This is a genomic window from Agrobacterium sp. MS2 (assembly GCF_003261015.1).
In the GTDB taxonomy this organism is placed as follows: Bacteria; Pseudomonadota; Alphaproteobacteria; order Rhizobiales; family Rhizobiaceae; genus Agrobacterium; species Agrobacterium pusense.
Genome location: NZ_QLNF01000056.1, coordinates 139361 through 197031 on the forward strand (window position 1 = coordinate 139361; position 57671 = coordinate 197031).

49 protein-coding genes and 1 pseudogene (2 of these 50 running past the window's edge) are annotated in these 57671 nt (G+C 60.2%); 38 read left to right on the plus strand and 12 right to left on the minus strand.

What is annotated here, in order from left to right; all coding sequences use genetic code 11:
• The 4 genes from DOU54_RS16005 to DOU54_RS16020 all read left to right on the plus strand — a co-directional run.
• On the plus strand, positions 1-527 hold the end of the coding sequence (locus DOU54_RS16005; RefSeq protein ID WP_113731619.1) for an FAD-dependent oxidoreductase. Its footprint begins 1093 nt before the window's first position; only the last 527 of its 1620 coding nucleotides appear in the window; its start codon lies beyond the left edge, outside the window; the stop codon is at positions 525-527.
• Between the two features lie 112 nt (positions 528-639).
• Entirely contained in the window at positions 640-819 is a 180-nt protein-coding gene (locus DOU54_RS16010) for a hypothetical protein (RefSeq protein WP_004438143.1), read from the plus strand.
• A 78-nt stretch (positions 820-897) separates the two neighbouring features.
• Positions 898-1755 (plus strand): SDR family oxidoreductase, encoded by an 858-nt coding sequence (locus DOU54_RS16015; RefSeq protein WP_022563535.1) that lies wholly within the window; start codon positions 898-900, stop codon positions 1753-1755.
• 181 nt (positions 1756-1936) lie between these two features.
• Positions 1937-3718, plus strand: a complete 1782-nt coding sequence (locus DOU54_RS16020) for a thiamine pyrophosphate-binding protein (RefSeq protein WP_113731620.1) — start codon at positions 1937-1939, stop codon at positions 3716-3718.
• Between the two features lie 162 nt (positions 3719-3880).
• Here DOU54_RS16020 and DOU54_RS16025 read toward each other — a convergent pair whose 3' ends face one another.
• The 3 genes from DOU54_RS16025 to DOU54_RS16035 all read right to left on the minus strand — a co-directional run bounded on the left by DOU54_RS16025 (position 3881) and on the right by DOU54_RS16035 (position 7442).
• Positions 3881-4195, minus strand: coding sequence for a hypothetical protein (locus DOU54_RS16025; protein WP_022563537.1), 315 nt, complete (start codon positions 4193-4195; stop codon positions 3881-3883).
• A 349-nt stretch (positions 4196-4544) separates the two neighbouring features.
• Complete coding sequence (locus tag DOU54_RS16030; protein WP_113731621.1) at positions 4545-6140, minus strand: EAL domain-containing protein; 1596 nt, start codon at positions 6138-6140, stop codon at positions 4545-4547.
• A gap of 453 nt (positions 6141-6593) precedes the next feature.
• Positions 6594-7442 (minus strand): LysR family transcriptional regulator, encoded by an 849-nt coding sequence (locus DOU54_RS16035; protein ID WP_004438158.1) that lies wholly within the window; start codon positions 7440-7442, stop codon positions 6594-6596.
• Between the two features lie 103 nt (positions 7443-7545).
• Between DOU54_RS16035 and DOU54_RS16040 the strand changes: the two genes are divergently transcribed.
• The gene (locus tag DOU54_RS16040; protein WP_113731622.1) at positions 7546-8880 is read left to right on the plus strand and encodes an aspartate aminotransferase family protein; all 1335 of its coding nucleotides are present in this window, start codon (positions 7546-7548) and stop codon (positions 8878-8880) included.
• Between the two features lie 30 nt (positions 8881-8910).
• Here the strand turns inward: DOU54_RS16040 and DOU54_RS16045 are convergent, their stop codons facing one another.
• Entirely contained in the window at positions 8911-9537 is a 627-nt protein-coding gene (locus DOU54_RS16045; protein WP_037090987.1) for a GDSL-type esterase/lipase family protein, read from the minus strand.
• A 55-nt stretch (positions 9538-9592) separates the two neighbouring features.
• Complete coding sequence (locus tag DOU54_RS16050; RefSeq protein ID WP_113731623.1) at positions 9593-10504, minus strand: 2-dehydro-3-deoxygalactonokinase; 912 nt, start codon at positions 10502-10504, stop codon at positions 9593-9595.
• A gap of 116 nt (positions 10505-10620) precedes the next feature.
• On the opposite strand from DOU54_RS16050, the gene DOU54_RS16055 reads away from it, so the two are divergent.
• The 9 genes from DOU54_RS16055 (at position 10621) to DOU54_RS16095 (ending at position 20328) form a co-directional block, all read left to right on the plus strand.
• The gene (locus DOU54_RS16055) at positions 10621-11529 is read left to right on the plus strand and encodes a dihydrodipicolinate synthase family protein (RefSeq protein ID WP_113731624.1); all 909 of its coding nucleotides are present in this window, start codon (positions 10621-10623) and stop codon (positions 11527-11529) included.
• Entirely contained in the window at positions 11526-12692 is a 1167-nt protein-coding gene (locus DOU54_RS16060) for a mandelate racemase/muconate lactonizing enzyme family protein (protein WP_113731625.1), read from the plus strand. The genes DOU54_RS16055 and DOU54_RS16060 overlap by 4 nt, the downstream gene beginning before the upstream one ends.
• A gap of 24 nt (positions 12693-12716) precedes the next feature.
• Positions 12717-13988, plus strand: a complete 1272-nt coding sequence (locus DOU54_RS16065) for an ABC transporter substrate-binding protein (RefSeq protein ID WP_113731626.1) — start codon at positions 12717-12719, stop codon at positions 13986-13988.
• Between the two features lie 66 nt (positions 13989-14054).
• Positions 14055-14981 carry a carbohydrate ABC transporter permease gene (locus DOU54_RS16070; RefSeq protein ID WP_060942173.1) on the plus strand — a complete coding sequence of 309 codons (927 nt, stop codon included), beginning with the start codon at positions 14055-14057 and terminating at the stop codon, positions 14979-14981.
• A 10-nt stretch (positions 14982-14991) separates the two neighbouring features.
• Complete coding sequence (locus DOU54_RS16075) at positions 14992-15822, plus strand: carbohydrate ABC transporter permease (RefSeq protein ID WP_004438176.1); 831 nt, start codon at positions 14992-14994, stop codon at positions 15820-15822.
• A 2-nt stretch (positions 15823-15824) separates the two neighbouring features.
• Complete coding sequence (locus tag DOU54_RS16080; RefSeq protein ID WP_113731627.1) at positions 15825-16907, plus strand: ABC transporter ATP-binding protein; 1083 nt, start codon at positions 15825-15827, stop codon at positions 16905-16907.
• Positions 16904-17884 (plus strand): NAD-dependent epimerase/dehydratase family protein, encoded by a 981-nt coding sequence (locus DOU54_RS16085; protein ID WP_113731628.1) that lies wholly within the window; start codon positions 16904-16906, stop codon positions 17882-17884. Before DOU54_RS16080 ends, DOU54_RS16085 begins: the two co-directional genes overlap by 4 nt.
• Positions 17812-19563, plus strand: coding sequence for an SMP-30/gluconolactonase/LRE family protein (locus DOU54_RS16090; protein WP_193603377.1), 1752 nt, complete (start codon positions 17812-17814; stop codon positions 19561-19563). Before DOU54_RS16085 ends, DOU54_RS16090 begins: the two co-directional genes overlap by 73 nt.
• Positions 19564-19566: 3 nt before the next feature.
• The gene (locus DOU54_RS16095; protein ID WP_004438185.1) at positions 19567-20328 is read left to right on the plus strand and encodes an SDR family NAD(P)-dependent oxidoreductase; all 762 of its coding nucleotides are present in this window, start codon (positions 19567-19569) and stop codon (positions 20326-20328) included.
• 93 nt (positions 20329-20421) lie between these two features.
• On the opposite strand, the gene DOU54_RS16100 is transcribed toward DOU54_RS16095, so the two are convergent.
• Positions 20422-21648, minus strand: a complete 1227-nt coding sequence (locus tag DOU54_RS16100) for an MFS transporter (protein ID WP_006698679.1) — start codon at positions 21646-21648, stop codon at positions 20422-20424.
• A gap of 120 nt (positions 21649-21768) precedes the next feature.
• Here DOU54_RS16100 and DOU54_RS16105 point away from each other — a divergent pair, with 120 nt between their 5' ends.
• A complete protein-coding gene (locus DOU54_RS16105; protein WP_004438189.1) occupies positions 21769-22362 on the plus strand; it encodes a TetR/AcrR family transcriptional regulator in 594 nt (197 codons plus the stop codon).
• Between the two features lie 38 nt (positions 22363-22400).
• On the opposite strand, the gene DOU54_RS16110 is transcribed toward DOU54_RS16105, so the two are convergent.
• On the minus strand, positions 22401-24509 hold the full coding sequence (locus tag DOU54_RS16110) for a sensor histidine kinase (RefSeq protein ID WP_072493635.1): 2109 nt from the start codon (positions 24507-24509) through the stop codon (positions 22401-22403).
• Entirely contained in the window at positions 24506-25246 is a 741-nt protein-coding gene (locus DOU54_RS16115) for a response regulator transcription factor (protein ID WP_004438193.1), read from the minus strand. The genes DOU54_RS16110 and DOU54_RS16115 overlap by 4 nt, the downstream gene beginning before the upstream one ends.
• A 209-nt stretch (positions 25247-25455) precedes the next feature.
• Here DOU54_RS16115 and DOU54_RS16120 point away from each other — a divergent pair, with 209 nt between their 5' ends.
• The 12 genes from DOU54_RS16120 (at position 25456) to DOU54_RS16175 (ending at position 40407) form a co-directional block, all read left to right on the plus strand.
• Positions 25456-26484, plus strand: coding sequence for an ABC transporter substrate-binding protein (locus DOU54_RS16120; protein WP_486816614.1), 1029 nt, complete (start codon positions 25456-25458; stop codon positions 26482-26484).
• A 114-nt stretch (positions 26485-26598) separates the two neighbouring features.
• Positions 26599-27624 carry an ABC transporter substrate-binding protein gene (locus DOU54_RS16125; RefSeq protein ID WP_003503939.1) on the plus strand — a complete coding sequence of 342 codons (1026 nt, stop codon included), beginning with the start codon at positions 26599-26601 and terminating at the stop codon, positions 27622-27624.
• A gap of 85 nt (positions 27625-27709) precedes the next feature.
• Complete coding sequence (locus DOU54_RS16130; RefSeq protein WP_112636654.1) at positions 27710-29941, plus strand: ABC transporter permease; 2232 nt, start codon at positions 27710-27712, stop codon at positions 29939-29941.
• Positions 29938-30999: an ABC transporter ATP-binding protein gene (locus DOU54_RS16135; RefSeq protein WP_006698674.1), complete on the plus strand. Its 1062-nt coding sequence runs from the start codon at positions 29938-29940 to the stop codon at positions 30997-30999. Before DOU54_RS16130 ends, DOU54_RS16135 begins: the two co-directional genes overlap by 4 nt.
• Before the next feature lie 306 nt (positions 31000-31305).
• Positions 31306-32343 (plus strand): NAD(P)-dependent alcohol dehydrogenase, encoded by a 1038-nt coding sequence (locus tag DOU54_RS16140; protein WP_113731629.1) that lies wholly within the window; start codon positions 31306-31308, stop codon positions 32341-32343.
• Positions 32344-32717: 374 nt separating this feature from the next.
• Positions 32718-33602 carry an AraC family transcriptional regulator gene (locus tag DOU54_RS16145; RefSeq protein WP_004438205.1) on the plus strand — a complete coding sequence of 295 codons (885 nt, stop codon included), beginning with the start codon at positions 32718-32720 and terminating at the stop codon, positions 33600-33602.
• A 97-nt stretch (positions 33603-33699) separates the two neighbouring features.
• The gene (locus tag DOU54_RS16150) at positions 33700-34611 is read left to right on the plus strand and encodes an ABC transporter substrate-binding protein (protein WP_080823249.1); all 912 of its coding nucleotides are present in this window, start codon (positions 33700-33702) and stop codon (positions 34609-34611) included.
• Between the two features lie 71 nt (positions 34612-34682).
• Entirely contained in the window at positions 34683-36185 is a 1503-nt protein-coding gene (locus tag DOU54_RS16155) for a sugar ABC transporter ATP-binding protein (RefSeq protein ID WP_006698672.1), read from the plus strand.
• Complete coding sequence (locus DOU54_RS16160; protein WP_004438211.1) at positions 36175-37152, plus strand: ABC transporter permease; 978 nt, start codon at positions 36175-36177, stop codon at positions 37150-37152. The genes DOU54_RS16155 and DOU54_RS16160 overlap by 11 nt, the downstream gene beginning before the upstream one ends.
• 39 nt (positions 37153-37191) lie before the next feature.
• Entirely contained in the window at positions 37192-37923 is a 732-nt protein-coding gene (locus tag DOU54_RS16165) for an SDR family oxidoreductase (RefSeq protein ID WP_004438213.1), read from the plus strand.
• 88 nt (positions 37924-38011) lie between these two features.
• Positions 38012-39622, plus strand: a complete 1611-nt coding sequence (locus tag DOU54_RS16170; protein WP_112636656.1) for an FGGY-family carbohydrate kinase — start codon at positions 38012-38014, stop codon at positions 39620-39622.
• A gap of 59 nt (positions 39623-39681) precedes the next feature.
• Entirely contained in the window at positions 39682-40407 is a 726-nt protein-coding gene (locus tag DOU54_RS16175) for an SDR family oxidoreductase (RefSeq protein ID WP_037091203.1), read from the plus strand.
• 104 nt (positions 40408-40511) lie between these two features.
• On the opposite strand, the pseudogene proP reads toward DOU54_RS16175, so the two are convergent.
• A pseudogene (proP, locus tag DOU54_RS16180) lies at positions 40512-42031 on the minus strand (glycine betaine/L-proline transporter ProP).
• A 166-nt stretch (positions 42032-42197) separates the two neighbouring features.
• A complete protein-coding gene (locus DOU54_RS16185; protein WP_004438228.1) occupies positions 42198-42494 on the minus strand; it encodes a PRC-barrel domain-containing protein in 297 nt (98 codons plus the stop codon).
• Between the two features lie 232 nt (positions 42495-42726).
• On the opposite strand from DOU54_RS16185, the gene DOU54_RS16190 reads away from it, so the two are divergent.
• From DOU54_RS16190 to DOU54_RS16205, 4 genes are all read left to right on the plus strand, one after another.
• Entirely contained in the window at positions 42727-43566 is an 840-nt protein-coding gene (locus tag DOU54_RS16190) for an inositol monophosphatase family protein (RefSeq protein ID WP_072493685.1), read from the plus strand.
• Positions 43567-43614: 48 nt separating this feature from the next.
• Positions 43615-44223 (plus strand): dual specificity protein phosphatase family protein, encoded by a 609-nt coding sequence (locus tag DOU54_RS16195; RefSeq protein WP_113731630.1) that lies wholly within the window; start codon positions 43615-43617, stop codon positions 44221-44223.
• Positions 44217-45902 carry a metallophosphoesterase family protein gene (locus tag DOU54_RS16200; RefSeq protein ID WP_113731631.1) on the plus strand — a complete coding sequence of 562 codons (1686 nt, stop codon included), beginning with the start codon at positions 44217-44219 and terminating at the stop codon, positions 45900-45902. The genes DOU54_RS16195 and DOU54_RS16200 overlap by 7 nt, the downstream gene beginning before the upstream one ends.
• 82 nt (positions 45903-45984) lie before the next feature.
• Positions 45985-47631 (plus strand): Na/Pi cotransporter family protein, encoded by a 1647-nt coding sequence (locus DOU54_RS16205; protein WP_112636660.1) that lies wholly within the window; start codon positions 45985-45987, stop codon positions 47629-47631.
• Here the strand turns inward: DOU54_RS16205 and DOU54_RS16210 are convergent.
• Positions 47628-48614, minus strand: a complete 987-nt coding sequence (locus tag DOU54_RS16210; RefSeq protein ID WP_044459769.1) for a LacI family DNA-binding transcriptional regulator — start codon at positions 48612-48614, stop codon at positions 47628-47630. The genes DOU54_RS16205 and DOU54_RS16210 overlap by 4 nt on opposite strands.
• A gap of 504 nt (positions 48615-49118) precedes the next feature.
• Between DOU54_RS16210 and DOU54_RS16215 the strand changes: the two genes are divergently transcribed.
• The 7 genes from DOU54_RS16215 (at position 49119) to DOU54_RS16245 (ending at position 57249) form a co-directional block, all read left to right on the plus strand.
• A complete protein-coding gene (locus tag DOU54_RS16215) occupies positions 49119-50972 on the plus strand; it encodes an ABC transporter permease (RefSeq protein WP_113731632.1) in 1854 nt (617 codons plus the stop codon).
• Positions 50972-52105 carry an ABC transporter ATP-binding protein gene (locus DOU54_RS16220; RefSeq protein WP_035208474.1) on the plus strand — a complete coding sequence of 378 codons (1134 nt, stop codon included), beginning with the start codon at positions 50972-50974 and terminating at the stop codon, positions 52103-52105. The genes DOU54_RS16215 and DOU54_RS16220 overlap by 1 nt, the downstream gene beginning before the upstream one ends.
• Positions 52106-52138: 33 nt before the next feature.
• Positions 52139-53263, plus strand: coding sequence for an ABC transporter substrate-binding protein (locus DOU54_RS16225; protein ID WP_086132794.1), 1125 nt, complete (start codon positions 52139-52141; stop codon positions 53261-53263).
• A 23-nt stretch (positions 53264-53286) separates the two neighbouring features.
• A complete protein-coding gene (locus tag DOU54_RS16230) occupies positions 53287-54426 on the plus strand; it encodes an ABC transporter substrate-binding protein (RefSeq protein ID WP_100911609.1) in 1140 nt (379 codons plus the stop codon).
• Positions 54427-54509: 83 nt separating this feature from the next.
• A complete protein-coding gene (locus DOU54_RS16235) occupies positions 54510-55598 on the plus strand; it encodes an ABC transporter substrate-binding protein (protein WP_193603384.1) in 1089 nt (362 codons plus the stop codon).
• A 61-nt stretch (positions 55599-55659) separates the two neighbouring features.
• On the plus strand, positions 55660-56574 hold the full coding sequence (locus DOU54_RS16240) for an inositol monophosphatase family protein (protein ID WP_169692154.1): 915 nt from the start codon (positions 55660-55662) through the stop codon (positions 56572-56574).
• A 48-nt stretch (positions 56575-56622) separates the two neighbouring features.
• A complete protein-coding gene (locus tag DOU54_RS16245; protein WP_006698657.1) occupies positions 56623-57249 on the plus strand; it encodes a dual specificity protein phosphatase family protein in 627 nt (208 codons plus the stop codon).
• Positions 57250-57363: 114 nt separating this feature from the next.
• On the opposite strand, the gene DOU54_RS16250 is transcribed toward DOU54_RS16245, so the two are convergent.
• Positions 57364-57671, minus strand: the end of a protein-coding gene (locus tag DOU54_RS16250; protein ID WP_113731634.1) for an NAD-dependent succinate-semialdehyde dehydrogenase. Its footprint extends 1150 nt past the window's final position; 308 of the gene's 1458 nt are visible here — the last part of the coding sequence; its start codon lies off the right edge, out of view; its stop codon occupies positions 57364-57366.

Consider the following 57671-nt stretch of genomic DNA (forward strand, 5'->3'; position numbering starts at 1 on the left):
GCCGCCGCGATCGCAATAAACCGCTCGTGAATCCGGCACGGCGCTATCTCCTGCGTTATCACGCAGAGCAGATACCTGATCACGCCAGCACGGTTCTGCCGCCTCCCGCCGGCGTGGAGGATCGGCCCGCCGCTGTTGCCATAGACTATCGGGTCAGCGAGGAAGATCTGGAGTCGATCGAAAAATCCCATGCTTTTCTGGATCAGTGGCTGCGGGAAAATGGGGTAGGGAAGCTCGACTTTCTACACCCCTCTTCGGAGCGGCGGCAGGCTCTTCGTGTTCAGGCCTATGACGGGTTCCATCAGATCGGCTTGACCCGGATGGCCGCAACAGCCGATGCGGGCGTGGTGGATAGTGACTGCAAGGTCCACGGTATCGCCAATCTCTATGTCGCCGGGAGCTGCGTGTTCCCGACGGGCGGGCACGCCAATCCCACCTTGCCGGCCGTGGCGCTTGCCATGCGGCTTGCCGACCATCTGGGCCAAAAGCTCAAGGGCCACGAGCCAGCGTTCCACGCCGGTCCGTGAAATACGTCCTCACGAAATGTTAAATCTCGGAACTCCTTTCGGGCCGCGCAGTTCGACTGGTGCGGGCCATGAGGCGCGCGAGTGATAAATCACCAACATGAGGAGACATACCATGGCAAATCAGGGTGGTACGCACGAACAGCACGTGAAAGCAGGCCAGCAGAGCCATAAAGGCAGCGATAAGCGTTCGCAGTCTGCATCGGCCTCCGGCGGCGGTGACAACGGCAAAACCCGCGGCGGCACGCATGAGCAGCATGTAAAGGCCGGCCAGCAGAGCCATAAAAACTCCTAGTGACTACCGATAGCCGAAAGATCCCCGCGCGCGCCGCGGGGATTTCTTTGTTTATTTTGTGAAAGACAGGAAAGCTCCATGACCGGTTACCCGCAGCCCCCTTTTCCAGAACAGCAACAGAAAATCCCAGGCCGTACCAATGAGATGTCACCTGTTCCTGATCACGGTGAAAAGACCTATGTAGGGTCTGGCCGACTGGAGGGAAAAAAGGCGATCATTACCGGTGGCGATAGCGGTATCGGGCGGGCAGTCGCCATCGCTTATGCGCGCGAGGGCGCCGATATATTGATAGCGTATCTCGACGAACACGATGACGCTGAAGAAACGAGGCGTCTGGTAGAGGAAGCCGGACGCAGGGCGGTTCTGGTGGCGGGCGACATCCAGTCATCCTCCCATTGCCGCCAGATTGTCGAAAAGGCCCGTACGGAACTGGGCGGCATCGACATCCTCGTCAACAACGCGGCCCATCAGAACACCTTCACCGAAATAGAAGACATCAGTGACGACGAGTGGGAGATGACTTTTGCCGTCAATATCCACGCAATGTTCTATCTGACGAAGGCAGCCGTTCCACACATGAAGGCCGGGGCGGCAATCATCAACACCGCCTCCGTCAATTCCGACAGTCCCAATCCGACTCTCCTTGCTTATGCGACCACGAAGGGCGCGATCCAGAATTTTACGGCTGGCCTGGCGCAGCTGCTGGCGGAAAAAGGCATCCGGGCGAATGCGGTCGCGCCCGGTCCGATCTGGACACCCCTCATACCGTCCACCATGCCCGCGGAAAAAGTAGCCGAGTTTGGCAAGCAGGTGCCGATGAAGCGCCCGGGCCAGCCGGCCGAGTTGGCGACAACCTATGTCATGCTGGCTGAGCCTCTGTCGAGCTATGTGTCCGGCGCAACCATAGCCGTGACCGGCGGCAAGCCGATCATCTGAACCCGGTGGGCAAGCCGTGTGGAGGGGCGCGTGCCTGGGTGACGGGTCTGCTGCCTTGGGGCTCGCTTCGGCCGCGGCGATGACCCCGACAGCGTCGTATCGTGGAGCCGAATACGACTCTCTTGGAAAATGAGCATCCCGACGGCAATCGGCGGGGTGCGACAGGAGCGAGGAACGGACAATGACCACAGCAGCCGATATTCTGGTGGAGACATTGATCGAATGGAACGTCGATACCGTCTTCGGTCTTCCGGGCGATGGTATCAATGGCGTGATGGAAGCGCTGCGCAAGCGTCAGGACGCCGTAAGGTTTATCCAGACCCGGCATGAGCAGTCTGCGGCCTTCATAGCGACGGCCTACGCCAAATGGACGGGAAAGCTGGGGGTCTGTCTCGCGACCTCGGGACCCGGCGGCACCAATCTGCTGACAGGCCTCTATGATGCCAAACTCGATCAGGTTCCTGTCCTTGCGATCACCGGGATGCAATATCATGACCTAGTCGAAACCTTCACGCAGCAGGATGTTGACCTGACACGGGTCTTTGAAGATGTCAGCGTCTACAATACTGTTGTCAGCGACGCGGCACATATGGAAAATGTCGCCAGCCTTGCCTGCCGGACCGCTCTCGCCCGCCGCGGTGTGGCGCATCTTTCGGTCGCCAACGACACGCAGGAAAAGCCGGCAGAAGAGGAAGGCCGATCCCGGCGAAACCTGCCGAGGCACGTTCCGAATGAATGGTTCTCTTACCGCCACGAACCCGCTGACAATCTTGTCCGAGAGGCCGCCGGCTTGCTCAACGACGGAAAAAGGGTGGCTATCCTGGCCGGGCGCGGTGCTATCGAAGCGCGCGACCAGCTGAAGCAAAGCGCGGAACTGCTGGGCGCACCGGTGGCGAAGGCGCTTCTCGGCAAGGCGGCCTTGGATGATGACGACCCATACACCACCGGCGGTATCGGTATCCTGGGCACTGCACCATCCCAGGAAATCATGAAAAACTGCGACACGTTGCTGATTGTCGGATCGACTTTTCCCTATATCGAATTTTACCCTGATCCCCGGGCAGTCAAGGCAGTCCAGATCGATCTCGACCCGCAACGCATTGGGCTTCGTCATCCGGTGCAGTGTGGCCTTGTGGGCGATGCGGGCGACATATTGCGCCGCCTGAACGCCATGCTGGACAAAAAGGGCGACCGGTCTTTTCTTGAAGCCGCACAGGACCAGATGCGCGGGTGGCGTGAGCAGATGGCGCTTCTCACCTCGGACCGCTCGCACCCATTGAAGCCGCAGCCGGTGGCTCATGCCTTCGGGCGACGCATGGGTTCGGACGCAATGCTCGTGACCGACTCAGGCCAGAATACCGAGTTGGCGGCGCGCCACATCGATCTTAGGACCACAAATGCCTTTTCCGTTTCAGGTGCACTCGCCTCGATGGCCTCCGGTTTGCCCTATGCAATTGCCGCAGGACTGGCGTGTCCCGGCCGGCATGTGCATGCGGTTGTGGGCGATGGCGGCCTTGCAATGCAACTGGGCGAATTTTCCACCGCCGTGCGGCATCGCCTGCCGCTCAGGATCCTGGTCATATGCAATGGAATGTTGAACCAGATCGCCTGGGAGCAGATGATGTTCCTCGGCCACCCGCAATTCGCCTGCGAACTCGCGCCGATCGACTTTGCCGCGGCGGCAGATGCAATGGGGGGAAGAGGTTTCACGATCTCCACATTTGATGAGATCGAGCGGGTTCTTGACGAGGCGTTCGCAGTGGAGGGACCGGTCATTATCCAGGCCAATGTCGATAGATACGAACCGATGATGCCACCGAAAATGCCGAAGGATTACGCAGCAAACTTCAAGAAGGCTCTACCGGAAACCTCTGGCCATCAGCGGATCGAAGAAAACATCGCGCGCGAACCGCTGCTGACGATGATGCGGGGCGGAGAGAACGCTGAAACCGAGGGGGACTGATCGGTGCCGGTTGGGAAGGGAGGTGACCGCCCGTGGCTGATTGTTCAGCCACGCAGGCCTCCTGAACGGTTTCCCCGGCATTCATGTTGCACGCATCGGATGTCATGACGTCATGGACGTCATCAGCGCCTCTGGTTGGCGAACACACGATCGGTTTACGGTTCAATGCTGTGCATGCTGTTCATTGCGCTTGCGGGTGGCCGCAGCTTTCTTGGCGGAGGCGGACCGTTCGGTCTTGGGTCTCGCAGCCGCGGCCTCGCCGCCCTTGCGGCCACCCTTTTTCGATGGCGCGTGGTTTTCCGCGTGTCCGCGGCCGGCGCCGGATTTCTTGCCACCGCCGCTCTCCTTGTTCACCGTGGCCCAGGCCCTGCGTTCGGCCTCTTTTTCGGGTACGCCACGATCCTCATATCCTTCTTCGATATGTTCGGCCTTGCGCTTCTGCTTGTCCGTATAGGACGATTTGTCGCCGCGGGGCATCGCGTTTCTCCTGTTGTTGAACCGCCCCTAACTCGCCTCGCCAGATGATGTTCCCGCCGGCTGAGGTTCGCGCTTTTCTCTCAGGGGTATCAATTGCTGCCCCTGGGATGCGCATGAAGTCAAAAAACGCCTTTCAGGGAACAATTGCCGCAGTGCCCGGTTCGAGGGCGGCCCGTCCGATGGGCTGTGTGGCCAAGCGCTCCGAAACTGCCCCTGGCTTGGTCACCGTGGACGACCTCCCCAACTGGCCTCCTCCAAGATGCTTTTGGGGAGGTCTCTTTTTGAGATATCGCAGTTTCAACCTGTGTTGCCTGCCAGCCCGGGATTCGACCTCGCACACGACCATGTCCTATTTGCCCGCCGCCTTGATGATTTCGGGAGAGACGCCGTATTTCTGCTTCGTGTGACGGTGGTAGGCAAGGAATTCGCTGGCGGGAAGCGCTTTCGCAAACAGCCATCCTTGACCGAAATCCACACCCTGACCTTCCAGATAGTCCCGCTGGTCTTCCGCCTCGATACCTTCTGCCACGGTGAACAGGCCAAGCGCTTTCGCCATGCCGATGATGTGTGATGTGACCGAACTCGTTGCGGTATCTTTGCCCACCGTGTCGACAAAGGATTTGTCTATCTTCAACGCGTCCAGGGGAAGGCCCTGCAAATATTGAAGGCTGGAGTAGCCGGTTCCGAAATCGTCGATCGCCACCGAATGGCCGCGCTGGCGCGCCTCGGCAAGGGTGACCTTTGCCGCGTTGATGTCGATGAAGCCACGCTCGGTGGCCTCAAGCCAGATCTGCTCGGGCCGGATGTCTGTATGCTGAAGCTTGCTGGCGATGACCGCGAGAACACGCCCAGACTTGATGTCGTCCGCGCAGAGATTAATGGCGATGTGCAGGGTTCGGTCCTCGACAAGCACCTTGCGAAGATCGGCGATGACGGCGTCGATGACCTGATCGGTGATCGGCATGATCAGGCCGCTTTCTTCCGCCAGGGGGATAAACAGGTCGGGGCGGACAAGCGTACCGTCCGGCCGCCTCCATCGCACCAGCGCTTCCGCCCCAACGCAGATGCCCGTCTTCAATTCCACGATGGGCTGGTAATGAACGATGAATTCCCGTTTGCGAACGGCTATCTCGAGCTCCGCGAGTGGCGACAGGCGCTTCTTCGACAACCATGCCACGATGCCGACCACAAAGGCCGCGACAATTGCCCCGGCGGGAAGAAACAAGAGCCGTTCACGCCGCACCTGCTCTGCGACGTTGGAACGTGGCTCCATCGCAATCGCCACCAGATCGTCATGGCGGCTGACAGCATAGATGGTGTCTTCCGTCATGCCCTTTTCGGGCTTGCCGAGCGGTGCCGGCACCAGGGCGCGGTCAGGTGCATTCAGTTCATTTATCAAAATGCCCCGGTCGTTCGTAAGAGCGAGGGACATGCTGTCGTCCATGAGGATGTCGACAAAACGCGAGGGTTTGACAAGTGCGCCGTGCGCGCCGTGGTGAAGGGCGATCATCCGTGTGCCGCGACTGGCGCTTGGCTCCACGCGAATAGCCACCTCTAATCCCTGACCGGTCGTAAAATCGATCGGCGATTGGCGTATCGTTTCCTGGGTGGCTCCCCAGGAGGTGCATTTTAGAATGCCGTTTTCGAAATATCCGATTTCTTCCACTGACGGTTCATTTATCGTCAGTCTGCGCATCAGTTCTATGTGGTCGTTGGAACAGGGATGCAAGCGGGCAGCTTCCACCTCATCGAGCGCATTCTCTGCGTCCCTGAACGTGTCCGACGCCCGTTGAATAGCCTGATCGGCAAGCGTCTTCAAAATGTCCTGATCCTTCCTGACCGCGATGATCCATGATGCGTAGGCCATGGTGGCGATCGGTATCATCGCGCCGAGAAGCCCCAGAATTATTCCAGTCGTGATGACGCGGTTTCGTCTTGTTTCCATCACCGGTCCCTCGGCATGTGCAATGCTGGCCCCATAGCCATCAACCCCATGAGATATTTCTGCCGCAGATGGTCGCCTGCCGATGTGCACCCGGAAGGGGCGTCCGAAGGTTTGACCAAATGGCTGCCCTGATCGCTGGATACACGTTTTCGTTGAGCAGGTCTTGATCCGATCTGATCCCTCGACGCAATTCCAAGCTCTGTCGGAATTATCTCAACGATCCGGTCTGCCGTTACGCCGGATTCTTACGGGTGGTTTCTCGGGCTTTGTTAAGGGTCGCTGTTCATCTGAGGTTCATGTGCAGGAGGCGAATTTGTCTCCGGTCGCTCCGCCCAGCGGCACGATAGAGGCTCGTTGTTTTAAAAGAACAACGGGCCTCTTTTGGTTCTGGGGCAAAACTGTATTGCGTTCATCCAAAAGCCGCGCGAATGCGGTGGCCTTGGGTGGAATGTTTCAAGGGGTCAACCCTGGAAGAACGGCACGGATGTGATCACCCAAAGCCCTGGCCGCCGGGGAGCTCTGCGGGCCGGAGCATTCGATTGCTATGCCGATTGTCGGCAGCGGAGGCAGCCAGCTTTTAACGACATGCAGATCCGGTGGAACAGCGGTTCTCGTGAGCACGCTGATGGCATGGCCGGATCGCGCAATTGCGATGAGACCCGCAAGGCTGTTGCTGGCAAAGGCGATCCTGTAGCGGCGATTGGCTGTTTCCATGGCGTTGCACGCCGCGCGATGATCCAGGGTCGCCGGTGCCGAAAGAGCGAGCGGCAGCACATCCTTGGCAAGAAGTTCCGTGTCCGGCCTGTCCGCCACCCAGACGAAGCTTTCCCTTCGAAGAACCTCGGAGTGATCCGGTTCCGAGCGCGAAACCAGCGCCATGTCGATCTGACGGCGCTGAAGGAGAGGGCGCAGCTCTATCGTTGGCGCGCAGACCATACGCAAATCCACTTCCGGATAGGTGGCGCAGAAGCCCCTGAGCAATTCGGGAAGAAAGGCGATGGAATAATCTTCGGGACATCCGAGGCTAACCGTGCCTTGGACCGTGGCGCCGTTCATGTCGGCGAGGATTTCGTCATGACGGGCAAGCAGGGTGCTGGCATGGGCCAGCAGTTTTTCGCCCGCCGCCGTCACCCGTACGCCCGCACCGGTTCGTTGCAGCAACGGTTGCCCCACCTGTTCTTCCAGCCGCTGCATCTGTGTGCTGAGCGCCGATTGCGTGCGCCCCACCTGCGTCGCTGCGGTGCTGATGGAGCCTGCGCGGGCAACGGTGACAAAGTTCTTCAGAAGTGTGAGATCAAGCATGGCGATATCAAAATTATCTATATCCGCTTGAAATACTATCAATTGGACTGCCGCTGCAAGAGCCTGTTATCGTCCGGCAAAATCAGACACAGGGAACCTCGGCATGGACGATCTTTCGAAGAACTTCACATCGTTGAATGCGGAGCCGGCCTTCTGGGCGGCGGCCAACAGACATCTCACCCGTTATGGGCCTGCCTTCGAGGAGATCATTGTTGAGCGGGCCGAGGGGAGTTTCGTTTATGATGCGGATGACCGTGCCATCCTCGATTTCACCTCCGGCCAGATGAGCGCCCTGCTCGGGCACACCCATCCCGACATCGTCGCCACCGTCAACCGGCAGATGGCGTCGGTTGCGCATCTGTTTTCCGGGATGTTGTCCCGTCCCGTGGTCGAGCTCGCGGCGAGGCTGGCAGCTCTCGCGCCGGGTCTCGACCGGGTACAATTGCTGACTACGGGCGCCGAATCCAACGAGGCGGCCATCCGTATGGCGAAGCTCGTCACCGGTGGTCACGAGATCGTCGCTTTCGCCCAGAGCTGGCACGGAATGACCGGCGCGGCGGCTTCCGCGACCTATAGCGCCGGCCGCAGGGGCTATGGCCCTGCAACGGCTGGCTCGCTCGTCATCCCCGCACCGAACGCCTATCGTCCGCGATTCACGAATTCTGATGGATCGAATGACTGGAAGGCGGAGCTTGATGACGCCTTCGAACTGATAGACCGCCAGTCCACCGGCAATCTTGCCGCCTTCATTGCCGAACCAATTCTGTCGAGCGGTGGCATCCTCGAATTGCCCGTCGGCTATCTTGCTGCGCTCAAGAAGAAGTGCGTCGAGCGCGGCATGCTGCTCATCCTCGATGAAGCCCAGACAGGGGTCGGAAGGACCGGGCACATGTTCGCCTTTCAGCGGGATGGCGTTACACCCGACATCATGACGCTTTCAAAAACGCTGGGGGCCGGCCTCCCGCTCGCCGCGGTAATGACCAGCGAGGAGGTGGAGCAGAAAGCCTTTGAGAGAGGTTTTCTCTTCTATACGACCCACGTGTCGGATCCGTTGCCTGCGGCTGTCGGCGTTACGGTTCTCGACGTGGTGGCCCGCGATGGCCTTGTCGAGCAGGCAATCGCCCGTGGCAACCGCCTGAAGGAAGGCCTTCTGTCACTTCAACAGCGGTTCGAGTGTGTCGGCGACGTGCGCGGCCGCGGGCTTCTGCTGGGGCTAGAGGTCGTGGCCGACAGGCATACGAAAGCGCTCGGTTTCGAGCTCGGCGCCCGCATCATGCAGGAGGCGATGCTGCGAGGGCTCAGCATGAACATCGTCAAACTGCCCGGCATGGGCGGTGTTTTCCGCATTGCGCCGGCGCTCACCGTATCCGATGCCGAGATCGACCTCGGGCTGGAAATACTGGCGGACTCAATCGAATCCGCCCAGGCGACGCGGTAGCTTGTCGATGCCGGGCTTCTTTCCTGAAAATCAGGCGAGAAGCGCCGGCGTCTTCCGAAGTGCTTCCGCCCAGACCGCGTAACCTGCGGTGTTAAGGTGAACCAGGTCGGGAAGATAATAGCGGAACATCGGCAGGCCGTTTTCCCCCATAAGGCCGGCATTCGGGTCCAGCCAGACGGCGTCGTTGGAGTTTTCGCACCAGTCCTGCGCCATGCGGTTGAAAAGGTCGAATTCGCCACGATAAATCCAGCGCGCGGGGCTGTGCTTGATGGCCAGAACAAAAACCTGCGTCTGCGGCAGCGCCTGCAGGATGCGATGCCTGAGCGCCTGCAGATGTTGCAGCGCCGTGGCCGCCTTTAAGCCATCGCTGGCTATGTCGTTCTCGCCGAAATAGAGCGCCACTCTCCGGGGTCTCAGCGGCAGCAGGAGTTTTTCCATGTAGTGAACGGCCGAGAGGCAGGTGCCGCCGCCAAAGCCGAGATTGACGATGTCGAGCGTGCCCAGATCCTCGGCGATGGAGTTCCATATCCGGAAAGATGAGGAGCCATAAAAGGCAATCGGGTCCTCCGGCAGCCCGAGTCGCTGAAGGCGCGTCAGGATGGTGAGGATATCGTTTTCGTGACGGCTGGTGCCGATGCTGGCCGGGTAATCGTACATGTTGGTCCCTGGTATTGTGAAGGCCGGACACCAGGTGTCCAGCCGGCTTTTCCATTCAGGAAAGCGTCTTCTGCAGAACCGCCAGGGCTCCCTTCGTCAACGCGTCGTCATCGCCCATTGATATTCTGAGGCCGAATTCGCCAGCGGCAATCAGATAGAGATCGTTGAGCCCATCATTGCCCACAATCGCCGCATCGTCTCCCTCTGCGTACCATCCCGCATCGCGGGCCTGCCGAAATTCCTGTCCGATGACCAGCCCACGGACATAAGACCGCAGCTGCTGTGCCGACAGTTTGCCGGCGAGCCCGCCTGTGCGTGCGGAAAACAGCAGCGACAGCATGGCTGCGGATTTTTTGGCCTCTTTCAAACCCCACAGGTATGCCTCCGGATCGTCGACCGGCGGCTGTGCGGAACCGCGCGCGATGAAGGAGTGATTGATAAGGAGGTTGAAGATTTCACCGGTCACGAATGTCTGGAAACCGTCGATTCGCCCTGCCTTCACCCGTGCCCATTTGCTGTGTGTTCCGGGGACGATGAGGGTGACGTCTTCCGTAAGGCCGTGGCCGACTATCTGGGTTTCCTCGCCGCGCATGACATCCGGAAACGGCTGGCGGCCGGGGTCGTTCAGGCCTGGCAGGAATACAAGGTCGGACCCATTGGGCAACGTCCTGCGCACCGTGCCGGCGGCAAGTTCCGCCGGTCCCGCCGGGCAGGACACATAGGCCACCTCGACCCAGCCGTTGCGGCTGGTGATCATGCCGAGCGCGGCCACGGGCAGAGCGCCGTGTTTTGAAAACCAGGGGGCGAGTGCGCTCATGAGGGCAGGCTCATATTGCCCTTCGGCAAGGCTCGAAATGCCGTCGGCGGTTTCCAGATGTTCAAGTTCCGCCCCGCCGTTACCGACAAGCGCCGCTCGCAATGATGTCGTTCCCCAATCGACGATGATCGATGTCGCCCGTGCTGCCATTTCCCTGAACCTCCTCGTTCATTTCATCTGGGGGCTTGTCATAGGGCTCAAGTCTATGTAGTGTCAATTAGTGAATTCAAGGTATCAAGATATGATACTTATTTGGGAGGAGTAAGATGGTGGCTGGCCTGAAGGGAATTTTGCCCGTTTTGCCAACGCCTTTTCTGGCGGATGGCGGTATTGACCAAGCGGGTATGGAGCGACTGGTGATCTTCGCGCTCGAAAAAGGCGTGGATGGTGTGGTGTTCCCGGGTTTTGCCAGTGAGGTTGAAACTTTGGATGCTGCAGAGCGTGCGTCGCTGCTGAAGATCGTTGTTGATGCTGTTGCTGGCCGGGTGCCGGTCGTGGCGGGCGCGAGCGCGGCAGACTGGAGAGACGTGGTTGAACATGGCCGCGCCGCATCTGATCTCGGTATTCGCCACCTGATGGTTCAGCCGCCAAAATCGGTCGGGACGGATGCGCCGGCGCTGATCGAGTTTCTGGGTAAGGTTGTCGAGGCGCTGCCCGGTGTCGAAATCATCCTGCAGAACGCGCCTGCGCCGCGCGGGTCTGATCTGTCGCCGGAGGCGATTGTCGAGATCGTCCGGTCTCTGCTGCAGGTCACCTACGTCAAGGAAGAAACGCTGCCGGCCGGTCCCGCCATCAGCCATATCATCGCCCATGCGCCCTCAACATTGAAGGGTATCATCGGCGGCGGCGGCGCCCGTTACATTCTGGATGAATATGCGCGTGGCGCGACCGCTGCCATGCCGGCGCTGGAGATCGTCGAGGAACACGTGGCAATAGATCGCGCTCTCCGCGCAGGCCGTCAGGATGAGGCCCGGAAAATCTATGTCCGCACTCTTCCGCTTCTGGTTCTGCAGGCGGTTTATCGCATGCGGCTGACCAAGTACGTGCTGGCCCGCCGTGGGGTGATCGAGGGTCTCGGTGTCCGCGCGCCCACCCCGGAACTCGACAAGGCGGCGATTGCCGATATCGACGCCAACCTCGTCGAGCTCGGCCTTGTCGCCCCGGAGGCCGCATGAACAGCCCCGTTGCAACAATCGAAGTCTTCACGCTGACCCAGCCACGCAAGGTTCCCTATCTCGGAGCGCTGCGGGAAGGTGAAGTGGTCAATCCCAATGGATACATCGTCAGAAAGGGCAACCGCACGGTCTATCCAACCTTCGACCGCAGCGTGCTTCTGCGAATGACGACGGAAGCCGGCACCGTCGGCTGGGGTGAGACCTATGGCATCGTTGCGCCCGGTGCGGTGGCGGCTCTCATCAACGACCTGCTGGCCGGTTTCGTGATCGGCCGCGATGCATCCGATCCATCGGCGATCTACGACGATCTTTACGATATGATGCGCGTGCGCGGTTATACCGGTGGCTTTTACGTGGATGCGCTTGCTGCAATCGATATCGCTCTCTGGGATATTGCCGGACAGGAAGCCGGAAAATCCATTCGAGACCTGCTGGGTGGCGGCGTGGACAATTTTTCGGCCTATGTTTCCGGCCTGCCGGAGAAGACGCTGAAGGCGCGCGGAGAGCTGGCGAAATACTGGCAGGATCGTGGCTTCGACGCCTTTAAATTCGCCACGCCCGTTGCCGATGATGGGCCGGCGGCGGAACTTGCCAATCTCCGGCAGGTGCTCGGCCCGCGGGCGAAGATCGCCGCCGATATGCACTGGAACCAGACACCGGAGCGGGCGCTGGAACTCATCGCAGAAATGCAGCCATTCGATCCATGGTTCGCCGAGGCGCCCGTCTGGACGGAGGACATTGCCGGGCTGGAAAAGGTTTCGAAGAATACCGACGTCCCGATCGCGGTGGGCGAGGAATGGCGCACCCATTGGGATATGCGCGCCCGCATCGAACGCTGCCGTATCGCGATCGTGCAGCCGGAAATGGGCCATAAGGGTATCACCAATTTCATCCGTATCGGCGCTCTCGCAGCCGAACACGGCATCGACGTCATACCGCACGCTACCATTGGCGCCGGCATATTCCTTGCCGCCAGCCTGCAGGCATCATCGACGTTGCCGACGCTGAAGGGGCACGAATTCCAGCATTCGATCTTCGAGCCGAACCGCCGCCTGCTGGAGGGCGACATGGATTGCCGCGAAGGCAGGTATCACCTGCCGTCGGGGCCGGGACTGGGCGTAAGACCGTCGGAGGCGGCGCTCGCCCTTATTGAACGTATCTGATTTGGTTCTTTGGAGGAGGAAACCATGACCAAAAGAATGAAGAAGCTGGCGCTGGGTACGGCGACCGCCGTTTTGATGACGATGAGCGCCGTTGCCCCTGCCATGGCCGATACCGTCCTGAAATTCATTTCCTGGCAAACGGATGACGCGGGAACGGGTGAATGGTGGCTTTCCGCAATCGCCGCCTTCGAGAAGCAGCATCCCGGGGTGAAGATCGAGTTCACCAAGGCGGAACGCAGCTCCTACGCGGATACGATGACCACGCTTTTCGCTGCCAACCAGCCGCCGCAGATCGTGCATCTCGCATCCTTCGAGTTCCAGATGTTCGCCGACAGCGGCTGGCTGGAGCCGCTCGACCCGTGGCTTAAGAAGGACGGCATCGACATGACCGGCTGGGCCGGTCAGCAGAAATGCGAATGGAACGGTGAGACCGTGTGTATCATGACGAACTACTTCGGCTTCGTCATGGCTTATAACAAGAAGATCCTGGATGAGGCGGGCGTCGCGGTTCCGAAGACCTATGACGACTTTCTGGCGGCCGCAAAAGCCACCACCAAGGATTTGAACGGTGACGGTATCATCGACCAGTTCGGGACCGGCCACGAGACCAAGGGCGGTCCCGGGCAATATCTGACGGAGATGCTGAACTACATCCTCGACGCCGGCGCCTACTGGACCGACAAGGACGGCAATATCACCATCGATACGCCGCAGATGGTGGAGGGTCTTTCACGCTGGAAAACCGTCATGAAGAGCGGGATCAGCCCGGTCGACATGAGCGCCAGCGACGTGCGCAAGCTTTTTGCCGATGGCAAGATGGCGATGCGTCTCGACGGGCCTTGGCTTTACGGCACCACCGAGAAGGGTTCAGCCAAGGCTGACATCGTTTACGCGGCACCGCCGCTTCATCCGCCGCTGGGTGGATCGTCCAACGTGCTCGCCATGCCGGCCGATATTCCCGACGACCAGAAGGCGCTCGTCTGGGATTTCATCAAGCTGACGATGTCGCCGGAGTTCCAGCGCAGCTATGCCACCCTTGGCGGCAACACCCCGCCAAGCCCCAAGGCCGACGTGTCGGGTGTCGAAAAGACCATCCCGCATTTTCCGGTACTGATCGAGACGATGAAGGCCGCATCCGAGGCGGGTATCGACCGCATTCCGACCGGGCTTGAGCTCTTCTACAATGAATTCAGCAAGATGGTGATGGAAGAAAGCCAGCGGATGATCATTCAGGACCTCGATCCCGCGGAGGTGGCAAAGACCATGCAGGCGAAGGCCGAGGCCATCAAGGGCTGATCCCGTTTTGCCATGGCCCGCCTGGCGGGCCGTGGTTACCATCCGCATCCGGCAGGAGGACCATCCATGACCGCACCCGTTCGGGCCGGGCGCCGCAAGTTCTTTGATCTTGCGCGTCCCAGCCGGCAACATCTCCTCGGCTATATTCTGATCGCACCCGCGGTCCTGATGGTTGCCGCCATCATCGTCTGGCCGCTTGTGCTGGCCATCGACCTGTCTTTCCAGCAGGTCAAGATACCGCGGCTCGGTGGCGCAAGCCGGCCGTTTTCACTCAGCAATTACACCTGGCTTTTCTCATCGCCGGAATTCTGGCTCGCCTGCTGGGTGACGCTGAAGCTGGTTGTCGTCGTCACCGCGGGCAGCGTGGCCGTTGGCCTCAGCACGGCGCTTCTGGCCAATAACCGCTTCAAGGGCCGAACCGTTGCGCGGCTGGGAATGGCGCTGCCCTGGGCAGTGCCGGAAATCATCGCGGTCGTCATCTTCGCATGGATGTTCGATACGTCCTTCGGGCTGTTCGGATGGCTGGCGATAAAGCTCGGTTTCACCGACCAGATGATCCCGTGGGTGAGCAGTTCGACAGCCGCCTTCTGGGCTGTCGCTATCACCATGGTCTGGAAGGGTTTTCCTTTCGTGTCGATCATGTGCCTCGCTGGTCTGCAATCCATTCCCGCCGATTATTACGCGGCCGCCAAGGTGGATGGCGCGAGCGTCTGGCAGCGTTTCCGCTGGATCACCATGCCGCTTTTGATGCCGGTGCTGGGCGTGACGCTGGTGCTGACGCTTCTGTGGGTGTTCCGCGACTTTTCCATCATCAAGGTTCTGACCGGTGGCGGACCGCTGAGGTCGACCCAGACCCTGTCGATCATGACCTATGACCAGGCCTTCCAGTATCACAATTTCGGCCGCGCCGCCGCCGTCGGCGTGCTGACACTGGTGATCTGTATCGTCGCGAGCCTTCTGATGCTCGGCCGGCGTTCGAAATCGATCTATTGAGGAGGCTTTGATGAAACGGACATTTTTACAGAGCCTTGCCCTTTACGCGACTGTCATCTTCACGCTGGTGATGATCCTGTTCCCGGTCTACTGGCTTCTGGTCACGGCGCTCTCCACCACCGATGAACTGTACCGCCTGCCGCCGACCTTCTGGCCGGATGATGCGCAATGGGACATTTTCGCCAGGGTCTGGGCGGCGAAGCCGATCCTGCTATGGCTGTGGAACTCGATGCTTGCGGCCGTCGGCTCGGTGGCGCTGTCGATGCTCGTCTCCGTCAGCGCCGGTTATGCGCTGTCGCGTTATTCCATGCGGGGCGGCGCGACCATGGGTCTCTTCGTCCTGACAGCGAAGATGCTTCCTGCAACGCTGCTCGTCATTCCGCTGTTTTCGATCTTTTCCAGCTTCGGTCTGATCGGTAGCCTCTGGACACTGGTGCTGGCGCATTCGACCATGATCATTCCTTTCGCCACATGGATGCTGAAAGGCTATTTCGACACCATTCCGAAGGAACTGGAGCAGGCCGCGATGGTCGACGGTTGCTCGCCGATCGGTGCAATGGTCCGGGTCGTTCTTCCGATCGCCACACCCGGTCTTGCTGCCACGGCACTTTATGCATTCGTGCTCAGCTGGGCGGATTACGCCTATGCCCGCACCTTCCTCGTCAACTCGCCGGACAACTGGACGGCCAATCTCGGCATCACCACGATGCAGGGCGAATACGTCACCTACTGGAACGACATTTCCGCCGCATCCGTGTTCATCGCGCTGCCGATCATCGCAATCTATCTGTTTCTGGAACGTTATTTGGTCGGCGGACTCACCGCTGGCGCGGAGAAATAAGCATGGCCAATATTTCCATTCGCAATGTCAGCAAGTCCTATGGCGCCCTCAACGTGCTCAGGCCCTTTTCGCTCGAGATCGAAAACGGCGAGTTCGTGGTGCTGGTCGGGCCTTCCGGCTGCGGCAAGTCGACGATGCTGAAAATCCTTGCGGGCCTTGAACCGGCAAGCGAAGGGCAGATCTTCATCGGCGAAAACGAAGTCACGGATCTGGCGCCGGGTGACCGCGACATCGCCATGGTGTTTCAGAATTACGCGCTTTATCCGCACCTGACGGTCCGGCAGAACATCGGCTTCGGCCTGAAGATGCGCGGCACGGACAAGACGGAGATTGATCGCCGGGTGGATGACGCGGCGCGCATTCTCGAGGTAACGCCCTATCTCGATCGCAAACCGAAGGATCTTTCGGGCGGACAGCGGCAGCGCGTGGCGCTCGGCCGAGCCATCGTGCGTCAGCCGCAGGCCTTTCTGATGGACGAACCGCTGTCCAACCTCGATGCCAAGCTGCGCGTCCACATGCGTGCCGAAATCGGCGCCCTGCACAAGCGTATCGGTGTCACCACCGTTTATGTGACGCATGACCAGGTGGAAGCCATGACCATGGCGGACCGGGTGGTTATCATGCAGGGCGGCATTATCCAGCAGATCGCGGCGCCCGATGAGCTTTTCAACAATCCGGCCAACCTCTTTGTCGCCGGTTTTATCGGATCGCCCGGCATGAATTTCCTCAACGCGGAACTGCGTGACGGCGCGCTGACTGTTTTCGGCCAGAGGGTAAACCTGCCGGCGGCATCTGCCAGGCAGGGTAGCGTGATCGTGGGCTTGCGGCCAGAGCATCTCGTTCTGGGCGATGGGCCGGTGACCTTCAGCGTTCGTCCGACGCTGGTGGAAAGTCTGGGATCGGAAAAATACGTCTATTTCGATGCGGAAGGCGCAAGGGTCGCAGATGGCGAGGAGGGCAGATCCAAGGGGCTGATCGCCCGCGTCTCGCATAGCGGCAACCTTCGGGCTGACGAAGCGCTTCAGCTCGGCTTTGATCCGGCACAGCTTTATCTCTTCGACGCAAAGACCGGAGCACGGCTATGATCCTCGTCACCGGATCGGCAGGCCGTGTGGGTCGTGCTGTCGCCGCTGCCTTGCGCATGGACGCTCGGGCGGTCCGCGGCTTTGACCTTCGTCCGTCGGGTACGGGTGGTGAGGAGGTCGTCGGATCGCTGGAGGACGGGCAGGCGCTGTCCAAAGCCATGGAAGGTGTGAGCGCCGTTCTGCATCTCGGGGCCTTTATGTCATGGGCGCCGGAGGGCCGGGACCGCATGTTTGCGGTCAATGTCGAAGGCACGCGCCGTCTTCTGGATGCGGCCGCAGCCGCAGGCGTGCAGCGGTTCGTCTTCGCCTCTTCAGGAGAAGTCTATCCGGAAAATCGCCCCGAATTCCTGCCGGTCACCGAGGATCATCCGCTTCGGCCCAATTCACCCTATGGGCTGACCAAGCTTCTGGGCGAGGAACTGGTTCGCTTTCACCAGCGGACTGGCAGCATGGAAACCGTGATCCTGCGCTTTTCTCATACGCAGGATGCGGCTGAGCTGCTGGATGAAGACAGCTTCTTCTCCGGCCCGCGTTTTTTCCTGCGGCCGCGCATTCGACAGCAGCGGAATTTCGGGAACGTTGCGATTGCCGAACTGCTACAGTCCCGGGATATCGGCGAAGCGTCGCATATATTGGCGCGCAATGAAAACGGCCGGCCATACCGCATGCACATAACCGATACACGCGATATGGTGGCGGGGATCCTGCTCGCCCTCGATCACCCTGACGCGGCGGGCTGCATCTTCAATCTCGGCGCGGATGAGCCGCCCGATTTCGCCGAGCTTCTGCCGAAAATGGCCGCGGTGACCGGCCTCCCCATCGTGACTGTCGATTTTCCCGGCGACGGCGTTTATTACCATACGTCCAACGAGCGGATCAAAAACACCCTGGGGTTTGAGGCACTATGGACGATGGACCGGATGCTGGAAGAGGCGGCCGCCGCAAGGCGGCAGCGTCTCGCGAAGGAGACGCGATGAAACCCGAGACACCGGGCGGCACCGCTGCGCTGGCGAAGGGGTTGACCCTGCTCGACATGGTGGCCGATGCGCCGGAGCCGCCGCGTTTTGCAGAACTGTTGCGCGCCTCCGGCCTGCCCAAGCCGACTTTTGCCCGTATCCTGCGCACCCTCATAGCCTATGGGCTCGTCCGTCAGGATGAGGCGCGTGGAACCTATGTTCTGGGCCAGCGCTTTCTCGAAATGTCCCACAAAGTATGGGAGAGCTTCGATCTGGTATCGGCCGCGACACCCGAACTCGAGAGGTTGGCTGCCGAACTGGGCGAGACCGTAGCGCTCTGCCGGCTGGACGGTATCATGACGCAATATCTCGCGGAACGTTCTCCAAACGGTCTCTCCGTGCGGGTGGAAGTGGGACGCCGGGTTCCTTTGCATTGTACCGCGCCGGGCAAGGCGCTGCTTGCCTTTCAGGACCCTGCTGTCGGCCGTTCCCTGCTCGATCGGCTGACGCTCGATGCGCAGACGCCGCGGACGATTACCACGCTCGATTCACTTCAGGCCGATCTGACGCTGACGCGGGCGAGGGGTTACTCGATCTCCTATGAGGAGCACCTGCCAGGGGTGAATTCCGTTGCTGCACCCGTCATGGGCCGTGACAATACGCCGATGGGTGTGCTTGTCGCGCTCGGGCCGTCGTCGCGGCTCGATGCGTCCAACATTCATCCTGCCGGGCGTGAACTGATTGCCGCTGCACGCCGGATTACCGGCGCCGCCGGGGCTGTCGCCATCAGCTCGCGGCCACGACCGCGTTCGGCAACAGGACGCCCCAGCGCCGAACTCAGCTGCATTCTTCCCTGGGGCGCGCAGCTTGGGGAAAGCCCGGTCTGGCATGAAGGCGAAAACGCGCTCTACTGGGTGGATATTCTGCACCCCGCCGTCCATCGTTTCGATCCCGCCACCGGCCGTAACGAAACCTGCGAGACAGGTAAGCTGGTCAGTGCCGTCATTCCAGTCTCCGGAGGGCGATTGCTGGTGGCGTCGCAGGATGGCGTCGAATGGCTGGACTTCACTTCGGGCCGGCTGACACCCTTCGTCAGCCCGGAGGCTGGCATTGGCGATAACCGCTTGAACGATGCCAAATGCGGGCCGGACGGTGCCATCTGGGTCGGGTCGATGCGCATCGATGCCTCCAAGCCCACCGGCGCGCTTTATCGGATCAATGCCGATGGGGCATTCGAACGCAAGGAAGGCGGCATCGTCGTCTCCAACGGTCTCGGCTGGAGCCCCGATGGCAGGACCTTCTATTTCGTCGATACGGTGCCCGGCCTTATCCATGCCTATGATTGTGATCCGACGACCGGCGCCCTGTCGCAGCGCCGCGAATTTGCCCGTATTCCCGTGGCCGACGGCCGTCCGGACGGCCTCGCCGTGGATGCGGAAGGCGGGGTGTGGTGTGCGATCTGGGACGGCTGGTGCGTGCGCCGCTATCTTCCGAACGGCAAGCTGGATCAGGTGATCGAGATGCCGGTGCCGCGCCCGTCGAGTGTGGCCTTCGGCGGGCCGGACCTGTCGACGCTCTTCATCACCAGTGCCCGCACGCGCCTGCCGGCATCCACGCTCGCCGACGCCCCGCTGTCTGGTGGCCTGTTCTCCTGCCGCCCCGGAATTGCCGGCGCGCGCATTTCACTGTTCGAAGGATAAATTATGCGTCTTGAAAGCGTCTTTGGTTTGAAAGGCCGCACGGCGCTCGTCACCGGTTCCAGCCGCGGCATAGGGGCAGCCATAGCGGAAGGGCTGGCGGGGGCCGGCGCGCATGTCATCCTGCATGGCGTGAAGCCGGGTGCGACAACCGCCGTGCGGCAACGCATCGCGGACGGCGGTGGCTTGGCCCAAGAGCTGGCGGGTGATCTCTCCGAACCGGGCGCCGGGCGCGATCTTGTCGAGCGCGCCGAGACGGTCGCACCGGTTGATATTCTCGTCATCAATGCGAGCGCCCAGATCAATGCGGTACTGTCGGAGCTGAAGCCCGATGATCTGGCGTTTCAGCTGGCTGTCAATCTCGGGTCGACAGTGGACATGCTGCAGACGATCCTGCCGCGCATGGCGTCGCGAAAATGGGGAAGGGTGGTTTCCATCGGCTCGGTCAACCAGTTGCGGCCGAAGGGCATCGTCACCGCCTATGCCGCCACCAAGGCTGCGCAGCATAATCTGATCCAGAGTCAGGCGCGCGACTATGCGAAGGACAATGTTCTCCTCAACACTCTAGCGCCCGGTCTGGTCGATACGGATCGCAATGCCCATCGCCGGGACGAAGACCCCGAAGGCTGGGCTGAATATGTCCGGACCCTGAACTGGATGGGACGAGCCGGTCAGCCGGAGGAAATGGTGGGCGCCGCCATCTTCCTGTCTTCGCAGGCCTGCAGCTTTATGACCGGCGAGAGTATTTTCCTGACGGGCGGTTATTGACTTCTCCGCATATCCTGCGCGGAGAAGCGTTTTTGAAGCGTCTACTCATGAGAAGCGGTGCGGTCCGTTCGTTTCAGTGTCCGCCAGCCCGGATCATTCGGCGGGCTGCGCTGCCGGAGACCCACCCGGATGCCTTCGCTCCGCCGAGAGGCTGCGCTGACCAAGCCCAATGATCGTCACCGTTGAAAGGCTTGCGGCGACCGACACCCAGAAGCCATTGTCCGGGCCGAAATTGTCGATCACCCATCCCGAGACGAAAGCGCCCAGCGCCATGCCGATACCGATACCGGTCATGACCCAGGTCACGCCTTCCGTCAGCATCGATTCCGGCACCCGGCGTTCAATCAGGCCGAAAGCGGTGATGAAAATGGGAGAGATTGCCACACCGCTGAGGAACACGGCAAAGGCAAGCAGGGCGACACTGGATGCCGCGACGAGGAGCGGCAGCGCCGTCAGGGCAAGAACGCTGACAGCGATCAGCAATTGCCGGTGCAGCGGCGTTTTCGGGTTGAGCGCACCAAGAAGCAGGCCGACGACGAAAGAGCCAATGGCATAGACGCCGATGACGAGGCTGGCTGCTTCCGGCTGGCCGAGTTCCTTGGTGATGGCGACGGCGCTCACCTCGGCGGTGGCGAAAGTCGAGCCGACGAAGATCAGCGCGACCGTGATGATCTGTACCGGACGCAGCCATATTGCAGAACGCTGCCGACGGCCGCCCTCGACCGGACGCACTTTGGGTTCTGTGGATCGCTGCAGAAGAAAGGCAAATGTTCCGACCGCCAGAAATGCCGTGCTGATCATCATGCCCGCTTCTGGAAAAAGCGAAACCGCAAGCCCGACGGAAAGCGATGCACCCGCGATGTAGACAAGTTCGTCAGCCGCGGATTCGAAGGCAAAGGCCGTATTCAGTTCCGGCCGGTCCCGAAAGAGTTCCGTCCAGCGGGCCCGCATCATGGCGGGGATGCTTGGCATGGCGGCGGCGAGGAAAGCGGAAAGAAACAGCGTCCACGCCGGCCATCGCTGATTGGTGGCGATGATCAACGCCGCAAAGGCGAGGACGGATAGAATGGTCGCGGGGATGAGAACGCTGCTTTGGCCCCGGCGGTCCACCAGCCGCGAGATTTGCGGCGCGACGGCGGCATTGGTCAGCGCGAAGGTTGCCGATACGGCGCCTGCCAGCCAATATTCGCCATGCGTTTGCGACAACATGGCCACGATGCCGATCGGTGCCATGGCGATGGGGAGGCGGGCAAAGAAACCTGCAGCTGAAAAGCCTTTGGCGCCTGGAACCCGGAAAATTTCTCTGTATGGATTAGACATCGGATGCACCTTGTTTAGGGAGTATCCACCACACACATACGTGGCGTATGTGAATGAAATAATTGCATACGCGGCGTATGTCAACTAATATACGCGACGTATGTGGATGCTGGAGCAAAAATGCGCAAACCTCGCAGTGAAATGATTGCTGAAACGCGGGCAAAGCTGCTGGCTGCCGGACGCAGGGCGTTTGGCAGTATTGGTTATGCTGAGGCCTCCATGGATGATTTTACCGCCGAGGCAGGGTTGACCCGTGGTGCGCTCTATCATCATTTCGGGGACAAAAAGGGTTTGTTGCTGGCGGTGGTGGCCGAGATCGACGCGGAGATGACAAAAAGGCTTTGCGAGATTTCTTCGAGAGCCTCGACGCGTTGGGAAGGGTTTGTCGAGGAGAATGTCGGCTATGTCCGTATGGCGCTTGAACCGGAAATCCAGAGGATCATGTTTCGCGATGGACCGGCCGTCCTTGGCGATCCATCCCGCTGGCCAAATGCCAATGGCTGTATTTCCGCTGTTTCGCGCAGTCTCGATGCGCTCAAGCAGGAGGGAACGATCGCCGATATCGATTCCGAGGCGTGTGCCCGTTTCATCAATGCGGCAAGCAGCAGCGCAGCCCAGTGGATTGCCAATTCTGACGATCCGGAAACAACGTCGGAACGGGCCGTGAGGAGTTTCCGGACCTTTCTGGATGGATTGCGCATCAGCAAGGGCTGATCCCCGGGCGCCAGTGCCCGACACCCGATCCTGCAATGTTATCTCGCCTGCCCGGCATGAATCGGGAAAAGCAGCTGCACCCTTGCGCCCTCACCGGGCTTTGAATGGATGTGGGCTTCGCCACCGCTCTGGCGCACGAAACCATAGACCATGGCAAGTCCCAGGCCTGCGCCTCCATGGTCCCCCCGGGTGGTGAAATAGGGTTCGAAGGCCTTGTCCACGGCCTCCGGCGTCATGCCGATGCCCTCGTCCGAGACGGTTATCGCCAGAGTATCCTTCTCGCAGGCCGCCTCGATTGAAATCAGGCCGCCCTCCGGCATGGCGGCCGCGGCGTTGAGGCAGAGATTGAGGATGGATTGCTCGAAGAGGGCGGGGTCGAGCGGGATGGCGGGAAGATCATCATCGAGATCGAGTGCAATACGGCATTTGGGGCCAACCGCGATCTCGAGAATATCGGCCATGCCGCGCAGTAGATTGGCCACGTTAATGCAGCTTGGATGGATGGGCTGCTGGCTGCCGATGGTCAGCATGCTGCTGGCCAGGGAGCGGCCGCGATCAGCTGCCTTGCGAATGCGGGCAATATGCCGGTTCTGGCGGTCATTGAAACCGGCCTCTCGCTCCAGAAGGCCGAGGCTGCCGGTGATGATGCCGATCATGTTGCCCACCTCGTGGCTGACCTGGTGGGTCATGCGCATGATGCCGTCCAGCCGCTGGGCCTTGACTGCTTCCGCCTCCTGCCGGTCTAGCGCGGTCACATCGCGGGCAAGCAGCACGATGCCGCCATCCGGCTGGCGCGACATCGATATTTCTATAACCCGCTGGTCGGCGGTTCGATGCCGCACCACGGCGCGCTCCAGCAGCTTCCCATGCCCACCATCGAAGGGCAGCAGCGTCGAATCGATTTCGGGAATGGGCTCGACGAACCGGCGGATCGGCAGCTTTCGGGACGAGCCGGAGCGCCCGACAAGTTCGATGATGCGGCGGTTCATGGTGATAGGCCGCCCGGCCGGATCGAACAGCGCTATTCCCTCATTCATGTTGCGGAATGTGGAGCGAATGGTGCGGGCTGCGGCTTCGGCCGTACGCCTGAGGCGAGAGACGCGGTCGACGCTGTCGTGGAAGGCGCGAAACGCGTCGAGCAGGCGGATGAGCTCCGTCTCGGGACCCGTATAGGAGGGCGGCCCGACATCCGTTTCCCCCTTGGCGAGGGCATTCATGCCGTTGGAGAGCGTCACGATCCCGCGCGAGACACGCATCACCGACCGGATCGAAAAGATCGCCACGATGAGAACCAACAGCGAGGCAACGGCGACAATGATCAGCAGCCGGTTGAGAGCATCGGAGGTGGAGATAAGGTCTTCGTTCAGACTGCGCGCGACCGCGTCGCCCTGCGTTTCGGTCACATGCGAAAGATCGCGCGAGACGGTGTGAAGGCGCGAGACCGAGGCGCGGATCGCAAACATCTCCAGAAGGTAACGGCTCTGGGCCTCGAAAACCCGCTCATAGGGCTGAAGCTCGGCGATGGGCAGGCGCTCGCCCGGATAACCCTGCTGACGCGCCGTTGTTTCCGCCACATAGCGGCGGCGCAGTTCGCCAAGCTGAAAAAGACTGTCGGACGCGGACGCGGCCTGTACGATGCCGTTCATCCGCCGGCGCAGCTCCGGATCGAGGATACCCTGACCGGTGGCGATTTCGCCAAGCGCGGCTGCCGCCTCCGCCTTGTGGCCCTGCGCGGCATCGGCATCCTTAGCGAGATCGAGTGTCTGCGCTCGGATACGCTGCAGCAGTTCAACGATACGCTCACTCGCAAAGCCGCGTGCTGCCCGCTCGCCGCTGCCCGGCTCTGTCATCTGCAGAAGCAGATCGACCTGCTGGACAACGGAGCGGCTTTCGCTGGAAACGCGATAGGGCGAGGCGGCATTCATCAGGAAAGGTGCACTGGAGACGAGATCGGAGACCTGCCGCGAGACCAGCGAGGCCTTGGCGAGACTGGAGAAGGCCTGCAATCCATAGGCCGCCATTTCATCGCGGGCGCGCTGCAATCCGTAAATCGCGATGGCGGACAGGCTGAAGACGAGGACGCAGGTAAAGACGATCGCAAAGGGCAGGCGAAAGGCGATGGAGGAAAGGAAGGAGCGGCTGATCACGGGTAGGGCTCGCCCTCATCGGTGTGGAGCACGTAACCCTTGCCGCGCCGGGTCTTGATATGGCGCGGCAGATCGGGGTTTATCTCGATCTTGCGCCTCAGCCGCAGCACCAGCACGTCGACGTTTCTGTCGATATAACGGTCGCTCTCCGAACCCAGCCTGTCGAGAATCTGGGAACGGCTGACGGGCTGGTTGGGCGTCTCGGCAAGAATTTCCAGAAGCGCGAATTCGGCGCTCGTCAGTGTCCGGCTGCGGTCCGCGAGGCAGACAGCGCGGCGTGCATCAAGATCAATCGCCCAGTCCCCAAGCCGCAGCGCCGCGCGCCCGTGGTCACGCTCGCTGTCCTTCTCCTGTTTTAGCGAGGGAATTGTCCGGCGCAGGACGGCCTTGATCCGCGCCGTGAGCTCGATTGGTTCGAAGGGTTTGACCACGTAGTCGTCGGCGGCGGTTTCCAAGCCGAGCACCCGGTCGGCGGCACTTCCGGCGGCGGTAACCATGACGATGCCGATGTCGATCTGGCTGCGCAGCCGCTGGGCGAAGGTGCGCCCGGACGTGCCAGGCAGATTGTGATCGACGAGGACGAGCTGCATCCTGTCCTTTGCCAATATCTCGTCGGCCTCCTCTGCGGAGCGCGCACAGGTGGGCAGCCAGCCCTCGGCCTCGACGAGATCCGAGATAAGCTCGGCCATATCCGGATCGTCCTCGACGATCAGAATGCGAACCTTCTGATTAAGCACTGCAACTTCCTCCCGCCACCATCATAGGCATGGTGGCGGCTATCTTCAAAGGCTCGCTGGTTATCTCTCCTGTCATAATTGTAATATCTGTAATCTTGTTCGGCAGTGCGGTGAAAGATTGGTAACCATTCTTCGATTGCGGTGCGGACAGGATGTGACATGCTGTTGATGGAGACTGGAACGGGGAGGTTCCAGGCAGGGAGGCTTAATTGAAAGCATTGACCGCACTTGCGGCGAGCATGGTCCTTTGGCTGTGCGGCGCAGAGTATGGCATGGCCGAACCGAAGTTGAACGTCCTGTGCGGCGTCGATGAGGCCTGGTGCGTGACCATGCAGCGGGCATTCGAAGCCAAGACCGGACTTGAAATTTCGATGGTTCGCAAAAGCACCGGCGAAATTCTCGACCAGATTCGCGCCGAGCGATCCCATCCGACAGTCGACGTGTGGTGGGGCGGCACCGGCGATACACATTTGCAGGCAGGTTCCGAAGACCTGCTGGACGAATATCGGCCCGCCAATCAACAGGATCTGTTGCCCTGGGCGCAGAACTTCAATGCGATGTCCGGGTCGAAATCGGCTGGAATTTATGCTGGCGCGCTTGGTTTTGCCTATAATTCGGAACTGCTTGCCAAAAACAGCTTACCCGCTCCCACCTGCTGGAAGGATTTGGCCAAGGACGTCTATCGCGGCCATATCCTGACCGGCAATCCGAACTATTCCGGCACGGCCTTCACCATGCTCGCCACGCTGGTGCAGCTGTTCGGCGAGGAAGAAGCCTTTGGTTTCATGACGAAGCTGAACCTCAATGTCGTGGGTTATACCAAGGTCGGTTCGGCACCCGTCAAGGCGGCGGCGCGGGGTGAGGTTCTTATCGGGATTTCCTTCATGCATGATGCCGTGACCCAGAAGATCGAGGGTTTCCCGCTGGTCATCGTCGCGCCCTGCGAGGGCACCGGCTACGAGATCGGGGCGGTCAGCATTGTCAAGGGCAACCACAATACGGCGCTTGCGCAGACCTTCGTGGAATTTGCGCTGAGCCCTGAAGGACAGGAAACCGGCGCCATCGCCGGCCAGAACCAGGTGCCGTCCAACGCCCGGGCGACATTGCCGCTGACGGCACCTGATATATCGATGATCAAGATGGTGGATTACGACTTTGCCACCTTCGGCCAGCCGGAAGAGCGAAGTCGATTATTGAGCCGCTTCGACAGCGAGATTCACCCGAGCCAGACCCAGTAGGGCCAAATACCAAAAACCCCGAAACGACAGCACGCGCGCCACAAGGTGCCGCGACCGGCAGCGCCATGTCTGCGCGCGCCCCGAAATTCAGACGCAAGCTACAGGAGGATAACCATGCGACTGACGATACTTTCCACTCTGCTTTTTGCCGGTACGGCACTGAGCGCCGTTTCCGCGCAGGCGGCCGGCGAACTGAACCTGATCTGCTCGGCCGATGTCGTCATCTGCGAACAGATGAAGGGCGATTTTGAAAAATCTCATGACATCAAGGTCAATATGGTGCGCCTGTCTTCGGGCGAGACCTATGCCAAGGTGCGCGCGGAAGCCCGCAACCCGAAAACCGATATCTGGTGGGCCGGCACGGGCGACCCGCACATGCAGGCAGCCTCGGAAAACCTGACGCTCGAATACAAGTCGCCGATGCTGGACCAGTTGCAGGACTGGGCGGTCAAGCAGGCGGAGAGCACGGGTTACCGGACTGTCGGCGTTTATGCCGGTGCCCTGGGCTGGGGTTACAACACCGAGATATTCAAGTCCAAGGGTTACAAGGAGCCAAAGTGCTGGGCCGACCTTCTGGCGCCGGAACTCAAGGGCGAAATCCAGATCGCCAATCCGAACTCTTCGGGTACCGCCTATACCGCGCTTGCCTCACTTGTGCAGATCATGGGCGAGGATCAGGCCATCGATTACCTGAAGAAGCTCAACGCCAATATCTCGCAATATACCAAGTCCGGCTCCGCACCGGTCAAGGCGGCGGCGCGCGGCGAGACGGCGCTCGGCATCGTCTTCATGCATGATGCGGTGGCCCAGACTGCGGAAGGTTTCCCGGTCAAGTCAATCGCTCCGTGCGAGGGCACGGGTTACGAGATCGGCTCCATGTCGATCATCAAGGGCGCCCGCAACCTCGACAATGCCAAGACCTGGTACGACTGGGCGCTGAAGCCGGAGGTCCAGTCGCGCATGAAGGACGCCAAGTCCTTCCAGCTGCCGTCCAACAAAACGGCGGAAGTGCCGAAAGAGGCACCGAAGTTCGAGGACATCAAGCTCATCGACTACGACTTCAAGACCTATGGCGATCCTGCCAAGCGCAAGGCGCTGCTGGAACGCTGGGATCGCGAAGTTGGTGCGGTCGCCAACTGATCTGAACTCCGGCGATCGGCATCCCGGCTTTTGAAGCCGGGGTGTCCGCCACTCTTTCATCGGCATGAAACAAGCGAGGTCGGCCATGACACGTGGCAATCGCAGGCTGGACATCGTCCTGGCGTTCGGGGCTTTCGCCCTCATTCTTCTTCCCTGGTATCGCATCGAAGGCGGCTTTTACAGCTTCCGCTGGCTGTCCGGGTTTTTCTCCTCCGCCAGCAATGCGCCAGGTGTGTTGCAGATACTGTCTTATGGAAAACCATGGCTGGTCGGCATTGTCATTTTCTTCCTTGCCGCATGCCTTGTCCGGCCGATCCGTGATCCGATGCGCCGGGGCGGTTTGCTTGCATTCATTGGCGCTGCTGGTCTCGTCTTCCTCGCCTTGCAAGGGCTGGCCATCGGCTTTACCGGCTGGGCCTGGACAATCAGCGAAAATCTCTTCGGCATGCTCGCCGATGGCCAGCCGTCCATGGGGGCGGGGGCCGTCGTCATGTCGTTCGTCTTCGTGCTTCTTTTTGCCTTCGGGCTTGCCGAACGTGGTGTCATGAAGGGCGATGCCTTTGTCGTCGGCGCCATTTCCGTTCTGGTTTTCCTCGTTACGGTTTTTGTCTTCTATCCGATCGGGAGTATGCTGGTTGCGTCCGTTCAGGATTTCGACGGCTCCTTTAATGCCGATGGATTCATTCGCAATATCAAGGATCCCGGCATATGGAGCCTTGGCTGCGTCGTGGGTGAGGAGCGCTGCGGTGTTGCCTGGCGCACGCTCTTCCTCGCGCTGATGACCGCCTTCGGTTCGACCGTGCTCGGCCTTGGCTTTGCCCTGATCGCCACCCGTACGCGCTTTCCCTTCAAGAAGGGACTGCGGCTCCTGACGGTGCTGCCAATCATAACGCCGCCTTTCGTTATCGGTCTTGCCCTGACGCTGCTCTTCGGCCGCGCCGGCGTCGTCACCGAATGGCTTTCCTATCTCTTCGGCATTGAGCCGGGTCGCTGGCTTTATGGCATGACCGGCATCTGGATCGCGCAGGTTCTTTCGTTCACGCCCATCTCGTTTCTGGTGCTGATCGGTGTAGTCGAAGGGGTGAGCCCCTCCATGGAAGAAGCCTCTCAGACGCTGCGCGCCGACCGCTGGCGCACTTTCTGGCGGGTTTCGCTGCCGCTGATGAAGCCCGGTCTCGCCAATGCCTTTCTCATCGGCTTCATCGAAAGCATGGCGGATTTCGGCAACCCGCTGGTGCTTGGCGGCACACACGGCGTCCTGTCGACGGAAATCTTCTTTGCTGTCGTTGGTTCGCAGAACGATCCGTCGCGCGCCGCGGTCCTGGCGATCATCCTGCTGTGTTTCACGCTTTCGGCCTTCCTTGCCCAACGCTTCTGGCTGGCAGGCAAGAATTTCGCCACGGTGACGGGAAAGGGCGACAGCGGCGCGCATATCGCGCTTCCGCGTGGCCTGTCCATCGGCGTTCATGCCGTTGTCGTGCCGTGGATGGTCTTCACAATCGTCGTTTATGGCATGATCCTTGTGGGCGGTTTCGTGAAGACCTGGGGTCTCGACAATTCCCTCACCTTCGACCATTACCTCCGCGCATTTTCCGTGAGTTTCTCCAACGGCTCCATCGCGTGGACCGGCGTTGCCTGGAACTCGTTCTGGACGACCATGAAGATCGCGCTGATTTCCGCTCCGCTCACCGCCGCAGTCGGTCTCCTGACGGCCTATATCATCGTGCGGCAGAAATTTGCCGGGCGGAACCTGTTTGAATTTGCGCTGATGATGAGCTTTGCCATTCCCGGCACGGTCATAGGCGTCAGCTACATCATGGCCTTCAACCTGCCGCCGGTGGAAATGACCGGCTCGGCGCTGATCCTGATCGCCTGCTTTGTGTTCCGTAACATGCCGGTCGGTGTGCGCGGCGGCATTGCGGCGATGAGCCAGCTGGACAAGAGCCTCGACGAGGCCTCGCTGACGCTGCGGGCCAACAGTTTCCGCACCATTCGCAAGGTCATCCTGCCGCTCCTGAGGCCCGCGATCACGGCCGCACTGGTCTATTCCTTCGTGCGCGCCATCACCTCGATCAGCGCCGTCATCTTCCTCGTCAGCGCCGAATACAACATGGCGACGTCCTACATCGTCGGCCTCGTCGAAAACGGCGAATATGGGGTTGCGATTGCCTATTCCTCTATGCTGATCGTGGTGATGATCACCGTCATTGCCGGCTTCCAGTTCCTCGTTGGCGAGCGTCGGCTGCGGCGCGAAAACCGCGTCGCTGGCCTACCATCCGCTTCCCCCGTTCCTCTTGCCCAGGAGAAAACCGCATGATTTCCGTTAAGCCCGGCTCCGTTACCTTCAAGAATGTCCGCAAGACCTTCGGTGCTTTCACCGCCATACCGGACCTGTCGCTCACCATCGAACCAGGCACGCTGGTAACTCTGCTCGGCCCATCCGGCTGCGGCAAGACGACGACGTTGCGCATGCTGGCGGGCCTCGAACACCCGACGTCCGGCCGCATTCTCATCGGCGATCAGGATGTCACGATGCTGCCAGCCAACGAGCGCGATGTCTCGATGGTCTTCCAGTCGTATGCGCTGTTCCCGCACATGACGGCGCTCGACAATGTTGCCTATGGCCTGCAATCCTCCGGGCTACGCAAGGCGGAAGCGCGGGAAAAGGCGGAAGAGGGGCTGAAGCTTGTCGGCCTTGCCGGCATGGGGCATCGCCTGCCTGCCGAACTTTCCGGTGGGCAGCAGCAGCGTGTCGCGGTTGCCCGTGCTCTGGTGCTGGAGCCGCAGGTGCTGCTGCTGGACGAACCTCTTTCGAACCTCGATGCCCGCCTTCGCCGCCGGGTCCGCACCGAAATCCGTGAATTGCAGCAAAGACTTGGCTTCACTGCGGTTTACGTGACGCATGATCAGGATGAGGCGCTCGCCGTCTCCGACCGCATCATCGTGATGAAGGATGGAGAGATCGCCCAGTCTGGCGCCCCGCGCGAGCTGTATGAGGCTCCAGCCTCCGCCTTCATTGCCGATTTCATGGGTGAGGCGAATGTCGTGGGCTGCGAAGTGATAAGGCTGGATGGACCGGACGCAATGGTCCGCGTTGGGGGCATCGATTATCGGCTTTCCGCAGGCAACGCCAGGCTGGGGCCGGCGAAGCTTGCGGTTCGCCCGGGCTCGATTTCAATCGGTCAGCCCGGCGGGCAGGGGGTTGCCGGGCGGGTGCTGCACTGCGCGTATCTGGGCGGCCACGTGGAATACGAGGTGGAAACCGAGATCGGCACGCTTTTCATCATCGATCATATGGCGGAAACCGGCCTGCCGCCGGCAAGCGACGTCACACTCGGCTTCAGGAACCGCGGGATCGCTTTGATCCAGGCCTGATCCCCAAGCAAGCCAGATGCGGATCCGGCCCGCTTCTGGCTGTCGACGCGCGGTCAGCACGCGGCATTCCAGATCGCCGCCGTGCCGGGCGAATAGCTCCGGCAGACGAATCAGTCCTCATGTCCGGCTCCGGAAAGGACACGACATCGCGCCAGTGATGAGAAATTGCAGGCTCCTCGATACAGTTTTTCCTGTGTGAAGAAAAACCGGTTGTTCCGGCGGATTTCTGTTTACTTTTGCCGAGGTTGCGCGCCATCACGCTGACTGAATTCGCTGCCAGGCGTATCGTAAACCATGGAGGATGAGATGAAGGCACTGGTGCTGGAAGAAAAAGGGAAGCTCGCGCTCAGGGACTTTGACATTCCCGGTAAACTCGGACCGAAGGATGTGCGTATCCGCACCCACACGGTCGGCATTTGCGGCTCCGACGTCCATTATTATACACATGGCAAAATCGGACATTTCGTCGTCAACGCCCCAATGGTGCTCGGGCACGAAGCCTCTGGAACGGTGATCGAAACCGGCGCCGAGGTAACGCATTTCAAGGCTGGCGACCGTGTTTGCATGGAGCCGGGTATTCCCGACGCAACGTCGCGCGCGTCGAAGCTCGGCATCTACAATGTGGATCCGGCCGTCCGTTTCTGGGCGACGCCCCCTGTGCATGGTTGCCTGACGCCGGAGGTCATTCATCCCGCTGCTTTCACGTACAAGCTGCCGGACAATGTGTCCTTTGCGGAAGGCGCCATGGTGGAGCCCTTTGCCATCGGCATGCAGGCGGCGCTGCGTGCCCGCATCCAGCCGGGCGATGTCGCCGTGGTAACAGGCGCCGGTCCGATCGGCATGATGGTGGCGCTTGCCGCGCTCGCGGGCGGCTGCGCGAAAGTCGTCGTCGCCGATCTTGCCCAGCCCAAGCTCGATATCATCGCCTCTTACGATGGCATCGAGACCGTCAATATCCGCGAGCGCAACCTCGCTGAAGCGATCGCTGAGGCGACGGACGGCTGGGGCTGCGATATCGTCTTTGAATGCTCGGGCGCCGCCCCCGCCATTCTTGGCGTTGCCGCCCTCGCACGACCGGGCGGCGCAATCGTGCTCGTCGGTATGCCGGTCGATCCGGTTCCGGTCGATATTGTCGGCCTTCAGGCCAAGGAACTTCGGGTCGAAACGGTTTTCCGCTACGCCAATGTCTATGATCGCGCCGTAGCGCTCATCGCATCCGGCAAGGTCGATCTGAAGCCGCTGATTTCTGCGACCATTCCCTTCGAAGACAGTATTGCCGGTTTCGACCGTGCGGTGGAAGCGCGGGAAACGGACGTCAAACTGCAGATAGTGATGCCGCAATAAGTGCCAGACATTCGCTCGCTGATGCATAAGCGGTGAAAGGTGCGCGGAAAAGTATAAGTAGGGCCTGCCTGTGGTAGGCAGGCCCTACTCCAAAAATTCATCACAGATCGCCTCCTGATGAGAATTGTTTGGGCGCATCACGGCAAATTGAGCAAAAAAAACAGGCTCTCCGCAACGTTGACTGTCAATCACGTTGAGGCACTATTCAATTTCTGGCAAAAAACAGTCAAAAAAGTATCGGTAATTTCTTCGGCGTGATGTGGATGTTTAGCCGCGGCCCGCCCTATGCTCCTCATCAACGCCTGGGACGAGCCATAAAGAGGAATGGCTTCGCTTCGCAAATGCGGCGGACGTGACTGATGGGAGGAACCATGATGCAGCCCGATCTGGAACTGGTGCACATCCGCAAGGGCGAATCTTTCGCTGCCTGGCGGCATGGCTATCCATTCCGTACCGTGCGCTGGCATTATCATCCCGAATATGAAATTCATCTGGTCGTCGCGACGTCAGGCACCTTCTATATCGGTGATTTCGTCGGCCGTTTCGGCCCCGGTCAGCTCATCATGACCGGCCCCAATCTCCCCCAGAACTGGATCAGCGAGATCGAGCCGGACGAAATCGTGCCGACGCGTTCCCTCGTGATCCAGTTTCCGGAGAGTTTTATCGAGGATGCCTGCGCCTCCATGTCCGAGATGGAAGTGGTGCGCGGCCTGCTGGACCGCAGCCGTCGCGGTATTCTCTTTGACGACGAGACGAGCGATCGGGTCCGCCCGCTGATCCTTCGGCTTATCGAGGCGCAGGGCCTGACGCGTCTGGCACTTTTCTGGGAAATTCTCGATCTCTTGGTCAATGCGCCGACATCCGAGGTGCTGGCAAGCCTCAGCTACGAACTGGATCTGACCGGGATTGGCGACAGCGGCATCAATCGCGCCCTCTCTCATCTGCGCGAGCATCTGACCGAACAGGTGGAGGAAATCGATCTCGCCGACATGGTGGGCCAGAGCCCGAGCGCCTTCTCCCGGGCCTTCAAGCGCCATACCGGCACGACGCTGGTGCGCTATCGCAATCAGTTAAGGATCGATCTTGCCTGCCAGATGTTGCTGGCGGATCAGGATGTGAAGGTGGCCGAGGTCTGCTACGATGTTGGCTTTTCCAATCTTTCCAATTTCAACCGGCATTTCCTGAAACTCAAGGGAATGTCACCGTCGAGGTTCCGAACCATTTTTGCGGCCCAGAAGGCAGCTGTTATGGCGGAGTAAACCAGCGACACATCGCCGATTTTTACCAATTCGGGCAGAGGTCTGTCCGGAAACGGGCACTTGTTGCCCCAACTTTCCTAATGGGAGGAAGAGTGAGATGAAAATGAAATCCAAGTTTCTGATGGCGACAGCCGCAATTGCAATGATGGCCGCTCCGGCGCTGGCGCAGGAAAAGCTGAAGATCGGCATGACCTTCCAGGAGCTGAACAACCCCTATTTCGTGTCGATGCAGGAAGCGCTGAAGGAAGCTGCGGCAAGCATCGGCGCTGACGTTGTCGTGACCGATGCCGGCCACGATGTGGCAAAGCAGATTTCCGACGTTGAAGACATGCTTCAGCAGAAGATCGACATCCTGCTTCTCAACCCAACCGACAGCGCCGGCATCGAAGCCGCCGTGCACGCTGCCAAGGCTGCCGGCGCAATCGTCGTTGCGGTTGACGCCAACGCCAATGGCCCGGTCGATACCTTCGTCGGCTCGAAGAACCGTGACGCGGGCTACAAGTCGTGCAAGCATCTCGGTGACGCGCTCGGCGGCAAGGGTGAAGTCGCGATCCTCGACGGTATCCCGGTCGTGCCGATCCTTCAGCGCGTCGAAGGTTGCAAGGCCGCACTCGCCGAATTCCCCGAGATCAAGCTGGTCGATACACAGAACGGCCGTCAGGACCGCTCCGTCGCTCTGGGCGTCGTTGAAAACATGATCCAGTCGCGTCCGAACCTCGCCGGCATCTTTTCGGTGAATGATGGCGGTGCGATGGGCGCTCTGGCTGCTATTCAGGGTTCCGGTAAGGACATCAAGCTGACCTCGGTCGACGGTGCTCCGGAAGCTGTGAAGGCGATTTCTGAGGGTGGTCCTTTCATCGAAACCACCGCGCAGTTCCCGCGTGACCAGGTGCGTGTCGGCCTCGCCATGGCGCTCGCCCAGAAGTGGGGCGCTCGCGTCGTGCCGAAGGAAGTCCCGATCGACGTTATGGTCGTCGACAGCAAGAACGCCGGCGAGTTCAGCTGGTAAGAACTCCTCCCAGGCTCCGTCCCCGCTTTATGCGGGGGCGGGGTTAAATCCCGACCATTGAGGAGGGTGAAATGCTGGAACTGAATGGAATAAGAAAAAGCTTTGGCAAGATCGAAGTCCTGCGCGGCGTCGACCTTGAGGCGCGCGCCGGCGAGGTGCATGCGCTTCTGGGCGAAAACGGCGCCGGCAAATCGACTCTTATGAAGATCCTGAGCGGCATCCTGCAGCCCTCGGAAGGAACGATCCGCATTGACGGCATGGATCGCCGCTTCGCCAATTACGATGAGGCGATTGCCGCCGGTGTCGGCATCGTGTTTCAGGAATTCAGCCTGATCCCTTATCTCAACGCCGTTGAAAACATGTTCCTTGCCCGCGAAATCCGCGGGCCGCTGCGCCTTCTGAACAAGGGCGCGATGCGCAAGCGCGCAGCCGAAATCATGGGCCGGCTCGCCGTGGATGTACCGCTCGACGTGCCGGTGCACCGCCTTTCCGTCGCCCAGCAGCAATTTGTCGAAATCGCCAAGGCCTTGTCACTGGATGCCCGCATTCTCGTGCTCGACGAGCCGACCGCCACGTTGACGCCTTCCGAGACCGAACATCTGTTCAAGGTCATGCGCGAACTGCGACGTCAGGGTGTCGCGATCATCTTCATTTCGCACCACCTCGAGGAAATATTCGAGATCTGCGACCGCATCACCGTCCTGCGCGATGGCGAGCTGATCGGCTCTTGCCTGACGTCGGAGGTCGACAATGACCGCCTGGTTGAAATGATGGTCGGCCGGCGCATCGAAGCCAGCTTCCCGCCGAAGCCGCAACTCGATCCTTCCGCCGCGAAGGTGATCGAAGTCGAGGAGCTGCAACTGAAGAAGGGCGGCCCTGTCTCGCGTTTCGCGCTGCGCAAGGGCGAAATTCTTGGTTTTGCCGGGCTCGTTGGCTCAGGCCGCACGGAAACAGTTCTCGCCATGCTCGGCGCGCATTCCGCGACGCGCCGCAAGATCAAGCTCGATGGTGTGGAGACGCGTTTTTCCGGCCCCGATGATGCGCTGATGCGCGGCATTGGCCTGCTGCCGGAAAGCCGCAAGGAAGAGGGCCTGATCACCAGCTTCTCCATCCTGCAGAATATCTCGCTCAACAATTACGGCAAATACCGCAAGGCGCACTGGTTCCTCGATCTCAAGAAGGAACTGGAGTACACGACAAAGGCCATGGCGCAGGTGCAGGTGAAGGCACAAGGGCCTTACGCCCGCGTCGACACGCTGTCCGGCGGCAACCAGCAGAAGATCGTTATCGCGCGCTGGCTGAACCACGACATGCGCGTGCTGATCTTCGATGAACCGACACGTGGCATCGATGTCGGAGCGAAGGCAGAAATCTATTCGCTGATGCGCGAATTTGCTGCCAGGGGCCATTCGATCATCATGATCTCCTCGGAACTGCCGGAAGTCATCGGCATGTCCGACAGGGTCTGCGTCTTCCGGTCCGGCGGCATCGTTGCCACGGTCGAGGGAGACGACATCAATTCAGAAACAATAATGACAAACGCCACCACCGGGAGAGTTGAACATGTCGCTTGATGCAAACACCGGCGTTGCCGCGAAAACGGGCGGTTTCAGTCTCAGTGCCATGCTGCGCTCGCCGCTCGCCCTGCCGCTGGCGGGTCTGATTGTCGTATCCATCCTGATGGGGCTTGCGAGCGACAATTTCTTCAGCCTCAACAACATCATGAACGTGTTGCGGCAGGTTTCCGTCGTTGGCATTCTGGCCGTCGGCATGACTTTCGTCATTCTGACCGGCGGTATCGACCTGTCGGTCGGCGCTGTCATGGCGCTTATCGGAACGCTTTCCGCTGGCCTGATGGTGAACACCGGCCTCTCGCCTGCAATTGCGCTGCCGGCCGGCCTGTTCATCGGTCTCGGCATCGGCATCTTCAACGGGGCGCTTGTCGCCTGGGGCAAGATGCCCGCCATCATCGTCACGCTCGCCACCATGGGCATGGCCCGTGGCCTTGGCCTTATCTATTCCGGCGGCTACCCCGTCAGCGGTATTCCGAGCTGGATTTCCTGGTTTGGTGTCGGCCGTATCGGTGTGGTTCCCGTCCCAGTCGTCATCATGGTGGTGATCTACGCCATCGCCTGGGTGCTGTTGCAGCGCACCGCTTTCGGCCGCCACGTCTATGCGCTCGGCGGAAACGAGCTGGCAGCCCGTCTTTCGGGCGTGAAGACCCAGCGCGTCAAGCTTGCCGTCTATGGCATCTCGGGCGTCACGGCAGCATTTGCGGCACTGATCCTCACCGGTCGCCTGATGAGCGGTCAGCCCAATGCCGGTGTCGGCTTCGAACTCGATGCCATCGCGGCCGTTGTTCTTGGCGGCACGGCGATTGCAGGCGGCAGGGGCCTCATTCTCGGCACGCTCATCGGCGCGGTGCTGCTCGGCATTCTTAATAACGGCCTCAACCTGATGGGCATCAACCCCTATCTGCAGGATGTCATCAAGGGCGGCATCATCCTGCTGGCCATCTATATCGGACGGGAATGGCGCTAAGCCGGCCCGGAAATATCTTCATAAACGCAGGAGAATTAAATGTCTGAATCGCTGCAAGGCAAGATTGCGGTCATCACCGGCGCCGCATCCGGCATCGGGCTTGCCACCACAGAAGCGCTGTTGGAACAGGGCGCGACCGTGGTCATGGTGGACTGGAACGAGAAGGCCCTCAATGATCTGGTTGCCAAGCTTGGCGACCGCGCCATCCCGCAGGTCACCAATCTGCTCGATGCCGACAGCTGCAACGCAATGATCCCTGAGATCCTCAAGAAGGTCGATCATATCGACATTCTCTATTGCAATGCCGGCACCTATATCGGCGGCGATCTCACCGAGACGACGCCGGAAGCCATCGACAAGATGCTCAATCTCAATGTCAACGCCGTCATGAAGAATGTTCATGCCGTCGTGCCGCACATGTCGGAGCGCAAGACGGGTGACATCATCGTCACCTGCTCGATTGCCGGCCACTTCCCGACCTATTGGGAACCGGTCTATTCGGGTTCGAAATGGGCGATCACCAGCTTCGTGCAGGGCATGCGCCGCCAGATGATCCCGCACGGCGTGCGCGTTGCGCAGGTCTCCCCTGGCCCGGTCGTTTCCGCACTGCTGGCCGATTGGCCGGAGGAAAACCTCCGAAAGGCCAAGGAATCCGGCAGCCTGATCGATGCGAGCGAAGTGGCCGATGCCGTCGTCTACATGCTGACACGCAAGCGCACCGTCACCATCCGCGACATGCTGGTCTTGCCGACCAACTTCGACCGCGTTTAAAAAATCCCTGGGCGGCGGAAAGACCGGACACGGTCCCGCCGCCCAACCCTTTCCAGCATCGGATGATCCCCTCCGAGGAGTATCGCAAATGGCTTCCTATCTTGTTGGCGTCGATGTCGGGACCGGCTCGGCGCGGGCCGGTGTCTTCGACGTCTCGGGCAAGCTCCTCGCCACCGCCAAGCGTCCGATCAGCATGCATCGCGAAGATGGCGGCATTGCCGAGCAATCGAGCGCGGAAGTGTGGCAGGCGGTTTGCGACAGCGTCCGGGAGAGCGTCTCACGCGCTGGTATCGATCCTGTCGATGTTGCCGGGATCGGTTTCGATGCCACCTGCTCACTCGTCGTTCGCGGGCCGGACGATGAGACCCTGCCGGTTGGCGCTGCCGATCATCCCGAACGCGATATCATCGTCTGGATGGATCACCGTGCCGTTGAACAGGCGGAGCGCATCAATGCCGGAGAACATGCGGTTCTTAAATATGTCGGTGGCCGCATCTCTCCCGAAATGCAGACGCCGAAGCTTTTGTGGCTTCGGGAAAATCTACCGGATGTCTATGCCCGTGCCGAACACTTCTTTGACCTGACGGATTTCCTCACTTGGAAAGCCTCCAGTGCACTTGATCGATCCGCCTGCACGGTCACCTGCAAATGGACCTATCTCGCCCACGAGAACCGATGGGATTCGGAATATTTCAACAATATTGGCCTTGGCGATCTGGCGGAACAGGGCTTCCGCCGCATCGGTGAAAGCGTCGTCCATCCGGGCACGGCGCTCGGCACCGGTCTGACGGAAGACGCCGCAAAGGCGATGGGGCTGGTGGCAGGCACCGCCGTTGCTGCGGGCCTGATTGATGCCCACGCCGGCGGCGTCGGTACGGTTGCTGCGGGTGGCGATGCTTCGAAATGCCTTGGTTATGTTTTCGGGACCTCGTCCTGTACCATGACGACGACAGCCGAACCCGCCTTCGTGCCTGGCGTCTGGGGGCCTTATTATTCGGCCATGGTTCCCGGTGCGTGGCTGAATGAGGGCGGCCAGTCTGCTGCCGGTGCGGCCATCGATTATCTGGTTCAGCTACATCCGGCAGTCCCCGAAGCGAAGGTGCTTGCCGAGAAGGATGGCAAAGCCTTGCCGGTCTGGCTTGCCGACCGCGCCCTCGGCCTTGCCGAATCCGCTTCCGCCGCAGCAAAGCTTGCAGAGGATTTTCATGTGGTGCCGGAATTTCTCGGCAACCGCGCACCCTTCGCCGATCCCCATGCCCGCGCGGTGGTTGCCGGGTATGGTATGGAAACCGGCGTGGATTCCCTTGTCGCGCTTTATGTGGCCGGGCTTCTCGGCCTTGGTTACGGGCTTCGTCAGATCATCGAAACGCAGGCCCGCAACGGCGCGCCGGTGGAAACCATCAGTGTCAGCGGCGGTGCGGGTGCCCACCCGCTTGCACGGCAGTTGCTGGCCGATGCGACCGGGCTTCCCGTCGAATTAACCGAATGCGAGGAGCCGGTCCTTCTCGGCTCCGCCATGTTGGGCGCCGTCGCCGCAGGGACTTATCCGGACCTGATGGCGGCGATGCCGGCAATGTCGCGTATTGGCAGCAGTGCAACGCCCGATCCTGATTTTCAGAGGGTTCACCAAGCGCGTTACGACGCGTTTCTGACGCTGCAGAATGCGGCCCGCGCCATTCGTTCCGCCAGCCATTCCTGAGCGCCGTCAAAAATAACTTAGATCATCCGGCCGCATTGGCCGCAAATAACGAGGATTCCATGCAGTTTTCCGGAAAATCCGTCATCATCACCGGCGCAGGCAAAGGCATCGGCCGCGCCTGCGCGCAGCTGATGGCCGCACGCGGTGCGGAGGTCGTGGCGATCAGCCGCACGCAGTCCGATCTCGACAGCCTCAGAAGCGAAATCGGCGGACGTTCGATCCGTGCCGATCTTGCCGACGTAGCCGCCACCCGCGCCGCCATGGCCGAAGCCGGCACCTGCGATTTCCTGATCAACAGCGCCGGCATCAACGTGCTGGAAAGTGTGCTTGACATGAGCGATGCAGGCTACGAGGCCGTGCTGGGCATCAATCTGCGCGCAGCCATCATCACCTGCCAGGAATTCGCCCGCGCCCGTGTTGCAAGGGGCGGCGGCGGCGCCATCGTCAACATCACCTCGATTGCAGGGCATCGCGGCTTTCAGGATCACCTGTGTTATGCGGCGTCCAAGGCCGGGCTTGAGGGCGCAACCCGCGTGCTTGCCAAGGAACTTGGCCCGCATGGTATTCGCGTCAATGCCGTCGCGCCCACCATCACACTCACTGAACTGGCTGCGGAAGCGTGGAACGATCCGGTCAAAAGCCAGCCTATGATGGTGCGTCATCCGCTCAACCGCTTCGCAGAAGCCGAAGAGGTGGCGCAGAGCATCGCGCTGCTGCTTTCCGATGACAGCAAGATGATTTCAGGCGCCGTATTGCCAGTGGACGGCGGCTTCCTCGCCGTTTGAGCGAAACAACAGCTGCTCTCGGCGCAGGCCGATTGAAACCTGAAAAAATCGATGCGCGGGGTGCGATACGCATTGCCCGCGCATTTCATCTATGGCGGATGGAGTTAGTTCAGGTCCGGGTGCCGGCCGACGAGCTGACTGCGTTTCGTCTGCAGAATTTCTTTCTGCTGTTCCAGTTTGAGAAGCTCTTCGTCAATCTCTTCAACGCTTTTTTCGATGTGCAGATATTGCGCGGCGAGAAGCGATTTCGCCTCCTTGCGGCTGGAGGCGTTGGGCGTATCGCCATAAAGAGGCCGGTTCGCCGTCTCTTTCAGGAAGAAAGTGGTGACAATGCCGAAGACAGCGGCGACCATGAGGTATAGGCCGGCATATAGATGTTGTCGGTCGCTTCCACCAGCCAGGCCGTGGCCGTTGGAGTCAGGCCGGCGACGATGATCGAGATGTTGAACGCGATCGCCAGGGCGCTATAGCGTATGCGCGCCGGAAACAGAGCGGGCAAGGTCGAGGCCATGATTCCGATCAGGCAGTTCAGCGCGACGGCAAGAATAAGCAAGCCGAAGAAAATCTGGACCACCTGCCCGCTGGCGATGAGATGGAAAGCCGGTAGCGAGAGAAAAAAGATCGCCGTGCTACCGACAGCGAGGAAAGGTTTGCGGCCTATCCGGTCGCTCAAAAGCCCGATGGCCGGCTGGACGAACAGCATACCCACCATGACGGCGATGATGATGAGGACGCCGTGATCCTCGCTGTAATTCAGCGTCTTTGACAGGTATGTGGGCATGTAAGTCAGCAGCATGTAGTAGGTGACATTGGTGACGAGAACCATGCCGATGCAGATTGCCAGCGAACGGAGATGTTTGCTGGTGATCTCCGCGATGGGGACCATGGGCCGTTCCTTCAGCGACTGACGGTCCTCCTCTTCAGCGCGGTGAAGGCGTTCGGTGAAAGCCGGCGTCTCCTCCGCGGCGTGGCGAAGATAAAGGCCGATCAGTCCGAGCGGAGCGGCAAGGAAGAACGGAATGCGCCAGCCCCAGTCGAGAAATTTCGCCTCGCCCATGGCGGTGCTGAGCAGCACCACCAGTCCCGCGCCAAGCACAAAACCGGCAATCGAGCCGAAATCGAGCCAGCTGCCGAGATAACCGCGTTTGCGGTCGGGCGCATATTCCGCCACGAAGATGGCCGCACCGGTATATTCTCCGCCCACGGAAAAGCCCTGAACGAGCTTGCAGAGCAGCAAGAGGATAGGGGCCCAGATGCCGATGGTCGCATAACCCGGAATAAGGCCGATGCAGAAGGTGCTGGCCGCCATGATGATAATGGTGAGAGAGAGGACTTTCTGCCTCCCGAACCTGTCGCCCATCGCCCCGAAGAAAACGCCACCTAGCGGACGAATGAGAAACGGAACCGAAAATGTCGCAAGTGCCGCCACTGTCTGAACGGCGGGGGCAGCCTCCGGAAAGAAGACCTTGCCAACGGCGTAAGCGACAAAGCCGTAAACACCGAAATCGAACCACTCCATGGCATTTCCGAGGGCGGCTGCCGTCACGGCTTTTTTGACCTTCTCGTCATCGATGACGGTCACGTCGTCAATGCTCAGCGGGCTGGCCTGAATCTGACTGTTCAATTGTTGTCCCCTTGAATGCCTTGCAACCATTTATTGCGCGACGTGAAAATGCGTGACATGCGCATGTGTTCCATTTGCAGGCGGAAGCGGTGCGGGGGGCGGGGTGTGCCCCAAAAAACGAACGCCCGGCAATGGCCGGGCGCTTGTGAAGTCTGGTGGGATGTATTCAGTGACGATGCTCGGGCATGTCCTTCAACTGATCCTTCGTCCATGAGGTCACCGCGTGGACATCACCGTCCTCATCGCGCATGAAATCGAGATCGCTGAGCGGAACTGCGACGGGCTTTGCGCCGATGCCGAGAAAGCCGCCGACATCGATGATCGCCGTGCTGCCGGCGCCGACGCCGTGTACGTGGTCAACCTTCCCGACCTTGTGGTCATCGGCGCCATAGACGGTCGCGCCTTCTAGAACCGACGGCGTCAGTTCGGTTTCAACCAGACGTACGTGATTGCTATGATCCATTTTTTCCTCCTGTCGTGGTTTACAGGAACAGAACTCCCGCGTTGCAGAACCGTTCCATTGGCTGTTGCTCGCAGTCATTGCGCTGCCTTGCGAACAGACCTGCAAGCTTCCGGAATGAACATGCCGATACTTTGTCATTCGATAGTCATGTTTGACCGAGAAAACCCTCTTGAAATTAATGAACGCGCGTGCAATATGAACACGCGTTCACTCAGAAGAAATGGTTTTGCGCATGGACTCGATGCCCTATCCGGATACATTGGCAGCTCGCGCGGAACTGTGCCGCAGCGTTATTTTATCCGCCGGCGAACTGGTGCTCAAAGGTTTTCAGGGTGAGGCGACACGAAGCTTCTCCATGAAGGGGCCGCAGGATTTTCTGACTGTGACCGATGCGGCTTCCGAGGCGCATATTCGCGGGGCGATCTCGGCTTGTTTCCCAGACGATAGTTTCTTTGGTGAAGAAGGCGGCGGTGAGATCGGCGATCGGGTTTGGGTCGTCGATCCCGTGGACGGCACCGCGAATTTCGCGCGTGGCATCCCGCATTTCTGCATCTCCATTGCTTATGTCGAAAAAGGGCGGACCGAAATCGGTGCGATCTATAATCCTGCGCTTGACGAGCTTTATTTCGCGCGTCGCGGTGAAGGAGCAACGCGCAACGGGCAGCCGATTCAAACCGCGGAAACGACGCGCTTTGATGCGTCATCGATCGAGATGGGCTGGTCGACCCGGATCGCGAATTCCACATATCTCGATATCGTCAGGAACCTGCTCGATATGGGCAGCAATGTTCGTCGTGCAGGCTCAGGAGCGCTGGCGCTTGCCTATGTGGCCGACGGTCGTTCCGACGCCTATCTCGAATTGCATATGAATTCATGGGATTGTCTTGCAGGCTTGCTACTCGTCAGCGAAGCTGGCGGCGATGTCTGCCCATTTCTGGAGATTGGCAGTCTTCGGGACGGCGGGCCTGTTCTGGCTGCGGCCCGCGGTGTTGCCAGAGGCGTCAGCCAGGCAGCGAATATACCCCTTGCCGAAAGGACGCCGTCGGACCGGCAGCGCGCCGCCTCGGCCTGATTTCAGGCGAACACCTGTTCGGGGTGTTCGCGCATGTGGAGGAATGAAATGGATGGACCCGTTTATGCCCGCCCGGCAATCAGCCTGATTGCGGAAGGGCTCGGTCCGCATAATGCCGCCCTTTACATCGGCGGCAGCGATGGTGCTGGCGACCGGGAGCTTCTGCGCCGGCACGGCATTACGACCGTCGTTAATTGCGCCGTCAATCTTGATATCAATCTCGTGCAGACGATGGCCGAAGAAGGCGACCGGCGGACTGTGGGTTATGGTGACATCCGCTATTACAAGCTTGGCCTGATCGACGGCGATGGCAGCCCTGACACCATGATGCTGGGCGCTTATTACATACTCGATGGCGCACTTCGCCAGACCATGCCGAAGCGGGAGACTTATCCCTTTGTCGATGGCGGCAATGTGCTTGTCAACTGCCGCAGCGGCCGCAGCCGTTCCGTCTCGCTGGTGGCGCTTTTCCTGCACAAGCAGCAGCCCGACCTCTATCCGACCCTCGACGATGCGCTGGCCGTGATCCGCACGAAACGGGAATTGCGGCCTGACGAATGGTTCGAGACGCCGAAACCGATGCTTTATGCCGCCGCCCGCCGTGCTTCCGAATGGATCGACTTGGTTGAGGGCAGAAAGATCGCGCAATCATGCTGACACATATGCTGCCTTCCGTTGCCGTCATTGCCGATGCGCATTTTCATGATACTTCAGCGGATTTCGGGTTTCCCGGCATCGAAATCGAAGGCGAGCGCATCACCATGCGCAGCTGGTCGGAAACGCGTGAATCCACCCGGGTTTTCAACGAGAGCGCGGATGCATTGCATGCGGCGCTGGAAGAGGTGCGCCAGCGTGGCATTCGCCATGTGGTGCTGCTCGGCGATTATACCGATGACGGCCAGCGGGTGACGACCGAAACGCTGAAGAGCATTCTGGAACGCCATCGCGATACCCATGGCACCGCTTTTTATGCGCTGCCCGGGAACCATGACATTTTCGGCCCTTGCGGCCGAAATCACACCAAGGAATTCCTGACGGAGAACGGCAAAGGCGTCCTGGTTTCCAGCGATGCGCGCCGCACCGGGGAAGGGGTCGTCATAACCGACCGCATGTACTGCGAAGGTTATCCCGCCGGCCTCGATCCGATGGGGGCTTTCGGTTATTTCCGCCAGCCGGATTATCTGCATTGGGAGACGCCCTTCGGCGCGTCCGACGCGCCGGAAGACCGGCTCTACGACGTGCGCTCTCCCGATGGGCGGAATATCTATCGCTTGATGGACGCCTCCTATCTTGTCGAGCCGGAAGAGGGCCTCTGGCTCCTGATGATCGATGCGAATATTTTCGAGCCGCGCGACGGTGTCTTTCAGCGAGGTGAGGAAGCCGCCTTTACCGACAGCACTTCGGGTGGCTGGAACGCGCTCCTGCGTTGCAAGCCCTTCATCATTGACTGGATTGCCGACGTGCGCCAAAGGGCGGAGCTGCTCGGCAAGACCTTGCTGGGCTTTTCCCATTATCCGGTGCTCGATCCCTTCGACGGAGCAAGCCGTGCCGAAGGTGCCCTGTTCGGTGAAACCAATGTCGTGCGCCGTACGCCACGCAAAGCGGTGGAAGACGCGCTGGTACGGGCTGGGTTAACCGTCCATTTCAGCGGGCACCTGCATGTCGAGGGCGTGACGCAGGGTGGGAAGGGTGATAGGTCGCTCACCAATATTGCCGTCCCTTCGCTCGTCGCCTTTCCTCCCGGATTCAAGGTCATCCATCCAGCCCGGCAGGACATCAGCGTGGAAACGGTGGAAATGACCGCTCTGCCGGTCAATGACCGTATTTGCCAGGGTTACGCGCAGGAGACGGTACTGGCAGGTGAAGAGGACGACCCGTCTTTTGCAGCCGGTGATTATGGTGGGTTCCTGCTTGGCCACAAGCGGGCGCTGATCAGACATCGCTATTTCAGCAAGGAATGGCCGGCAGAGGTCGTTGCGGCAATCTCCGACAAAACCGTGCAGGAGGTTCTCCTCCTGCTTGGGCAGGATGGCCACGAACTGTCTGATGGACTTGCGCTGTCATTCGAATTGCCCATGTTCGAGCTGATTGCCGACTGGTATTGCCTGCGACAGGCGGCGGGTCTAGCCCTGCCGCATATCCCGCATGAGCGGCTCTGTCTCTATCGGAAATTGGCGCAGCGTTTCGGCCGCGCGCCGGATCGTCACGACCGGTCCGTCAGGAGTTTTATCGAAATCTTCCTCGGAGCGCTCGGCCTGTTTCTTGAGCGTGCAGAAAGCAGCCCGCGTGACATTACGCTTCGGCTCGGGTCGCAGCGTGACCGCGTTGCAGTTTGATCCGACGATTTGCGGAAGGGGCGGTCTATCATGGCTGGGTTGATTGCTGTCCGACCACCGGGACGGCAGGCGGGGTGATTGAATGGAATCGGTCGTTGTCGGCATCAACCTGTTCGGCGCCGTGGCTTTGCTGCTTTTCGGGCTTGCGCAGATAAAGGATGGCATGTCACGCGCCTTTGGTGCGAGGCTCCGCATCGGTCTGGCCGCCGGCACGCGCGGCCAGTATCGCTCCTTCTTCGCTGGTCTCGTGGCGACAATCGCCTTGCAGAGTTCCACTGCCACCGCGCTGATGGTCGCCTCTTTCGTCGAGAAGGACCTCATCGCGCCGGCCATGGCGCAGATCGTCCTGCTCGGCGCCAATGTCGGAACTGCGATGACGGCGTGGATTGTCGCTCTCGGGCTTGGCTGGCTGTCACCGTTGCTCATCCTTGCCGGTGTCATCCTGTCGCGTGGCAAATCGGTGCAGCGGCAGGGAGGCGGGGCGGCGGTGGCAGGTGTCGGTCTCATGCTGCTGTCCCTTCATCTTCTCTCGGCTGCAACTGATCCCATCAGGCAGTCGCCAGCACTGGGTCTCTTTATCGGCATGCTCGGTGATGCCTGGCCTGTGGCGCTGATCTTCTCCGCCGTCCTTGCTGTTCTTGCCTCCTCCAGTCTCGCCATCGTCGTTCTGATCCTGTCACTTGCCGCCAGCGGCGGCATGGAAACGAGCCTCGTGATCGTTCTGGTGCTCGGCGCCAATCTCGGTGGCGCGGTGCCGCCGGTACTGGCGACGCTGAAAGCCCCGATCGCGGCACGCCGGGTGACGGTGGGAAATCTCGTCGTCAGGGCCATCGGCTGCCTCGCTGCGCTGCCGCTCGCCGGATATGCCGCGGCCCTGCTGGACATGTCACCCTTTTCGCATGCGAATCTTGCTGTGGATGCGCATCTCGCCTTCAATTTTGCTGTTGCCGCCTTCGCGTGGCCGCTCTCGCCAGTGCTTCTGCGAGTAACGACGATGCTGCTGCCAGACAGAGAGAGCACCGAAAACAATCACAGCTATCTCGACAGTCACGATCTCGATCAACCGGTTGCGGCGCTTGCCGGCGCAAGCCGCGAGGTGCTGCTGGTCGGCGACCTGATCGAGCTTATGCTGCGGCAGGCGAGTGAGGCCATGCGGGATAGTGATGCCGCAAAGCTCAACGATATCAGCAGCCTGGAGGGCCGGGTCGACCGCCTGCAGCATGAAATCAAGGTTTATGTCTCGAAGGTCGGACAGAATGGCCTGGCCCGCAAGGACCAGCGCCGTGCGATGGATATTGTCGAATATGCCATCAATCTCGAACATATCGGCGATATCATCGAAAAAGGCATCCGTCCGGAGATTGCCAAGAAGATCGATCTCGGCCTCCGCTTTTCCGATGATGGGAAAAGTGAACTTGAGCGCCTTTTTGCCGTCACGCTCGATAATATCCGCATGGCACAGTCCGTTTTCGCCACTCGCAACGCCGATCTTGCCCGTCGGTTGGTGGAAGTGAAGGAAGATGTGCGGCGGCTGGAAAAACAATCGTCGGAAAGCCATCTCCAGCGCCTGCGCGACGGCCGGGTTGACAGCATTCAGACCAGTTCGGTGCATCTGGACATGTTGCGTGATCTCAAGCGCATCAACGCCCATCTTGCAGCCGTTGCCCACCCGATCCTCGATGAGAGCGGGCTGCTGATCGAAAGCCGGATCCGGCAGGCGGCGGGTTAGCGTGCGGTAATGCGCTCCACCATGGAAACGGGCACGACCTGGAGCCGCGTTTCCGGCTCGTCGCTGTCAAGAGCGGTCAGGACCTTCTCCGTCAACGCGTCGAAGGACTGGGCAACGGTCGTCAGCTGGTAGCTTTTCCAGCCCGCCTGCGGAATGTCGTCGAAGCCGACGATCGAGATGTCTTCCGGCACCCGGCGGCCCATTTCAAGACGCGCGGCGTCCATGAAGCCGAGCGCGAGCAGATCGGTCACGCAGAAAGCGCCATCGATGGACTTGTCCGCCAGCAATTCGCAGCCGGCCTGATAGCCGCTGTCATAGCTGGTCGGACCACCGGACCAAGGCACGACCTCGATACCTTCAACCGTCATGCGCTGGGTGAAGGCACCGGCGCGGCGCAGCTGAGCCGGCGTCTGGCTACCGCTGGAAACGACCGCGACTTTCCTGCATTTCGCCGCCACAAGCCGCATGGCGGCAAGATCGGCGCCATGGGAATCGTCGCTCAACACCATATTCGTGTCGGTGCGATCAAGACGCTGATTTATGAGAATGAGGCGCACGCCATTGGCGATGCATTCATCGACGATCGAAGCCGGCGGTTCGCCGGAAAGGACCACGATGGCCTGCGCGCGGAATTCGAAGAGAAGCTCGATCAGCGGCGCAATGTCCTTGCGGGCATCTGCCGCATTCAGCAACAGGCATTGCAAGCCCCGGCGCAGGAGGCCGATGCTGAGGAGATCGAGCTGTTTTGAAATAAATGGGGAGCTGAGATTGGCACCGACGACCCCGATGAGATTGGAGCGGTCGTTGTTGAGACCCTGCGCCAGACGGTTGACGCGGTAGCCGAGTTCCTGTGCGGCTTTCAGCACCTTGCGCCGGACGGCCTTCGATACGCTGCCGCCGGGTGTGAAGGTACGAGAGACGGCGGAGCGTGAAACCCCGGCCTTTTTCGCCACCTCTTCGGCCGTCACGAACCCTCTTGCCATCCGACTCCCCCGGTTCCGAAATCCAATGCCTGATATCACAGGCTACGGGATGTCGGCTATTCCAATTTCACCAGCACCCCGTCACCCTTGAGAAAAGCTCTCTGGCGTTTCAGGAAATATCCAATCCGTTCCACAGGCGTCGGGACAGGAAAAAAATTTCCTGCCCGGCGCTGTTCAAAAATTACAGTTTTGTGACAAAAACACGTTTGAAAACAAATAAATAACTTAATGATCACGTGTGCATTTTTTCATTGACAAAATGTCGTTTAAGACGGATCATGCATTCCAAGGTAGAGTGAGATATGGAATTTTTATTCCATAATCGCTTTGCTGGCGATGTTTTCGGGAGGAGCTGGGATCATCGTTGTGAGTGGGTGAATCGCCCGCTTCTGAAGCACTGATGCATTGCTGAAGGTTACGCACGCGCCGCCTGTTCTACGGGTCGCGCGAAGGCAGGTTTTTGCCGGCGCGTGAGGGCAAAGCGTGGCCATATGGGGATAGAGAATGGCTCTTTTAAGCGAATCGACGAAGGCGGAGGCGCTGGGAAGTCCCCCGACGACCGCGCCTTCGGCATGGCAGGCCTGGCGGTATCGTCTCAAGGTCGCACTCAGGGAGCCGACGACGCTGATCGGCGTTCTGACGGCTCTGCTTTTCACCTATCTGATCGTCGTTCCGATCATTTCGATCATTCTCGATGCCGTCCGCGTCCAGTTCGGCCACGAACGGCGCCTCGGCAAGGATGTCGGCGATCTCACGCTTTATTATCTCGACAGGGCGTTTTTTTCGCCCGTCGCATCGGATCTTTTCTGGCGTCCGCTCTTCAATACGTTGACCGTCGCATTCGGGGCGATTGCACTTTCGCTCGTCATCGGCACCGTTCTTGCCTGGCTTATCAGCAGAACGGACATGTTCGGCCGCCGCTGGTTCGCCACGGCCTTGATCGTGCCCTATATGCTGCCGGCCTGGACCTTCGCGCTCGCCTGGACGACGTTGTTTAAAAATCGCACGGTTGGCGGCCAGCCCGGCTGGTTCGAGGCGATAGGCTTCACGCCGCCGGACTGGGTGGCTTACGGGCGCTTCCCGATCACCATCATCCTTGCCCTGCATTACACGCCTTTCGTCATCCTGCTGTTCGGCTCGGCGCTTCGCCGCTTCGACTCGCAGCTTGAAGATTCCGCCCGCATTCTCGGTGCCCATCGTTATCAGGTCGCCTTGCAGGTCATCCTGCCGCTGATGCGCCCGGCGCTATTGTCCTCGATGGTGCTAATCTTTGCGAAATGCCTTGGCGAGTTCGGCGTGCCCTATGTTCTCGGGCTGCCCGTGAAGTTCGAGGTTCTCTCCACATCGCTGTTCCGCAGCATTGCGTCGCGCCAGACGGGCGTTGCCGGTGTCGTCGCGGCCTCGATCATGCTCATCGGCATCATCACGCTCATGATCGACGCCCGCCTCGTTCGCGAAGCCCGCCGTTTCGTGACCATTGGTTCGAAAGGCTCGATGAACAGGCAGAGCCGTCTCGGCAAGATGCGGCTTCCGGCGACGGGCTTCGCGGCTGCCATCTTCGTTCTCAGTGTCGGCCTGCCGCTTCTGACCCTGGCGCTCTCGACGGTCATGAAAATGCCGGCCCGCTTCACGTTCGACAACTTCACCCTCGATTACTGGATTGGCAGCAACCTCAACACCGTCGCCTTGCAGACCGGCGTGCTCCTGAGCCCCGACCTATGGGCTGCCGCAAAAAACACGATGATGATCGTCGGGCTTGCCTCGCTCACATCGGGCATTCTTGGCCTGCTCGTTGGTTATGTCGTCATCCGCACGCCGGTGCGTGCCCTGTCCGTCTACCTGCGACAGGTGACGTTCCTGCCCTATCTCGTGCCCGGCATTGCCTTTGCCGCCGCCTATCTGTCGCTCTTTGCCGTTCCGCGCGGGCCGATGCCGGCGCTCTATGGTACGGTGACGATCCTCATCCTGGCGCTGATCGCTGACCAGATGCCCTACGCTTCGCGAGCCGGCATTTCCGCCATGACGCAGCTTGGAAAGGACCCGGAAGAGGCTGCCCAGATCGCCGGTGCAGGTTGGTTCCGCCGCATGATCTCGATCGTCATCCCGATCCAGAAAGGATCGCTGGTGACCGGGGTTCTCCTGCCCTTCATTTCGGGCATCAAGGGTCTCAGCCTATTCGTGATCCTCGCCGTGCCGAGCACGGATGTTCTGACCACCTATTCGCTGCGGCTGGTCGACTACCACTACACGCAGGCTGCCAACGCCGTGGTGCTGATCATCGCCGCCATTGCCTATTTCGGCACGCTGTTTGCCCAGAAGCTGACCCGTACAAATCTTGCAGAAGGACTTGGAAGCTGATGCCTACCATCAACCTGCGCGGTGCGCAGAAAAACTACGGCGTGAATTCCGCGAATGCGGTTTCCGATCTCGATCTCGAAATCCGCGACGGCGAGTTCATGTGCCTGCTCGGGCCTTCCGGCTGCGGCAAGACCACCACGCTTCGCATGATAGCTGGCCTCGAAAACCTCTCGGGGGGAGAGATCCGCGTCGGCGACCGGGTGATCGATTCCGTGACCGAAGGCATTTTCGTGCCGCCGGAAAAACGTGAAATGGGCCTCGTTTTCCAGAGCTACGCGCTATGGCCGCATCTGACCATCGAGCGCAATACCGATTTCGGCCTGCGCCTGCGCAAGCTGCCGAAGGCCGAGCGTGAAGCCCGTGTCGAGCGCGTCATGCAGGCGCTTGACATCGCCAAATATCGCGACCGCTATCCGTCGCAGCTTTCCGGTGGTCAGCAGCAGCGTGTGGCGCTTGCCCGCATGCTCGCCGTCAATCCGGGCGTTCTGCTTCTCGATGAGCCGCTCTCCAATCTGGATGCCCGGCTGCGGCTTGAAATGCGCGCCGAGCTGAAGCGGCTGCACAAGGAATTCAAGACGACCATCGTCTTCGTGACGCATGACCAGTGGGAAGCCATGACACTTGCCACCACCATTGCCGTCATGAACGAAGGCACGCTGCAGCAGATGGGCACGCCGAACGATATCTACGACCGTCCGGCCAATCGTTTCGTCGCCGAATTCGTCGGCAGCCCGCCGATCAACATACTGACTTTCGGCCAGCCCGGGGTGTCGGACATAGCGGACAGGGCGGAAGCCTATTTCGCAACCCGTTATCCGCAACTGCGCGGCATTGCCTCGATCGGCATGCGGCCGGAAGCCATGGGTTATGTGATGAAGTCCGAGGATGTGCCGCAAGGCAGCTTCGCCGGCGAGATGACGGTGACCGGCGTGCTGCCGACAGGCGGCAGCTGGATTCTCGAACTCAGAAGCGAGAACCACACGCTGTTCCTGACCACCCACTCCCTGCCGCGTATCGACAGCGGCGACCGCGTGTTCTTTCACGTGCCGCCCGAAGCCCTTCACGCCTTCGATGCCAGGGGGCAGAGGATCACCGAGGCGGACGCCGTTCTGCGCCACAGCACCTACAACTGAAAACGCCGCCGAGACGGCTGAAGGAGAAGCAGGATGAAGCGGACAATAGCGGGCCTGAGCCGGCTCTTATGCGCAACGGCGATTGCCGCAACGCTTGGCGGCGTGGCGAAAGCGGGAGAGCCTTTCGACCTCAATGCCCTGATCGAGGCGGCGAAAAAGGAAAAACCGATCACCGTCTATGACAGCACGGGAAAGATCGTTGAAATGGCGAAGAACTTCGCCGCGAAATACGGTGTCGGCGCTGAGGGCGCGAAGGTGAAGGCCTCCGCCCAGCTGGAGATGATCATCCGCGAGGCGCGCGCCAACAATATTCAGGGTGACGTCTCGATCATCAGCGATGCGCCGGCCGCGATGGCGCAGCTTATTCCGCTCGGTTTTGTCGAAAGCTGGCTGCCGCCGGATATGGCCGGCAATATTCCGCCGGAGTATCAGGACCCGCTGACCGTCGTCACCAGCGCCAATGTCTGGGCTTATAATAGCGAACTCTTCGACAAATGCCCCGTTTCCAATATCTGGGAACTGACCGACCCGAAGTGGAAGGGGAAGGTGGCGATGCAGGATCCGCTCGGCAAGGCATCCTATGTCGACTGGTTCAACCAGATGGCCAGCCACGGCGACGGTGAAGTGAAAGCGGCCTATAAGGCGCTTTACGGCAAGGACCTCGAAACCGGGGAAAAGAGCGCGACGGCAGCCTGGGTGAAGGCGCTTGCCGCCAATGCTCCGCTTCTGACCGACGCCGATGCGGCTGCTGCCGAAGCCGTTGGTGCTCCCGGTCAGAAAGAACCCTTCATGGGCCTCATCAGCTCGGCCAAGTTCCGCGACAATGCCGAGAAGGGCACGAAACTCGGCCTCTGCAAGGAGCTGAAACCCTGGGTCGGCTGGCTCTATCCGGGCGTTGGGCTGATCACCAAGGGCACGAACAGCCCGAATGCGGCGAAGCTTTTCATTCACTACATCATGACTGCCGAAGGCATCGCGCCGCAGGCGATCGACGGCAAGATGTCGACCAACAGGGAGGTAAGTCTGCCCGCCGACGAGCCATCGGGTATTGGCGCCGTCCTCGATAACATCCTGCCCTACAGCATGGCGACCAGTCTTGAAGACTGGGATGCGCGTGAAACCTGGCAGGACTTCTGGCGTGTGAACTACAAAAAATAATGGGGGATCAACTCGTGACGATCATGGCTAGCAATAATAATGGCAACGAGCGCAGGCGGCGGGGGACCGCCTCCGCACTTTGCCTCGGCGTCTCGCTGGCACTTAGCGGGGCCGCGCATGCGCAGGAAGCCTTCAATCTCGATGAGCTCATCGCTGCCGCGAAGAAGGAAAAGCCGATTACGGTTTATGCGGTCACCGGTAAGATCGTGGATACCGCGCAGGCGTTTACGGCCAAGTATGGCGTGCAGGCCAGCGGCAAGAAGGTGAACGAGGCGACGCAGGTCGAGTTGATGATCCGCGAACATCGGGCTGGCAATGTCGTCGGCGATGTCAGCGTGGCCACGGATGTTGCCTCCGCCATGGGCGAGCTTCTGCCGGCAGGTATCGCTACCAGCTGGACGCCGCCTGATATCGAAGGCGATATTCCGCAGAAGCTGCGGGATCCGCTCGTGGTCGTCTCAGACCCGCATGTCTGGACCTACAATACCGAGAAATACGACACATGCCCGGTCACCAACATCTGGCAGCTAACGGAGCCGCGTTGGAAGGGCAAGCTTGCCATGCTCGATCTATTCGACAAACCGCTTTATGCCGACTGGTTCAACCAAATCGAAACCCACCACGATGCCGATGTCGCCAAAGCCTACGAGGACCTCTACGGCAAGAAGCTGGAAACGGGCGAAAAAAGCGCAACGGCTGCCTGGGTGAAAGCCTTTGCCGAAAATGCGCCGCTCTTGACGGATTCCAGTTCGGTGGCGGACGCTGCCGGTGCTCCGGGACAGACCGATCCCTTCTTCGTCATCACCTCGGTCGCGAAGTATCGTGACAATGAAGCCAAGGGGCTGAAGCTCGGTCTTTGCAGCGGTGTGAAGCCATTTTCCGGATTCCTCTATCCCGGTTTCGGCCTGATTGCCGGGCAAACGAAAAGCCCGAATGCCGCGAAACTCTTCCTGCATTATCTGATGACGGAAGAAGGCATCGCGCCACAGACCGCTGACGGCAAGCTTTCCGGCAATATGAAAATCGCCCTGCCGGCGGATGAGCCTTCGAGGGTCGCCGATCATCTCGATGAGCTGATGGCTTTCGACGCCGCAACGGCGGCCGACGATCTCGACAAGCGCGAAGGCTGGCAGGATTTCTGGCGTGTGAATTACAAAAAATAAACGGAAGGCGGGGTGCAAACCCGCCTGTCTTTTCCTTGGGAGGGGAAACGATGCGAAAAATGAAATTGAGGGCTGCCTCGGCCATGGCCGCAGGTGCAATGATTATAGGCGCTTCCGCTCTGGCCGCCGCGGCTGAAGAGCCCTTCGATCTCGACGCCGTCCTTGCGGCGGCAAAGCAGGAGAAGCCGATCAACATCTATGACAGCACCGGCAAGATCGTTGAGATGGCGGATAAATTCAGCGCCAAATACGGGCTGAAGGCGACGGGCGTAAAGGTCTCCGCCAATAGCCAGCTGGAGATGATCATCCGCGAAAGCCAGTCGAACAATGTGCAGGGGGATGTGGTGTTGATTACCGATGCGCCCTCTGCACTTGCCCAGCTTCTGCCGGCGGGTTTTGTGGAAAATTACCTGCCGGGCGACATGACCTCGAAAATTCCGGCGCAGTTTCAAAACCCACTGGCCATTTCCACCAACGCCAACGTCTGGGCGTATAATACCGAAGCCTATGACAAATGCCCGGTGACGAATATCTGGGAACTGACCGAGCCGAAATGGAAAGGCAAGGTCGCCATGGTCGATCCGCTCAGCAAGAGCACCTATACCGACTGGTTCAACCAGCTTGAAGCCCACGGTAATGAAAAGATAGCGGCGGCCTATAAGGCTCATTTCGGCAGGGAGACGGAGGAAAAGAGTGCGGCAGCTGCGTGGATAAAGGCGCTGGCTGCGAATGGCCCGCTCGCCACCGACGGCGACGACCCGGTTGCGGAAGCGGTCGGCGCGCCCGGCCAGAACCAGCCCTTCTTCGGCCTGCTAAGTTCAGCCAAATTTCGCGACAATGCCGACAAGGGCTACAAGCTCGGCCTCTGCACCGACCTCGATCCCTGGGTCGGCTGGACCTATATCAAGCTCGGCCTGATGGCCTCCAAGACCAAAAGCCCGAACACGGCCAAGCTCTTTATCCACTATATCCTGACGGAAGAGGGCATCGCCCCGCAGATGAAGGACGGTAAGCTGCCGACCAATACCGACATCAAGATGCCGGATGATGAGCCTTCGGGGCTGATGAAGGTTGCCGACCGGCTGATGGGATACAATTCTGCTACGGGTCTCGATGATTTCGATCGGCGCGAGGAGTGGCAGGATTTCTGGCGCGTCAACTACACGAAGTAATCCCGGCTGGCGCGGTCCTGGCCGCGCCGCCTCCTCCTTTTTGCGAATGAACGGAATGGACATGCCGATGCAGACCTCATTGAGCGAACGAAATCCTGGAGATGAGGGCGCTTTTTCCCGCTCCGTGCGGTTGATGAAAATCGCCGAAACAGCGGCGCGTGCCGTGCGCGATCCCCTGCTTGCGGCATTCCGATCGGATATGACGGTGGACTACAAGGTCGATCTCCATGATATCGTGACTATCCACGACAAGCGCGCCGAGGCCGCCATTCGCACCATCATTCTCGAACGGGAACCCAACTCGGCCATCATGGGTGAGGAGGGCGGCCAGATCGGTAGCGGTGAGGTGCAATGGTATGTCGACCCCATCGACGGCACGGCAAATTTCGCCCGCGGCCTTGCCTTCTGGTGCGTGTCCATTGCCGCCGTTATCGACGGGAAGGTTGTTGCCGGCGTGGTTTATGACCCTGTCGCGGAGCAGATGTTTTCGGCCGATGTCCAGGCCTCTTATCTGAACGGCGAAAGGCTGCGCTCGCGTAGCGTCTCGGACGAGACACGGGCGACGCTCATCACCGGCTATCCCGTCTCGCGCGATTTCCGGCTGGATGGGCGGGAAGCGGCGCTTGCCAATTTCGGTACTCTTACTGAGACCTTTTCTACATTGCGCCGGCCCGGCAGCGCTGCGCTCAGCATTGCTCACGTCGCGGCGGGCTGGACGGATGCGGCCGCTGGTTTCGGCGTCAACGCCTGGGATGTGGCAGCCGCCATCCTCATTCTCAAAAATGCCGGCGGCGCCTATGAACCTCTCACTCTTGGAAAGGTGGCGGAAGGCGCCGCCGAATTCCTTTGTCCGGGTTATATAGCCACGGGTGAGGGGGCCAACTATCCGACATTGCAGCGGGTGGCACGAGCCATATCCGCAAGCCGCAGCGCCAAGACGTCGGTGCAACACGGGCCAACCGCCGCAGAAAACTGAAAAAGCAAAGATATGATGGCTGCCGTACCGGTGCCGGGGAGACATGACATGCCGCAACCGCAACAGACCATAGCCCGAGAGCAGGAGAGCGGCGAACTGCCGAAGCTCAGCCGCATCTATGAACGGCATCCGCTTTATGGTGTCGATCTTTTCATTTCGGGCAAAGAGGGTGCGAGCGACCTCAATCTTCTGCGTCAAAACGGCATTACCACCGTAGTCAATTGCGCCGTCAATCTGGACTTCAATTTCGTGGAGCAGTCCGATGTGGTTTCAGATCATGAAGGCAGCGTCTATGGGCCGGGCGAAATCCGATATTACAAGATCGGTCTGATCGACGGGGCCGGGAATCCTGATACCCAAATGGTGGCAGCCCATTATATTCTGCGGGCGGCGCTGGAGCAGATTCTGCCGGAAAAACCATCTTACCCCCGCCGGGAGCGCGGCAATGTACTCATCAATTGCCGGGGCGGCCGTTCCCGCTCTGTCGCCGTCGTCGCGCTCTTCCTCCATCTCACACTGCCAGCGGAGTTTCCGACCCTGGACGACGCGATAAGCTTCGTTCGTCTGAAACGAGAACTGCCGGAAAATGAGTGGTATAAGGCTCCGAAACCCGTCCTGGCCGAAGCCGCCCGCCGGGCTGCCGGCTGGATCGCGATGATCGACGCGGCCCACTGAAGAAGGCGCTCATTCGGGCCGCGCTTCCATTCCGCACAGGCATCTCGTTTCTTGTCGATCTGCAAAAAAGAAGGGTCGCTGGGCGACCCTTTAGTCGGGGATGGGAAAGAAGTATCAGGCAAGTCCGCCGATATGGAACGTCTTTATTTCCAGATATTCTTCGATGCCGACCTGCGCGCCTTCGCGGCCAAGGCCGGATTGCTTGACCCCGCCAAAAGGCGCGACCTCGGTGGAAATCGCGCCGGTGTTGAGGCCCACCATTCCGAATTCCAGCGCTTCACCCACGCGCCAGGCGCGTCTGAGGCTTTCAGTGTAGAAGTAGGCCGCAAGCCCAAACGGGGTACCGTTGGCGATGGCGATCGCCTCTTCTTCCGTTTCAAAACGGAAGAGGGGAGCGACCGGGCCGAAGGTCTCTTCGCTTG

What these genes read in the sequence shown, in the direction of transcription:
- DOU54_RS16010 (WP_004438143.1), top strand. Translation starts at nt 640, where the DNA reads ATGGCAAATCAGGGTGGTACGCACGAACAGCACGTGAAAGCAGGCCAG.
- DOU54_RS16015 (WP_022563535.1), top strand. Translation starts at nt 898, where the DNA reads ATGACCGGTTACCCGCAGCCCCCTTTTCCAGAACAGCAACAGAAAATC.
- DOU54_RS16020 (WP_113731620.1), top strand. Translation starts at nt 1,937, where the DNA reads ATGACCACAGCAGCCGATATTCTGGTGGAGACATTGATCGAATGGAAC.
- DOU54_RS16025 (WP_022563537.1), bottom strand. Translation starts at nt 4,195, where the DNA reads ATGCCCCGCGGCGACAAATCGTCCTATACGGACAAGCAGAAGCGCAAG.
- DOU54_RS16030 (WP_113731621.1), bottom strand. Translation starts at nt 6,140, where the DNA reads ATGGAAACAAGACGAAACCGCGTCATCACGACTGGAATAATTCTGGGG.
- DOU54_RS16035 (WP_004438158.1), bottom strand. Translation starts at nt 7,442, where the DNA reads ATGCTTGATCTCACACTTCTGAAGAACTTTGTCACCGTTGCCCGCGCA.
- DOU54_RS16040 (WP_113731622.1), top strand. Translation starts at nt 7,546, where the DNA reads ATGGACGATCTTTCGAAGAACTTCACATCGTTGAATGCGGAGCCGGCC.
- DOU54_RS16045 (WP_037090987.1), bottom strand. Translation starts at nt 9,537, where the DNA reads ATGTACGATTACCCGGCCAGCATCGGCACCAGCCGTCACGAAAACGAT.
- DOU54_RS16050 (WP_113731623.1), bottom strand. Translation starts at nt 10,504, where the DNA reads ATGGCAGCACGGGCGACATCGATCATCGTCGATTGGGGAACGACATCA.
- DOU54_RS16055 (WP_113731624.1), top strand. Translation starts at nt 10,621, where the DNA reads ATGGTGGCTGGCCTGAAGGGAATTTTGCCCGTTTTGCCAACGCCTTTT.
- DOU54_RS16060 (WP_113731625.1), top strand. Translation starts at nt 11,526, where the DNA reads ATGAACAGCCCCGTTGCAACAATCGAAGTCTTCACGCTGACCCAGCCA.
- DOU54_RS16065 (WP_113731626.1), top strand. Translation starts at nt 12,717, where the DNA reads ATGACCAAAAGAATGAAGAAGCTGGCGCTGGGTACGGCGACCGCCGTT.
- DOU54_RS16070 (WP_060942173.1), top strand. Translation starts at nt 14,055, where the DNA reads ATGACCGCACCCGTTCGGGCCGGGCGCCGCAAGTTCTTTGATCTTGCG.
- DOU54_RS16075 (WP_004438176.1), top strand. Translation starts at nt 14,992, where the DNA reads ATGAAACGGACATTTTTACAGAGCCTTGCCCTTTACGCGACTGTCATC.
- DOU54_RS16080 (WP_113731627.1), top strand. Translation starts at nt 15,825, where the DNA reads ATGGCCAATATTTCCATTCGCAATGTCAGCAAGTCCTATGGCGCCCTC.
- DOU54_RS16085 (WP_113731628.1), top strand. Translation starts at nt 16,904, where the DNA reads ATGATCCTCGTCACCGGATCGGCAGGCCGTGTGGGTCGTGCTGTCGCC.
- DOU54_RS16090 (WP_193603377.1), top strand. Translation starts at nt 17,812, where the DNA reads ATGGACGATGGACCGGATGCTGGAAGAGGCGGCCGCCGCAAGGCGGCA.
- DOU54_RS16095 (WP_004438185.1), top strand. Translation starts at nt 19,567, where the DNA reads ATGCGTCTTGAAAGCGTCTTTGGTTTGAAAGGCCGCACGGCGCTCGTC.
- DOU54_RS16100 (WP_006698679.1), bottom strand. Translation starts at nt 21,648, where the DNA reads ATGTCTAATCCATACAGAGAAATTTTCCGGGTTCCAGGCGCCAAAGGC.
- DOU54_RS16105 (WP_004438189.1), top strand. Translation starts at nt 21,769, where the DNA reads ATGCGCAAACCTCGCAGTGAAATGATTGCTGAAACGCGGGCAAAGCTG.
- DOU54_RS16125 (WP_003503939.1), top strand. Translation starts at nt 26,599, where the DNA reads ATGCGACTGACGATACTTTCCACTCTGCTTTTTGCCGGTACGGCACTG.
- DOU54_RS16130 (WP_112636654.1), top strand. Translation starts at nt 27,710, where the DNA reads ATGACACGTGGCAATCGCAGGCTGGACATCGTCCTGGCGTTCGGGGCT.
- DOU54_RS16135 (WP_006698674.1), top strand. Translation starts at nt 29,938, where the DNA reads ATGATTTCCGTTAAGCCCGGCTCCGTTACCTTCAAGAATGTCCGCAAG.
- DOU54_RS16140 (WP_113731629.1), top strand. Translation starts at nt 31,306, where the DNA reads ATGAAGGCACTGGTGCTGGAAGAAAAAGGGAAGCTCGCGCTCAGGGAC.
- DOU54_RS16145 (WP_004438205.1), top strand. Translation starts at nt 32,718, where the DNA reads ATGCAGCCCGATCTGGAACTGGTGCACATCCGCAAGGGCGAATCTTTC.
- DOU54_RS16150 (WP_080823249.1), top strand. Translation starts at nt 33,700, where the DNA reads ATGAAAATGAAATCCAAGTTTCTGATGGCGACAGCCGCAATTGCAATG.
- DOU54_RS16155 (WP_006698672.1), top strand. Translation starts at nt 34,683, where the DNA reads ATGCTGGAACTGAATGGAATAAGAAAAAGCTTTGGCAAGATCGAAGTC.
- DOU54_RS16160 (WP_004438211.1), top strand. Translation starts at nt 36,175, where the DNA reads ATGTCGCTTGATGCAAACACCGGCGTTGCCGCGAAAACGGGCGGTTTC.
- DOU54_RS16165 (WP_004438213.1), top strand. Translation starts at nt 37,192, where the DNA reads ATGTCTGAATCGCTGCAAGGCAAGATTGCGGTCATCACCGGCGCCGCA.
- DOU54_RS16170 (WP_112636656.1), top strand. Translation starts at nt 38,012, where the DNA reads ATGGCTTCCTATCTTGTTGGCGTCGATGTCGGGACCGGCTCGGCGCGG.
- DOU54_RS16175 (WP_037091203.1), top strand. Translation starts at nt 39,682, where the DNA reads ATGCAGTTTTCCGGAAAATCCGTCATCATCACCGGCGCAGGCAAAGGC.
- DOU54_RS16185 (WP_004438228.1), bottom strand. Translation starts at nt 42,494, where the DNA reads ATGGATCATAGCAATCACGTACGTCTGGTTGAAACCGAACTGACGCCG.
- DOU54_RS16190 (WP_072493685.1), top strand. Translation starts at nt 42,727, where the DNA reads ATGGACTCGATGCCCTATCCGGATACATTGGCAGCTCGCGCGGAACTG.
- DOU54_RS16195 (WP_113731630.1), top strand. Translation starts at nt 43,615, where the DNA reads ATGGATGGACCCGTTTATGCCCGCCCGGCAATCAGCCTGATTGCGGAA.
- DOU54_RS16200 (WP_113731631.1), top strand. Translation starts at nt 44,217, where the DNA reads ATGCTGACACATATGCTGCCTTCCGTTGCCGTCATTGCCGATGCGCAT.
- DOU54_RS16205 (WP_112636660.1), top strand. Translation starts at nt 45,985, where the DNA reads ATGGAATCGGTCGTTGTCGGCATCAACCTGTTCGGCGCCGTGGCTTTG.
- DOU54_RS16210 (WP_044459769.1), bottom strand. Translation starts at nt 48,614, where the DNA reads ATGGCAAGAGGGTTCGTGACGGCCGAAGAGGTGGCGAAAAAGGCCGGG.
- DOU54_RS16215 (WP_113731632.1), top strand. Translation starts at nt 49,119, where the DNA reads ATGGCTCTTTTAAGCGAATCGACGAAGGCGGAGGCGCTGGGAAGTCCC.
- DOU54_RS16220 (WP_035208474.1), top strand. Translation starts at nt 50,972, where the DNA reads ATGCCTACCATCAACCTGCGCGGTGCGCAGAAAAACTACGGCGTGAAT.
- DOU54_RS16225 (WP_086132794.1), top strand. Translation starts at nt 52,139, where the DNA reads ATGAAGCGGACAATAGCGGGCCTGAGCCGGCTCTTATGCGCAACGGCG.
- DOU54_RS16230 (WP_100911609.1), top strand. Translation starts at nt 53,287, where the DNA reads ATGGCTAGCAATAATAATGGCAACGAGCGCAGGCGGCGGGGGACCGCC.
- DOU54_RS16235 (WP_193603384.1), top strand. Translation starts at nt 54,510, where the DNA reads ATGGCCGCAGGTGCAATGATTATAGGCGCTTCCGCTCTGGCCGCCGCG.
- DOU54_RS16240 (WP_169692154.1), top strand. Translation starts at nt 55,660, where the DNA reads ATGCCGATGCAGACCTCATTGAGCGAACGAAATCCTGGAGATGAGGGC.
- DOU54_RS16245 (WP_006698657.1), top strand. Translation starts at nt 56,623, where the DNA reads ATGCCGCAACCGCAACAGACCATAGCCCGAGAGCAGGAGAGCGGCGAA.